The sequence below is a fragment of the Kiritimatiellia bacterium genome, assembly GCA_018001225.1.
Taxonomy (GTDB): domain Bacteria; phylum Verrucomicrobiota; class Kiritimatiellia; order CAIQIC01; family JAGNIJ01; genus JAGNIJ01.
In genome coordinates this window covers 1-57,671 of record JAGNIJ010000004.1, presented here as the reverse complement: position 1 = coordinate 57,671, position 57,671 = coordinate 1, and the positions used below count along the sequence as shown (strand labels likewise).

Below are 57,671 nucleotides of genomic sequence, written 5' to 3'. Positions count from 1 at the left end.
CCGACGCTTGCGTTCCAGGTCGGCCCGCGCCTCGTCGAGGCGCTCGCCCTTCACGATCAGGTGCCCGATGCGGTCCGGCCCGACCCGGAAGCGGCGCACGCGGTCGCCCGGCCGGTAGTCGAAGGCGACGTCCACAGTGCGGGGGTCCGGCGCGTGGCCGTTGCTCATTTCGCGCAGCGTGCCGTCGCGGTCCGCGAGGAGCAGGGCGGCGGCGCAGGCCGGGCCCGCGGGCGCGCCGAACGCCGTGTCCAGGCCGAGGGCGGCGCGCAGTATCTGCTCGTAGTAGTTGAAGCCGCAGTGCAGACCGGCCAGCTCCGGCAGGCAGGTTCCGCCGGCGCGCGCGCCGAACTCGATCACGTGGACGCCGTCCCCGTTGAGCATGAAATCGAAGTTCATGGCGCAGTGATCCAGGCCGGCCGCGCGCACGCAGCGCTCGACCTGGTCGCGGATATCGTCGAGCCGGGCCAGGCCCTCGGGGTGCGGCAGGTGGTGCCCGACGGGGACGTGGGCGTCGCCCTCGAACACCGTGCAGCCGGTCGGCAGGAGAAAGACCACGCGCCCGTGCTGGACGAACGCCTCCGCGCCGCAGTCCGTCCCCTCGATGAACTGCTCGACGAGAAAGTCGTCGTGCCGGGTCACGGCGCGGACCTTGGCGACGGCGCGCTCCACGTCGTCGAGGCCGCCGACCTTCACGATACCCCGGCTGCCCGAGCTGTCCACGGCCTTGAACATGACCGGGTAGCCCAGTTCCCGGGCGGCGGTCCGCGCCTCCGCGGCCGTCCGCACGGCGCGGAAGTCCGGCATCCGGACGCCGGCCTGCCGGCCCGCCCGCCGCATGAGCAGTTTGTTCGTGGCGATCGCCGTCGCCGCCGCGGAAGGGCCGGGCAGACCCAGCGCGTCCGCGACGCGGCCCAGCGCCGCGAGCGCGACGTCGGTCCCCGTGGTGCAGATGCCCGCGATCTTTTCCGACCGCGCGACGTTGAGCACGGCTTCCGCGTCGGTCGTGTCCACGTGAAAGACCCGGTCGGCCAGCGCGAAGCCGGGATAGGGGCCGGGCCGGCTGGCGACCAGGGTGTGCAGGCCCATGGCGCGCGCCTGCCGGATCAACGGCACCTGGTAGATGCCCGCGCCGAGGATCAGGATGGATGGGCCGTCAGGCAGGCCGGGCCTCCGTTTTTCGCAGGGTGCCGTGCATGGCCACTACTATACCGCCGATCAGCGTGTTGAAAAGCAGGCCCGCGAGGTTGAAGAAACTCACCAGCAGCGCGGTCTCCGGCGGCACGCCGAACAGGCCGTAGAGCAGGATGTACGCGCCCTCGCGGATGCCCAGGCTCCCGAACGAGATCGGCAGCAGGAAGACGAACATCAACACCGGCAGCACGAACAGGTTGGCGAGAAACGGGATCGGCCAGCCGACGGCGCGGAAGAAGATCTGGTTGCCCAGCGCCGCGATGAGCAGGTTGGCCAGCGACAGGGCCAGCGTGCCCCGCAGCAGGCGCCACGAGGTCACGGGCTCGATCAGCGAGGCGGGTTCCGCGCCGGGCGCGCGCCGCAGCAGCCGGGCGGCCAGCGCGCCGACGAGGCGGTCGAGGCGGCGCCGGGCCAGGACGAGGACCAGGAACAGCAGGCCGGCCGCCCCGAGCAGCGCGCAGGCGGTCGTCAGTACCGCCCGGGCCGCGGGCCCCGTTTCGATGGGCACCAGCGGGTACAGCCCGACAACCAGGCCCGCGCACGTGACCAGCGCGAGGAGTTTTTCCGTGGCGATCGCGGCGGCGCCCGGCGCGTAGCGACCGAGGCGGCGCCCGGCCGCGACCAGCCGGTACGCGTCCCACCCGATGGAGGCCGGGCCGAACAGGCCGAGCGCCAGACCGATCCAGTAGTGCTTCAGCGCGAATCCGAATCCGACCCGCGCCCGGTCGAACTGGTTCAGGAGCAGCCGCCAGCGCAGCGCGCCGACCAGGATCACCAGCGGGTAGTACAGCAGGCCGAGCAGCACCAGGCCGGGCGCCGCCCGCGAGAAATTCACGCGGAACATGGGCCAATCGATCCGGCGGAAGATGAAGGCCAGGATCAGGATCGGCAAGAGCCAGAAGAGAAGCCGGCGCAGGACCGGGAGAACGCGCTCACCGGCGCCTTGCGCCCGCACTCCTTCCCGCAGGGCGGCCCACATGCGCCGGAGGCCGTGCCGGCGGAGCATGTCCCGGTAGGCCTCCGCGTTGAGCCCGAGAAAGGCGGGCCGCAGGAACGTCTGGAGCCGCGCGGCCGAGAGGGCGAGCGGGCGGGCCAGGCGGCGGGAATTCCGCGCGACCTCGTCCCGGATCGCACGCGCCTCGTCCTCCGTCGGCTCGCCGGGCAAACCGTCCTCCCCGATGACGAAGGGGTGCAACTCGCAGGACGGGCGGGGCAGGGTCACGAGCCACGCGGCGCTGCGCCGCGCGGGACGCAGGAGCCGGGCCTTCAGGCGGCGGCCGCCGGCGAAATCGCCCGCGGAAAAGACGTGCTTCCCGGTGCCGAACAGGACCAGGCCGCGTTCGTCCTGCCGTATCCCGCTCGGACAATGCGCGTGATGAAAGACAACGAGCCGCGCCCCGGCGTCCAGGCAGCGGTCGGCCAGGCGGACCGTCGCGGGGAAAGGAACGGATGAGAATTCCATGCCCGCGTGAACGGCCACGATCACGGTCCGGCCTTCCCTGCAGGCCTCCGCGATGGACTCGGCCAGGAGTTCCGGGATCGCGGGGAACGTGCCGGGCGACCGGTCGGTCGCCGGGCTAAAGCGCGGGTCGGCGGCCGCCAGGAACGCCAGGGGCAGGCCGCGGACGTCGACGAGGGCCGGCCGCCGGGCCTCGTCCAGGTTGCGGCCCGCCCCGACGTGGCGAAGGCCGCGGGCATCCAACTGCTCTAGGGTTTCGGCCAATCCGGCCTCGCCAAAATCCATGACATGGTTGTTCGCCAGGCCGGCGATGACGCGCGGATCGAAGGCCTCGAGCACGGCCGGATCGGCCCGCAGGTTGTAGCGCTTGTCGGCGCGGGGGACGGACGCGCGGCAGACGGCCGCTTCGAGGTTGAGGAAGATGACATCGGCCGGGCCCGCCGGATTCCAGAGCCGGCCCGCCGCGGCCGGCCCGCCCAGCCGCCGTATTTCCGCTTCCGCCCGGCCGATCGGGACCGTGTCGCCCAGGCAGCAGACCCTCGGCCGTTGGACCTCCCCGGTCTTCATGCGCGGCACGTATAACAGGGAAGCGGAGGCGTCGCAAGCGGCCGAATGGCGTTGACGCCGCGCGGGCGCGCCGGGAAGATGTACTGATGAATGACGCCGGATTTCGCGCCGGGCCCGCGTCGCGGGCCTGGACCCGGTTCGGGCCCTGGCTGGGCGCCCTGTTGTTCGTCGCCGGCCTGTGGGCGTTCGGGCATCCCGCGTTCCTGATCAGCGACGACGTCGGCATCCTGCGCAACCTGGAGAGCGGGTTCGAGGCGCCGTTCATTTCCATGTTGTTCGGTAAGATGCTGCTGGCGCTGTACCGCCTCGCGCCGGCGGTCCCGTGGTACGGCCTTTCGCTGGCCCTGGCGCACGCGGCGAGTCTCGGCCTCTTTCTCTCCGCGCTGGCCGCGCTGCCGGGGCCGCGAGGCTGGAAGCGGGCGGCGGGCGTCCTCTACCTTTCCTTCTATGCCGGGTTTCTGCTCCGCGTGAGCTTCAACTCCGCGAGCATGATGCTGGGCGTCAACGCGCTGCTGGCCTGGTATTCGCGCCGGGGCGCCCCGCCTTCGCGCGCGGCCGCCGCCGCGCTCGGGTGCGCGCTCGCCGGCAGCTACCTGGTGCGGGTGGACGGGTTTTACCTGGTCGCGCTGCTGGCGGCGCCGGTCGCCTGGCGGGGCCTGGCGTCGCGCCGGGTCCCGTTCTTCCTGGCGCCGCTGGTCCTGGCCGTGGCGCTGAACACGCTCGCGGCCCCGCGCTTCGTGCCCGCGGCGTACCGGGCGTACGCCGGCTACAACCTCGCCCGCGGCCGGTTCATGGATTTCCCCGTCGCCCAGGCGAACACGAACAACGCCGCCTTGTGGGCGGCCGTGGACTGGTCCGCGAACGACTACCGCGCGCTGACCCACTGGTTCTTCTTCGACGAGGAGATCTTCACGCGGGCGCGCTTCGAGGAGATCGTGGCGCGTACCGATCTCGCCCGCCGCGCGCCGCCCGGCTACGCCGCGGAGGGCCTGCGGGTTTTCTGGACGCGCTACCGCCGCCACTTGCTGTTGCTGGGCCTGGCTCTGCTGGCGGCCTGCCGCCTGTCGGACCGGCGGGGCCGGCGGCTGGCGTACGCCGCGTACGCGCTGGCGATCATGCTGGGCGTCGCGCTGCTGTACCGGTTTCCCCCGCGCGTCGGCGCGCCCTCGTTCCTGGCCGCGGCCTCGGCGCTCGTGTTCCTGGCCGCCGGGGCCCCGCCGCGCAAGGCCGGGCGCGTCGAGGGCGCGCTGGGGTGGGCGGCCGTCCTGGCGGTGGCCGTCCCCTGGATCGCGGAGGCGGCGGCCTGGAGCCGGCAGAACCGCGCGGACCGCGCGATCCTGGACGAAAGCGCCGCGGTCCTCCGGGCGTATCCGGCGTCCACGCTGTTCGTGACCGAACCCGCGATCGGCCTGCGCCTCGAGGCCATGCATCCGTTGCGCGCGCGCCGGTCGTACCCCGAGAACATCCTGCCCGCCGGCTGGGCGACGTTTTCACCGCTGTTCTACGCCGTGCTGGACCGGCACGGGCTGGCCCGCGGCGCCGAGGTGCTCCCGCGCGCAGTTGATAATCCGGAAATCTTGTTTATCCTTTTCAACGAGAACTTCGGGGACATCATCGCGGCCTGGCTGCGCGAGCACGCCGGGCGGGAGGCGCGGTTGGACAAGGTGCGGACATTGCCGGACGGGCGGGGGCTCTTCCGTCTCGTTTCGGCGGCCGGGGGCGGGGGATCGGGATGAGCGAAAACGGCAAACTGCTTTCCGTGGTGATTCCCGTCTACCACTCGGCGGACTGCCTGCCCGAACTGGTCCGGCAGTTGACGGCGACCTTGGACGGCCTGGCGCGGCCTTACGAGATTATCCTCGTGGACGACGCCTCGCCGGACGACACATGGCCGGTCCTGGAGCGGCTGGCCCGGGAGTATCCGCGGGTGGCGGCCGTCAGCCTGATGCTCAACTACGGCCAGCACCGGGCGACCCTGTTCGGCTTGTCCCTCGCGCGAGGCGACATCGTGGTGACGATGGACGACGACCTGCAGCAGCCGCCGGACCAGATCCCGTTGCTGATCGAGGCGCTGGCGGCGCACCCGGAGATGGACGCCGCGATCGGGTGCTTCCAGGAGAAGCACCACCGCTGGTACCGGAACGCGGGCTCCGCGCTGATCCGGTTCCTGAACCGGCGCGCGTTCAAGCTCCCGCGCGGCCTGTGTTCCTCCAGCTTCCGCGCGCTGCGCCGCCCGGTGGTGGATTCGCTGATCCGGTGGCGGACGCGCAACCCGGCCCTGGCCGCCCTGATCTACCAGACCACGCGCCGGATCATCAATGTGCCGGTGCGGCACGAGCCTCGGTTCGCCGGCCGGACGAACTACTCGTTGTACAAGCAGTTGCGCATGGCCCTCGACTATGTCTGCAACGTCGGCATGCTGCCGCTGCACGCCATGGCGGCCGCCGGGTTCGGGTTCTGCCTTTTCAGCGTGGCGTACGTGATCCGCACGGTTTACCGGTACTACGCGCAGAACATCAACGTGGAGGGGTGGACCTCCCTGATGGTCATGGTCTCCCTCTCCGCCGGGCTCATCCTCCTGGCCCTCGGCGTCATCGGCGAGTACCTCGTGCGCATCCTGCGCGAGGTGCAGGGCTCGCCGCGCTGCCAGGAGCGACGCCGCGCGGGCTGGCTCGCGCCCCCGCCGAAGGACGACACGGGCGGCGGCATTTAGCCCGCCGGGTCCGCCCCGCCCCAGAAAGACCTTGATGGACCGGCCGCCGGTGTGCCATGTAACATGCCCCGGTGGCACAACCGGCAGGAGAATACCGTGCAGGAATCGAAAACCTTTGACGTGGCGATCGTCGGCGGCGGCATCGTGGGCGTGGCGACGGCCATGGCCCTGCTCGAAAAACCCGGGCGCTCGGTCGCGGTCCTCGAGGCGGAACCGAAACTCGCCGCGCACCAGACCGGCAACAACAGCGGGGTGATCCATTCGGGCCTCTACTACAAGCCCGGCTCGCTCAAGGCGCTGAACTGCACCACGGGCCGCGAGGCGATGTACCGCTTCTGCGCCGAGCGCGGCATCGCCCACGAGCGCTGCGGCAAGATCGTCGTGGCCACCTCGGAGGAGGAGATCCCGGCGCTCAACCGCCTGGAGGAGCGCGGCCGGGCGAACGGCCTGGACGGTATCCGCCGGCTCACCCCGGAGGGCATCCGCGAGCAAGAACCCCACGTCACCGGCGTCGCCGGGCTGCTGGTCCCGACGACGGGCATCGTGGATTACACGCAGGTCACCGAGACGTTTGCCCGGATCGTCCGCGAGGGCGGGGGCGAGATCCGCACGTCGGCGCGCGTGACCGGCGTCCGGCGCGAAACCGGCGGCCTGGCGCTGGAGACCGCGCAGGGCGTGGTGAAGGCCCGGCACCTCGTCAACTGCGCCGGCCTGCAGTCGGACCGCGTGGCCCGGCTCTGCGGCGTGAATCCCGGCGTGAAAATCGTCCCGTTCCGCGGCGAGTACTACGAGCTCGCGCCGGACAAGCACCACCTCGTCCGCCACCTGGTCTATCCCGTGCCCGATCCGCAGTTTCCGTTCCTCGGCGTCCACTTCACCCGCATGATCAAGGGCGGCGTGGAGGCGGGCCCGAACGCCGTGCTGGCGTTCAAGCGCGAGGGCTACACGAAGACCAGCTTCTCCCTGCGCGACTCGTTCGAGACCTTCACCTATCCCGGCGCGCTCAAGCTGTTCGCCAAGCACTGGCGCATGGGCCTCGGGGAGTTCTACCGCTCGTTCAGCAAGAAGGCCTTCGTCCGCGCGCTCCAGAAGCTCATGCCCGAGATCGGCATGGACGACCTCACGCCCGGCGGCGCCGGCGTCCGCGCGCAGGCCGTCGGGCCGGACGGCGCGCCGATCGACGACTTCAAGATCGTCGAGGCCGAGCGCATGGTCCACGTCCTCAACGCCCCGTCGCCCGCCGCGACCGCCTCGATCAGCATCGGCCGCTCCATCGCGGCCATGGCGGAGAAGAATTTCCAGTTGGGCTGACGCGACCATGCCCGCCGACCTCGCAGCCTTCCGCCGCCGTTTCTTTCCCGGCGCTGCCGCCCGCGACTGGAACGATTGGCGCTGGCAGGCGCGGCACGCCTCCCGGACGGCGGCGGACCTGGAGCGCCTGTTTCCCCTGGCGCCGGAGGAGGCCGCGGCCCTCGATGGCCGGCCGCTCCGGCTTCCCGTCGCGGTCACTCCCTACTATGCGTCGCTGCTGCACCCGGCGTCGCCGCTGCGCCGGGTCGTGGTGCCGACGATGGCCGAGACCCGGCGCGGGGCGGGGGAGTACGAGGACCCGCTGGGCGAGGAGAAGCATCGTCCCGTCCCCTGCCTGGTGCACACGTATCCGGACCGCGCGCTGTTCCTGGTCACGGGGGCCTGCCCGGCCTACTGCCGCTACTGCACGCGCGCGCGCCTCGCGGGCGACGGGGCGGGGCTCTCCTCCCGCGCCAACTGGCGCCGCGCGCTGGCCTATCTCCGCGCGCACCAGGAAATCCGCGACGTGGTGATCTCGGGCGGCGAGCCGCTGCTGCTTTCGGACGAGAAACTGAAATGGCTGCTCTGGGAACTCCGGCACATCCCGCACCTCGAGCTCCTTCGCATCAGCACCCGTGTGCCCGCGGTCCTGCCGCAACGCGTGACGCCGGCCCTGGCGCGACTGCTGGGAAAATGCCAGCCGCTCTGGGTCAGCGTGCACTTCGCGCACCCGGACGAACTGACGCCGGAGGCGAAGCGCGCCTGCGCCCGCCTCGCGGACGCCGGTGTGCCCATGGGCAGCCAGACGGTCCTGCTGCGCGGGATCAACGACTCGCCCGACACGATCCGCCGCCTCATGCGCGGCCTGCTGCGGATGCGCGTGAAGCCCTACTACCTGCACCAGTGCGACGCGGTGGTCGGCGCGTCGGCGTTCCGGGCCTCCGTGGCGGACGGCCTGGAAATCCTGCGCGGCCTGCACGGGCACACCAGCGGCTACGCCGCGCCCATGTTCATGATCGACGCGCCCGGCGGCGGCGGGAAGGTGCCCGTCTCGCCGGACTATATCCTCGGGCGGAAAGGGCGGGATCTCCTGCTGCGGAACCACGCCGGCCGGACGTACCGCTATCGCCTCGCGGCGGGCGACTCATTTGCCGCCGGCCAGCGGCTCCAGCAGCGGCGCCAGCCGGTCCGCGACTAGCCGCTGGCCGCGGGCGTTCAGATGCCCGTCGTTCTGGAAATAAACCGTTTCGCCCCGCGCTTCCGCCTGCTGCAGGTCGGGCAGCGCGTCGATGATCTCCACGTCGGCCTCGCCCTCGAATGCCGCGCGGAGGCCCGACAGGAAGGGATACTCGAGTTCCGGCATCCGATCCGGCTGCTCGAACCGCGCGCCGAGTTGTCGCATCCGGTCCAGGTACGCGGGGTGGACCTGGCACGCGTGGGGGATCACGAGCAGCGCGAGCCGGCTCCCGCGCGCCCGGCAGAGGGCGTGCAACTCCCGGAGTTCGCCCATCAGCCGCCCGTAGTCGTGCGCCCGCTCGCCGCGAACGAGGACCTGGTCCTCCAGCAGCGACGGCTCCGCGGCGAGGTAGAGCTTTTCGCGGGCGTCGTACTTCTCCACGGAGAACGGCGCCTCCGCCGCCGCCGGCGGGGCAGGGCGTGTCTCCGGGCGCGTGGCGAGGCGCGCGCCGTGCCGGACCTGGCCCAGCCGGTAGTTCAGGAACGACGCGAACCGGAGCCGGTTGGCGACGGCCCAGTAGGCCTTGCGCGCGGGCCCGAGGGCCTCGCCGCGGGACGGGTAGCGGAGGTCGAACAGCTCGTTGCCCGCGTACAACTGGTAGATGCAGAGGCGCGGGGGGAACTGCGCCAGCCGCCGGCGGGCGATGAGGCGGGCCTGCGCGATGCCCGTGCCCGGCACCCCCGCGTTGACGATGCGCAGGTAGGGAAGCCGCTCGCGCAGGAGGTCCGGGTACGTGCCCCAGCCGGCCGTGAAACTGTCGCCCAGGATCACGACCGTTTCGCGCGGGTCGTACGGGCCCAGGGCGGACGGCGGGTTGTAGGCCCGCAGTTCCGGCTTGTACGTGTCCACCCACTGCCGGCGATACGCGAGTTCCAGCCCGGCGACCAGGAGCCCCGCGGCCAGCGCCGCGAGGAGCAGTCCTTGCGCGATCCGGCGGATCCGTCCCGGCCGGGGCGCATCGGCTTCTTCGGCTTCGTGCATGAACCCCAGTGTGCGGGGCCGTCGGGACCGGGTCAAGCGTCCGTCGCGCCGGCGCTTGCATTAAACCCCATCGCCCCGTACTCTGTCCGCCTGCATCGCCCGGGTACGCCCGGGAAAAGGTGTTTCCATGCTGAACTGGATTCTTAAAAAAATACTGGGCACGAAGAACGAGCGCGACGTGAAGCTGCTGCGCCCGCTGGTCGCCCGCGTCAACGAACTGGAAGTCGAGTACCAGGCGCTGCCCGAGGAGGCCCTGAAGGCCAAGACCCTCGAGTTCAAGCACCGCCTCGCCCAGGGGCAGACGGTGGACGACCTGATGTGCGAGGCGTTCGCCGTCGTCAAGAACGCCTGCCGCCGCATGGTTGGCCGGACCATCCAGGTCTGCGGCCACCCGCTTGTCTGGGACATGGTGCCCTTCGACGTCCAGATCCTCGGCGGCATCGTCCTGCACCAGGGCAAGATCGCCGAGATGGCCACCGGCGAGGGCAAGACCCTCGTCGCCACCATGCCCGCCTACCTCAACGCGCTCACCGGCGAGAACGTCAACATCGTGACGGTCAACGACTACCTCGCCCGCCGCGACTCGGAATGGATGGGCGCGGTCTACCAGTACCTCGGCCTGACGGTCGGCTGCATCCAGAATTCGATGGACCCCGAGGAGCGCCGCATCCAGTACGGCCGCGACATCACCTACGGCACCAACAGCGAGTTCGGCTTCGACTACCTGCGCGACAAGGGCATGGCCTACCGCCCCGAGGAACAGGTCCAGCGCGGCTACTTCTACGCGATCATCGACGAGGTGGACTCCATCCTGATCGACGAGGCCCGCACGCCGCTGATCATCTCCGGCCCCGCGCCGTACTCGACCACGCAGTACCACGAGCTCAAGCCGCACGTGGAGCGCCTCGTCCGCCGCCAGCGCGACCTCTGCACCCGCCTCATCACGGAGGCGAAGACGCTGATCGACCGGCAGGAGGACGAAGAGGCCCAGCGCAAGCTCTACCAGGTCCACCAGGGCATGCCGAAGAACAAGCAACTCCAGCACCTCCTCGAGGAGCCGCACCCGCGCCGCCTGCTGGAGAAGATCAACTCGGCCTTCCTGACGGACATGCGCAAGGACGAGGCCCGCGCCCTGCGCGAGGAGCTCTACTTCACCATCGACGAGAAGGGCAACGACGCCAGCCTCACGGAGAAGGGCTGCGAGGCCTTGAGCCCCAACGACCCCGAGATGTACGTCGTGCCCGATCTCATCTCGGCCCTCTCCGCCCTCGACGGCGACACGGCGCTTTCCGACGAGGAGAAGTTCAAGAAGCGGCAGGATATCCAGAACCTCTTCGCCGACCGCAGCGAGCGCATCCATGCCGTCGACCAGCTCATCCGCGCCTACACGGTCTACGAGAAGGACGTCCAGTACGTCGTCCAGGACAACCAGGTCATCATCGTCGACGAGTTCACCGGCCGCCTGATGGCCGGCCGCCGCTGGAGCGACGGCCTCCACCAGGCCGTCGAGGCCAAGGAGGGCGTGACCATCGAGCGCGAGACGCAGACCCTCGCGACGATCACGATCCAGAACTACTTCCGCATGTACAAGAAACTCGCCGGCATGACCGGCACGGCGGAGACCGAGGCCGACGAGTTCCACCAGATCTACAAGCTCGACGTCATTGTTATCCCGACCAACCGCCCCGTCCGGCGCGTGGACAACAACGACCTCATCTACAAGACCCAGCGCGAGAAGTTCAACGCCATCATCGCCGAGATCGAGGAGTGCCACAAGCAGGGCCAGCCCGTGCTGGTGGGCACCATCTCCGTGGAAACCTCGGAGCTGATCAGCCGCATGCTCCGGCGCACCGGCATCCCTCACAACGTGCTCAACGCCAAGAACCACCAGCGCGAGGCCGAGATCGTCGCGCTCGCCGGCCAGAAGGGCGCCGTGACCATCGCCACCAACATGGCCGGCCGCGGCACGGACATCAAGCTGGGCGAGGGCGTGGTCTGGCTCGACCGCGAGATCGTCAAGTCCGCCCGCCCGCTGGACGAGAAGGTGGATGGCCAGAAGCTGCGCCAACTGCTGCTGGAGAAACCCTGCGGCCTCCACGTCATCGGCTCCGAGCGCCACGAGTCCCGCCGCATCGACCGCCAGTTGCGCGGCCGCTGCGCCCGGCAGGGCGATCCCGGCTCCTCGCGCTTCTACGTCTCGCTCGAGGACGACCTCATGCGCCTGTTCGGGTCCGACCGCATCTCGCGCATCATGGAGCGGCTCGGCATCCAGGAGGGCGAGGTCCTCGAGCACCCCTGGCTCAACCGCTCCATCGAGACCGCCCAGCGCCGCGTCGAGCAGCACAACTTCTCCATCCGCAAGCGCACGCTCGAATACGACGACGTGATGAACAAGCAGCGCGAGATCATCTACGGCTTCCGCAGCGACGTCGTCGCCGATCCCGAGCCGCGCAAGCACCTCTTCAACGTCGTCGAGGATGTCGTCCAGGCCCGCGCGGAAGACCTCTTCGCGGAGGACGGCGAAAAGGCCCGGCACGAGTTCATCGGCTGGGTCAACAGCACCTTCCCGGTCGGCCTGAAGTTCGACGAGCTTGCCGGCGTCGACGGGGCCGAGGCCTTGACCCTCAAGGTATCGGAGCGCGTGCGCAAGGCCTACGAGGTCAAGGCGCGCCTGGAGAACCAGGATTCCCTGACCGGCATGGAGCGGTTCATCATCGTCCAGGCCGTGGACACCCACTGGCAGGAATACCTGCGCAACATGGACACCCTGCGCCAGGGCGTCGGCCTGCGGGCCTACGGGCAGCGCGACCCGCTCGTCGAGTACAAGCACGAGGCCTACTCCATGTTCTCCGACCTGATGGACCGCATCAAGGCGGACATCGCCGCGCGCATGTTCCGCTCCGCCACCTCGGCCGAGGCCTTCCGCAGCTTCGCCGCGACGCTGTCCCAGGTCTACGTCCACGACGAGGTCTCCACGCTGGGCGCGCACCGCGCGCCCGCGCGCGCCCCGGCCGGCGCGGCCGCCGCGCCGCCCGGCGCCGAGGCCGCCATGCAGGCGGCCCTCACCGCCAAGGGCGAGACCTTCAAGCGCGACGAGGCCAAGGTCGGCCGCAACGATCCCTGCCCCTGCGGCAGCGGCAAGAAATACAAGAAGTGCCACGGCGTCGGGAAGTAGGGGCGGCGCTCGCCGCCGCCCGTTTCCAATGATTGGAAAATTATCCGCCGTTTTTTCCAAACATTGGAAAAATTCGGGCCTTATTTTCCAATCATTGGAAAAACCACCCCCCGACTTTTCCAATCATTGGAAAAATACCGGCCGTTTTTTCCAATGTTTGGAAATCCTGTCGGGCGGAGCTCCCGCGACGCCGTTCGTGCCGCCTCTCACCCGTACGGGGTCTCCGGGAAAGCTTCCTTCAGTCCGTCGCCACCGCCTGTTCCCGGTTCAAAGCCAGCAGGCGCTCCAGGATCGCCTCGTCGGGAAGATCGGCGGGCCAGCCGTAGGCGGCGAAGACCGCGGCGTCGAGTTTCCGGTGGGCCTGGTCCAGCCAGGCGGGGCGCTCGTTGTACAGCGCCGTCAGGGTGCGCTTTTTCAAGTGCTTCGCGCAGGCCTCGTCCCGCGGGACGAGGCGCGGGTAGCGGACGGCGCTCGTGCCGGGCGCGAGGTACCGAGCCCACGGCCCGCCGGGCGTGCCGGGGAATTCCAGGATTTCCTCCCGCGTCCATTCCGGCGGATTCAGCCACCGCTCGCGCAGTTCGTTCAACTCCCGCGCGGCGTCGGCGATGGCCTCCTGTAGGGGCTTCGCTTGCGAAGCCCGGGCGCGGGCGTCGGCAAGCGACGCCCCTACAGCCGGAAACGGAAACGTCTCGAAACACGTCGTCGGGGTGTAGCGTGGCCGCGTCTCCAGTCGGGTCCCTAGTTTTAGCGCCCACACCTCGTGCGCGCGGGAATGCAAAACGCCAAAGAAATAGTCGTCGGAACGGGCGAAGACGATGAGCTGGTGATCCGGATTGTTGGGAACAGTCTGCCAAACAAAGAGACGATGCTTTGATACTGTCGGAGTGACGAGAAAACGATGAAGAGGCTCTATCGCTCGCCTCATTTCCGGTCGTTGAGCGTAAAGTTGCCACCATTCTTTTCGATACCAGGCACGCGGGTTGGCGTCCCGCATGGCTTTGACATGCTCGGACAGATACTTGAAGGGGGCCGCATATTGCGACGCCTCGGATTCGGTCATATTGAAAAAGTCAACGATCCACATGCCCCGGCTCCGGCGCGTCACGTCCATGCCGTTCAGCCAGGGGACCACGACATCCGAATTGGGCCTGCCGTTCGGGTTGGGCTCCTGCAGCCATTTCAAGGCCAGTTCTTCGGAAACATCGAAAGGCCCTTGCTTGGTGGTGCCCATGAAACCCACGCCCCTATTCTCCGTGATAGGCCTGGCCGTCGTGAGATCGCCGGTTGCGGGCGTCAAATTGGCGTTGATGGTCTGGATACCTAGACCGTCTAGGTATCGGTCGGTTTCGGAGCCGTTGTCGAAGGCGATGAGGCTGACGTGGACGTTGGCGCCGTCGAGGAACCAATCCTTGTCCGAGACGGCCCAGAAGATGTCGCCGGTTTCCTTGATCCGTTTGAGGACTTCGCGGTTGGCGCCGCCGCGGATGCCCTGCGTGGCGAGGAGGCCGGCGCGCTTGCCGCCGCCGGCCTCGATGTGGGCGCGGGCCTTTTCGAACCAGTAGCAGCACAGGTCGGCCTCGCGGGGCACGCGGTCGTTCCAGAGGGCGAACAGGCGGTCCATGTAGCCGTCGCCCAGTTCACGCCGGAGCATCTTGCCGCCCAGGAACGGCGGGTTGCCGACGATAAAGTCCACGCGCGGCCAGTCGGGTTCGGTCCCGTCGGCGTTGAGGATGGCGTCGCGGCACTGGAAGTTGCCGGTCATGGGCCGGAGGATGGGTTCCTGGGGCGAGCCGAAGCCGTTGAACTTGATCCACTGGAGCCAGCCGATCCAGACGGTCATCTGGGCCAGGTCGTGGGCGTAGGGGTTGAGCTCGAGGCCATAGAGCTGCCACGGGCCGACCATGGGCAGGAAGGAGCCCAGGCCGTTTCCCATGGAATGCAGGATGACCTCTTTCTCCAGGTCCTTGAGTTTCTGGAGCGCGACATAGAGGAAATTGCCGGACCCGCAGGCGGGATCGAGCACCTTGACCGATTGCAGCCGCGCGAGGAACCGGTGCAGGATGCGCTCCGCCTCGCCGCGGGCCTTTTTCCGCGCGGCAGGATTCGGAGGCTTGGCTGCAGCCGGCCGCGGTGAGGCCGGCCCGGGGCCGGCGGCCCCGGCCGCCGTTTTCTTCCCCGTGGTCAACAGGCTCCGGATGACGGTCCTGGCCTCTTCCCATTCCCGGCGAAGGGGCTGCAGGATCACGGCGTCCACGAGGGTTTCGATGTCCTCCTTGCCCGTGAAGTGCGCGCCGAGCTGGGAACGCTTGGCCGGGTCCAGGCCGCGCTCGAAGAGCGTGCCGAAGATGGAGGGGTCCACGGCGCTCCAATCGAGCCGGGCGGCCTCGGTGATCCGCCGGATTTCCTCCGCCGAGAGGGGGAGGCCGGAGGCGTCGTCGAAGAGGCTGCCGTTGAAATGGCGGATGCTCTCCAGGCCGAACTCCCCGCCCCGGGCCATGGCCTCGAAGAGTTGGCCCAGAAAGCGGCCGAATTTTTCGGGGTCCCCGCCGGCCTTTTCGGTGATGCGCGTGAAAATCCGATCCGGCAGCAGGCCGATGTCCTCGGCGAAGAGGCAGAAGACGATCCGGTCCAGGAAGTGCGCGACCCGGCCGGAGTCGAGGCCGCGCGCCCGCATGGTTTCGGCGATCCCGGCGAATTGCCGGGCGGCCTCCTGCGTGATGGCCGCGCTGGTCTTGCCGGGGCGCAGCTTCTCGGGCTCGAAGAAAACGGCCCGCAGGATCTCCAGGCTGCGCGGTTCGCCCAGCGTGTCGAGCGCCAGCTCGTGCGTCGCGGAGGCCGTGCGGGTAAAGTTGGTGTGGACGACGAGGCGGTCCATGTCGCAGACCACCAGCAACGGCGGATTCTCCAGCGCGTCGCGATAGAGCAGCAACTGGTCGTAGGCGGCGTCGAGATCCTTGTGCCGGCCCTTGTATTCCCAGCCGAAGAAGCCCTTCTTCCACACGTCGGCGAAGCCGTCGCCGCCGCCGTGCCTGGCCGCGCCCCGCTCGAAGCCGTACGTCTCGCCCGTGGGGTCCGCCTCGGCGGGCTTGGGGTGGCCGAGGACCTCGCACAGGTCGAGGAAATGCTCCTGTGCGGCGGATCGCTCCTTCAACTCCACCTTCTGCCACTTCGCGATAAACTCGGCGATGTTCAAGCGGCCACCTCGTCGCTCATCATACCGGGCCGGCGAGAAAAGGCGAGAGGGCGATTTCGGATGTTCCGCCTGCGCCGGTTTGTGTATTATAAAATCATGAACCGGATCGTCCTGGCCGGCTGTATGGCGCTGCTGGCCGCCGGTGCGGCAGGCGGGGCGGACGAGGAGGCGTTGGTCGCGTGGCTGGCGCGGGACGGGGCGCGCGTCCGGGCCACGGCCGGCGGCTACGTTCTCCAGGGACCGCAGGGCGGGACCCGCACGTTGACCAGAACAAGCGACGGATTCCGCCTGGTGGATGCCGCAGGCCGGTCCATCCTGATTCGCCGCACCCCGGACGGGTTCATCGCACGCGGCGCCTCGCCCACGGCCGGATTCCGCGCCAGGGAAACCGCGGGAGGCGGCGCGATCGTCACCACGCCGGTTGATCGGGCGACGGTGCGGCGGACCGCCGATGGGTATCGTGTCTTCTCCCTGGACGGCCCAGCGGCCACGGTTCGCCGAACCGCCAATGGTCTGGTGGCTGCGCCGGCCGCGCCGCGCGATGCGGGGCTGCGGGAAGCGTTCGATGCCGCCTACCGGAAACGGAAGTCGAAATGACGCGCCTGCCGGACGGGCCATCGCGCGCCGGGGAGGGGCTCCTGTTCCTCTTGGGTTTTTGTATTCCCGGCCTGCTGCATTGGGTCATGCATTTCAGGATATCCGCGCTGTGTTTCGCGATTTTCGCCGTGGTCTGCTGGCGGTGCGGCGGGTTGTGGGCCGGCGTCGCGGCGCATGTTATCGTCTACGTGGACGCGTTGCTCCGCTTGGACCGGGCCGAACGGATCGTGTCCGCCGCAAGAAAGCTGGGCCGGTTGTAGGGTTCCCGCCGTTCCCGGATCTGGAGGGCGGAGCTCCCGCGACGCCGCGATCGGGTTCGCGGGAGCTCGCCCCTCCAATACGATCAGCGTGATCTCCGGCCGCGCGAAGAGCCGCAGGGGCGGGCCCCACGTGCCGGCGCCGCGGCTCACGTAGAGCCGGCGCCCGGGCGCGATATCGTGCAGGCCCCTCCGCCAGGGATAGATCGGCTTCAGGAACCACTCGAACGGGAACATCTGCCCCCCGTGCGTGTGGCCGGAAAGTTGGAGGTCAGACCATGCGCCCGCCTCCCGGCTGACCAGCGGCTGGTGCTTGAGCAGGATCACGAATCCATCCGGCGGCCGGGCTGCCGCCAGGGGACGCTCGTCGGCGAAATGCGGTTGCCGGGTCAGCCAGCCCGCGGGATCGTCCACGCCCGCCAGCCACAGGCCGGGCAGGGGCTCCGCCGCCGCGGCGCGCAGCAGGCGCAGGCCGGCGGCCTGGTGAAACGCCAGCGACTCGCGCAGCCCCGTGAAGTACTCGTGGTTGCCGAGCACTCCGAAAAAGCCGCCGCGGGCCTGCCACCCGGCCATGGCCGAAGCCTGGTCCGCGAGCTGGCGGAGCGGCGCATCGATGAGATCGCCCGTGCTCACGAGGAGGTCGGGCTTCAACTCCCGCACCGCATCCCCGATCTTCGCCAGCATGCGGCCGCCGCGTCGCGCCGTCAGGTGCAGGTCGGAAACCTGGACGACGCGGTAGCGCGTCCCCTCGGGCAGCCGGTCGGTCTGCAGGATCACGGTTTCCACGCGGAGCCCGCGGGCCTCGATGGCGCCCCAGGCGACGGCCAGCAGGATCACCGCGCCGTTGGCCAGGACGGCCGGCCGGGGCGGGATTCGGACGCGGGCCAACCCGCCCGAAAAGAGAGAAGCCGCGCGGATCGCCAGGTTCCAGGCGTCCAGCAGGAGCCCGATGGAAAAGAACCAGAACACGATCGCGACCCAGGAATACCCGGCCGCGCCGGCCAGCGCCGCCAGGACCGGATAGCCCCGGTTGCCGAACCAGCGCGTCAGGAACGGGGCGGCGAACAGGCCGGTGAAGACGATCAGGAGCCAGGCCGAGAAGGGGCGGAGCCGCGGGCAGGCCCGGACGAGCTTGACCCCCATGTACGCATGCATTGCCGCGTACGAGAGCAGCACGATCGGGAAAATCAGCAGCATGTTCATGGCGCGCACACCATACGGGGCCTCGGCGCCCCGCGCAAGTGCCCCGCGTCCGCCGCCGGGCCCCGTGCGCGTAAGTTCAATGGCAACAAAACTCTTCACACCCGTGAACGATCTTGTTACGGATGAAAAAGCGAGAAAGGCGTGGAATCGCGACGCGCTCTTTCCTTTCTATACGTGGAGGCCGGGCGCCCTCGCCCCGCGGGAAGCGCCGCGAGGGCGCGGCGCCTCGAGGCGAGCAACAGAAGGTCGCGGCGGGAATGCGATTCTGGTATGAGGCAGGCATGAATAAGGAAGGGCCGGCAGCCGGCGATGAGGTGCTGCGGGCGTTCGTGGCCGTGGAGATCACGGACGAGGTCCGGGCGGCGCTGGGCGGGTTGCAGCGCGAGTTGCGGAAAAGCGAGGCGCGGGTGGGATGGGTGGCGCCGGAACGCATCCATCTGACCCTGGCGTTCCTGGGCGATATCTTTGCCGCGCAGGTGCCGGGGCTTGCGGCGGCGCTGGACGCGGCCGCGGCGGGCTGTCCGCCGTTTGCGTTCGAGGTGGCCGGAACGGGCGCGTTCGGCCCGCCGCATTCGCCGAGGGTGGTATGGGCCGGGATCGAAGAGCCGACCGGATCGTTGGCCCGGCTGCAGGCCCACGCGGCCGGAGCGGTGACGGAACTCGGGTTCCGTTTGGAGGAGCGGCCGTTTCATCCGCACCTGACGTTGGGCCGGGTGCGCGGGCGGGCCGGTGCGGCCGATTTGACTTCGCGGCTGGAGTCCTTTAGAAGTCTCCGGTGCGGCAGGGTGGAGGTCCGGCGCGTCCTGCTGATGCAAAGCGTTTTGAGTTCCCAGGGGGCCGAGTACCGGGTGCGGCATTCGTCCGAATTGAAAGGAGCATGAGACCATGGCAGCGAAATCCAGTCAGGCGGCGAGCGCGGAAAAAACCATGCCGGCGGCGTTGAGCGCCGTCCTGGCCCAGATCCAGAAGGAATTCGGCGAAGGCGCGATCATGCGCCTCGGCAAGGAGGAGGCGCACGCCCAGGTGCCCTCGATCTCCACGGGCGCCCTGACGCTCGACCTGGCGCTCGGGATCGGCGGCGTACCGCGCGGGCGCATCATCGAGGTCTTCGGCCCCGAGTCCTCGGGCAAAACCACGCTGGTGCTGCACATCATCGCCAACGCCCAGAAGAACGGCGGCGTGGCGGCGTTCATCGACGCCGAGCACGCGCTCGACCCGACTTACGCCCGCAAGATCGGCGTGAACCTGGACGACCTGCTCGTCTCCCAGCCGGACTCCGGCGAGGAGGCGCTGACGATCGCCGACCAGCTCGTGCGCAGCAATTCCGTGGACGTGGTCGTGATCGATTCCGTCGCCGCGCTCGCGCCGCGCGCGGAACTCGAAGGCGCGATGGGCGACTCGCACGTGGGCCTTCAGGCGCGCCTGATGTCGCAGGCGATGCGCAAGCTCACCGGCATCCTGAACAAGTCCAAGACCTGCTGCATCTTCACGAACCAGATCCGCGAGAAGATCGGCGTCATGTTCGGCAATCCGGAGACCACGCCCGGCGGCCGCGCCCTGAAGTTCTACGCCTCGGTCCGGATTGACATCCGGCGCCTGGCGACGATGAAGGACCCCGCGGGCCGGGCCATCGGCAACCGGACGAAGGCCAAGGTGGTGAAGAACAAGATGGCCGCGCCCTTCGTGGAGGCGGAATTCGACATCCTCTATGCCGAGGGCATTTCACGCACCGGCGCGGTCCTGGACGCCGCCCTCCAGTACGGCCTGATCGACAGGCGGGGCACCTGGCTGTCGTTCGAGAACCAGCAGTTGGGGCAGGGCCGCGACGCCGCGCGGGATAACCTGAAGAACGATCCTGAACTGGAGAAGAAGATCACGGACGCGGTCCGGGCCAAGGTGAAGGAAGGCCATGTGGCGGCGACCGGCAAGGAAGCGGCCAAGGCCTGACGCCCGGCGGCGGGCCGCATGGGCGGCCGCCGGGGCGGTGCTGCTGTTGGCGGGCGGCGCGGCGGGGCAGGCCGTATCGGAGCGGGAACTGGTCCGCCGCCTCGTCAAGGAAGCGTACGACCGTCAGGCCGCGGCGCCGTCGGATGCGCGCGGATACGTGGCGCGGCCCGAGGACAACCTCGTCCCCGGCGTGCGGCTGGAACTGTTCCGGGCGGACCTGGAAAAGGGCGCCGGCCACGAGCTCCAGGGCAAGTTCCGGGCGGTGCATTCGTCGTCCGCCCTCGCGGTGAACACCTTCGCGCCGTTCAAGGACCGGCCCGCGGATCTCGTCCTTCTTGGCCGCCGGGGCTTCGACGCCGTCACTTTCGAAAAGCAGCTTTCGACGGGACTGCACGGAACGCCGCCGACGCTGGATGTGTTCCTGCGGCGCGGCGACGAAGTGATCGCGATCGAATCCAAGTTCCTGGAGTACTTCAGTCCCAAGGAGGCGAAGTTCTCGTCCAGCTACCGGCGCTCCGCGCTGCCCTGGGCGGAGGATGGCTGGTGGCGCGTGCTGGAGGAGGCCAGGGGCGCCGGACCCCGGAACCTCGACGTGGCCCAGTTGGTTAAGCATTACCTGGGATTGAGCCGTCTGCTCGAAGAGGGCGACGCGTCGGGGTGGAAGCCCGCGCGGGCGACGCTGCTCTACCTGTACTGGGAGCCCGCCAACCCCGGCCGGGCGACGGCGTGCGTCCGGCACCGCGCGGAGATCGCACAACTGGCGGCCCGCGTCGCGGAATCCCGGATCGACTTCCGCGCCATGAGCTATCCGGACTTGTGGCAGGATTGGGAAAGGCGGCCGGGGCTCGCGGCGCATGCCGGCGACCTCCAGCGGCGATACGGCCTGACTTATCCGGGCGAGTAGCCTGTGTTCGGGCCCGGTATCGGCCGGAAGTCGGTTGGCGGCGTCCACGGCGCCTGTCCCGCCGATTGAACTCCGGGCCGGTCTTGCCTATAATCAAAAAAACAGCGGGGAGGTCTTCATGAAGAAAGCTATGACGGCTGTCGTTCTGCTCGCTACACTGCTGGTCTTTTCCGGCTGCGCGGCGGGGGACGCGCGGTTCGAGGCGGCGCCGGCGGGATTCTGGGCCGGGCTGTGGCACGGGTTGATCTGCTGCATCACGTTCGTCGTCAGCCTTTTCAAGGACAACGTCCACGTCTACGAGGTGCGCCACGCCGGGCATCTCTACGACCTCGGGTTCGTCCTCGGCGCGGCGATCGCGTTCGGCGGCTGCGGCGGCTCGGGCTCCTGCCGGTGGCGCAGGTCGCCGCGGGAAAAGGAGTGGGAGGACCTCGGCGCGCGGGTGGAAGTGAAGGTCCGCAAGGGCATCCGCGAGTGGCTCGACGAGGACGGGAAGAAGGACGCCGAGTGGGAAGAGGTCGGTCGCAAGGTCGAGGAAAAGATCAAGCGGGAGCTGCGGAACTGGGCGGACAAGTAGCGCCGACCCCGGCCGGTAGGCGCAGGCTGAACACGCTCCCCTGGCCGGGCGCACTCTCGACGGATACGCTGCCCCCGTGGGCCTGGGCGATGTGCTTGACGATGGCCAGCCCCAACCCCGTTCCGCCCAGTTGCCGGCTGCGCGCCTTGTCCACCCGGTAAAAGCGCTCGAAGAGACGGGGCTGGTGCTCGGCCGGGATTCCAGGGCCCCGGTCGCTAACGCGAATTACGACTTCGTCGCCCTCGCGCCGGCCTTCCACGAGCACGGGCGACCCCGGCGGGCTGTACTTGATGGCGTTGTCGAGCAGGTTGATCACGGCCTGCTCCAGCAGCGGGGCATTGATGCGGGCGCGCAGCCCGGGCGCGCAATCCAGTTCCATGGTCATCTGCCGCGCGTCGGCCTTGTATTGGCAGCACTCCATCGCCGAGCGCAATGTCGGGCCGAGTTCCTGCTCCTCGAGCCGGATGGCCTGCCGGTCGGCCTCCTCCTCGATGCGCGAGAGCTGGAGCAGGTCCTCGATGATCGCGTTCAGCCGGTCGGCCTGCCGCGCGAGGATCTCCAGGAACCGGCGGGCCTCGTCCTCGTTCTTGATGGCGCCGTCCTGCAGGGTCTCGACGAAGCCCTTGATCGAGGTGATCGGTGTCTTGAGTTCGTGCGATACGTTGGCGACGAAGTCGCGGCGGACATCCTCCAGCCGGCGCAGCCGGGTGACGTCGTTGAGCACGATCAGCGCGCCGAGGCCGCGGCCGCCGGCATCGCGCAGGCGCGTGGCGTGGATCTGGAGGTGCCGGTCCTTTCCGTTGAACAGCGTGATGTCGCCTTCCACCGGCTGGCTGGCGGCGGCCGCGTCGGCGGCCAGTTTCTGAAGGTCCGCGTTCCGCACGAGCTCGGCCAGCGGGCGATTCAGGGCCTTGTCGAGCGATACGCGAAGCAGGCGGGCGGCGGCCGGATTCAGGTTGATCACGCGCTGCTCCGCGTCCAGCGCGATCACCCCCTCGACCATGCTGGCGAAGACGGCTTCCTGCTCGTTGCGTTGGCGCTCCAGGGCCTCCAGACGTTCCGCAAGGTGCCCGGCCAGGCGGTTGAAAGACGTCGCCAGGGCCCCCTGTGGATCGCCGTCCTCGGGCGTCATGCGCGCGGACCAGTCGCCGGAAGCGAGCTGATCGAAAAGCCGGCGGGCCTCCCGCAGGGCGAGGCCGCGCTGCCGGGAGCGGCGCGCGTATTTCACGAATCCCGCGGCGAGCAGGACGCCGGCGATCAGCAGCGCGATGAGCAGGGGGGTCATGATTCCCTGAACCGGTAGCCGACGCCGCGCACGGTCTCGATGTAGTCGCCCGCGGCGCCGAGTTTCTTGCGGAGGCCGACCACCTGGACGTCCACCGAGCGGTCGGTCACCGGGTAATCCGGCCCGCGGATCGCGTCCACGATCTGCTGCCGGGTCAGCACCCAGCCGGGCCTGCGCGCCAGGACCTGCAGGAGTTGGAACTCGGTGAAGGACAAATCAATCGGCTTGTTCTTGAGTTTCACCTCGCGGCGGCCGGGATGGATCATCAAATCGTGGATGTGGACCGGCGCGTCTTTGTCGTTCGCGGCGACCTCGCGGCGCCGCAGGACGGCGCGCAGCCGGGCCAGGAGCACCCGGGGGCTGAACGGCTTGGTCAGGTAGTCGTCGGCGCCCAGTTCGAGGCCCGCGACGACGTCTGCCTCTTCCCCCTTGGCCGTGACCATGAGGACCGGGATGCCGCGGGTGGACGGCTCCGCCTTGAGCAGTTTGCAGAACTCCAGGCCGTTCATGCCCGGGAGCATCAGGTCCAGCAGGACCGCCGACGGCGGCGCGGCCTTGATCCGCTTGAATGCCTCCTCGCTGCTCGACACCACGGTGACGTGGTACCCGTCCTTGGCGAGGTTATAGCGGATCAGCTCCTGGATATCCGCTTCGTCTTCGACGACCAGAATATGTTCCCGGGCCATGAATGAGACTCCTATTGGGATGCGGAAACACTCCGCTCATCATGTTAAGCGCGGATGAGCGCGGCGTAAATTCTTTGTTCAACCCGGATTCTTCATCCCCGCGTACGCCGCCAGGGCGCGGTCGCGGGCCTCGGAATGGTCGACGACCGGCCGCGGATAGGTCTGGCCGAGCACCACGCCGGCCGCCTGGAGTTCGAGCGGCTCCGCCTCCCAGGGCTTGAAAAGCCAGGGGGCGGGAAGCGCCTTCAATTCCGGCACCCAGCGGCGGATGTACTCGCCCCCCGGGTCGAACTTGGCGGCCTGCAGGACGGGATTAAAGATCCGGAAGTAGGGGGCCGCGTCCGCGCCGCAGCCGGCGGACCACTGCCAGCCGAGCGTGTTGTTCGCCAGGTCCGCGTCCAGGAGCGTGTCCCAGAACCAGCGTGCGCCTTCCTGCCAGGGCAGGAGAAGGTCCTTGACGAGAAACGAGGCGACGATCATTCGCACGCGGTTGTGCATCCAGCCCGTGCGCCACAATTCCCGCATGCCGGCATCCACGATCGGGTAACCGGTCAGGCCCTTTTGCCAGGCCTTCAGGATCGCCTTGTCGCGCCGCCAGGGAAACCGGCCGAACTCGGGATGCAGCGGCTCCTCCGGCGTACGCGGAAAATGCTCCAGCAGGTGGTGCGCGAACTCGCGCCAGCCGAGCTCCCGCTGGTAGACGAGCGCGGCCTTTCGAGCCGGCGGCCGGCCGGCGGCCGCCTGCTCCACGGCCTGCCAGACCTGGCGGACGCTGATCTCGCCGAAATGCAGATGCGGCGAGAGCCGTGACGTGCCCTCCCGGTCCGGCCGGTCCCTGTCGGTGTCATAGGACTCCAGCCCGGACCGGATGAATCGGCGAAGCACCTTGAGGGCTCCTTGCTCGCCGGGCTCCCACGTGTCGCGGAACCCGGCCGCCCAGTCGATCGCGGGCAGCAGATCCAAAGCGTCCACGTTTTCCCCGTCGGGGAAGCGGCCGGGCGCCGGGATATCGCCGGGCGCGGCGGCCGGCGGCTCGGGAGACAGCGATTCCAGGCAGTGCCGCCAGAACGGGGTGAAGACCTGGAAGGGACGGTCCTGCTTGTTCCGGATCAGGTTCGGCTCGAAGAGCAGGGCGGCCTCATGGATTTCCACCGTGAGGCCGTCCTGCTCCAGCGCCGCGCAGAGTTCCGCGTCGTGCCGTCGCGCGGCGGGGTCCGGCACGGCGTTCCATCTGACCGCGTTCGCGCCGGTTTCCCGGGCCAGCCGGCGCAGGAGCGGGAGGGGATCCCGGCCTTTCCGCAGCACCAGTTCCGAGCCCCGGCTGCGCAAGGTCTCGCGGAGTGAAAGCAGGGAATGATGCAGCCACCAGTTCGAGGCGGCGCCGGCCCGCCATGCCGCGTCCAGGTCCGGCGTGTGGAGGTACACGGGCACCACGGGCCCGAGCCGGCAGGCGGCGCGGAGCGCGAGGTGGTCCGCCAGCCGCAGGTCGCGGCGAAACCAGACGATCGCGGGGGGCTTATGTCCCATGGCGCATGACCGATTTACGTCGGGGCCCGAAGCTCCAGTCCCGGCGGCGGCACGAAACCGTAGGCATGGACCGAATGGCTCTCGAGAACCGGCATGAAAGTCCACAGGATCGGCGGGTGGCCCGTTTTCTCGTACCGGCCCTGTCGCGTGGTGCCCGATGCCAGGCACTCGCGGCACAGGACCTGATGATCCGCGGGCAGGATCTCCGAGGATTTCTCCAGGCCGAGCGAGACCGCGACGTCCCGGGCCGCCCGGTTTCCGAACAGGACGTCGCCGGATTCCGAGAGTTCCAGAAGGGGATTCGGATTGCTAAGCGGGAAGGCGGCGAGCTTGGCGATGGCCACGTCGGCCTTTTTCCGGGCCGTGATGTCGCGCAGGATGGCCAGGGCTTCGCTCTTGGCCGCCGGGACCATGCGGACTTCGTACACCCGGGACCCGTCTTCGGCGAGCGTCACATCGAACACCTGCCGCCGTCCTGTTTCCCAGAGCCGGTCGGCGGCCTGGCGGAGCTTGTGCGCGGCGGGGGCCGGCAGGAACAGGTCGAGGGCGTTGCCCATCATCATCGCGCGGTCCGGCATGTCGCCGTCCGGCGCGGACTTGACGTCCAGCACGGTGCCGTTCCGATCGAAGCGAAGCATCAGGTCGGGAATCGCGTTCAGGATCTGGGCGTGCCGTTCCTCGCTCCGGCGCAGGGATTGCTCGGCCTCCTGGCGCTGGAGCGCCGCGCCCAGCAGCGCGGCCACCGTCTTCAACGCCTCCAGTTCGACCAGGGACCAGGTCCGCCGTCCCTCGTGCACCTCGAACCCGAGAAACCCGCGCCAGGCCCCGTTGACAAAAAAGGGCAGCGCGGCCACGGAGCCGATCTGCTGCCGGCTCAACAAGGACTGCTCGCCGGGGGGAAACTCGACCACGTCGCCGCTGATGATCTGGCCGCGGCCGAGTTGCTCGATCCAGCGGCCGAAGCCCTGACGTTGCATCGGGAACGCGCGCCAGGCGGAGTAGTACAATTGCGGGGGCAGCCCGGAGGCCGTCCACTCGTACCGGCGGTCGGCCGTGAATTCCTCGGGCCCGGCGGCGCGCACCTCGGTGACGTGCACGCGGTGCACGCTGATGGCCTGCCCGAGCCGGGCCAGGACCGCCTGGATGCACTGCTCCAGCGCATGGCATTTGAGGAACTGCTCGGAGGCGAAGCCGATGGCCTCGAGAATGGCTTCCCGCCGGCGCAGGAGCGATTCCGATTGCTTGCGCTCCGTGATGTCCTGGATCATCGCCATCTTGGACTGGCGGCCGTCGGGATGGAGGATCGGCGTGTCCACCACGTGGTACCAGCGGTGGTCCTTGGGACTCAAGACCTCCCATCGCACGGTTTTGCCCTGGAAGACCGTCTCGTTGACGCACCAGGGGCACCGGCTGTCCCGGTCGTGCAGGGCTTTGTAGCAGAACTCGCCGGTCGCGTCGCGCCCCGTTCGCTCGATGAAGCGCCGGTTCATGAACTCGATCTTCAGGTCGGCCGAGCAGATGTAGATCAGGCCGTCGTAGGCGTCCACGATCGCCCGGTACTTGGCCCAGTTTTCCTGCGCGGCTTCCTGGGCCTGGCGGCGGGCGGTGACGTCCTGGATGTACCCGTAGTAGTGGGTGATCGCGCCCTGCGGGTCGCGCCGCACCACGGTGAAGTCGTGCAGCCACCGGGAGCCGCCGTCCTTATCCAGGATCCGGTAATCCTGCTCGAAGTGCGCGAGGCCGGATTCGCTGAACTGCCGGACTTCCTCCGCGACGCGGGCCAGGTCGTCCGGATGGACAATCGCGGCGTAAGGAAGCCGCCCGCTGATGAAATCCCCGGGCTGGTATCCGAACTGCGCGATATTCGGGGAGACGTATTCCACCGGCCAGCCCTCGGCGGCCTTCCATTTGAACATGACCGTCGGACCGCTTTCGAACAGGCGGAGGGCTTCCTCGGAACTCAAAGATGCGGAATGCATGTACGTCGTATAAAAAGTCCGGCCGTTTATGCAGATTGCCCGGGAGGAAGTCAAGCCCTGACAAGCCCCTTTTTGCTCTACATGGAACGTTTCGACAGGCCCCCCGCGGCGGCGGCCAGCGTCAGGGAAAAGAATACCGAGGCACAATGGCCATTGCATTTAGTCTTTCCAGTCGTTAAGAATGAAAAATTACATATGACAACAAACCCATCCCCCCCCGCTGATGCGGCGGCCGTCAGGCCACCGAGCCGAATGAGCCTGTGGATCCTGCTGGTCGTCAGCCTCGTGGCCGTCCTCGCGGTGCTCTGGCTCGCGCTGAAACCGGATAACGAGGAGACGGAGGTCATCGAGGTGGTCGTGTCGGAGGATCCATCCACCGCCGGCGTCTACCGGCACGAGATCGTGGATGCCGTGGACCGTTTCGATGTCAAGGCCGAGGTGGGCCGACGATACCGCGTGCTGATCGACGATGAATCGGACGAGGGCGCGTCCGGCGTGGCCAAGATCGGGGGCCTGGTGACGTTCGTATCCGGCGGCCGCCGGGGCGAGATCGCCATCGTCGAGGTGACCCGCGTGAAGAGGAGCGTGGCGGAGGCCGTGCTTATCAAGAAGCTGGAAACCGTCCCGCTTTCGGATTTGAGGCCTGTCGCCTCTCGGGGGCGCTCCTCGGAAGGCCGCCCGGCGGACGGGCGCCCGGACCCCGTGGAGGTGGGCCGCTTGTACTCGGGTGCGGCCCAGGAACTCGGGAAGGAAGGGGACGGGATCATCCGCGTCCAGGGCAAGGTGATTTTTGTGCAAGGGGCCGCCGTCGGGCAGACGGTTCAGTTCGAAGTGACCGAGAACCTGGGACGGTTCGCGCGGGGCCGGGTGGTCGAGGGGGCCGCCGGTTCCGCGACGCCCGCGGCCGAAGCTGCGGCCCCGGCGCCCGTCGTGGATGAAAAGCCGGTGGACGGGGATTCCGCCCGGGCCGAGGACGTCGTGGCCGGCCGGGTCTTCGATGTAACGATCACCGAGGCCGACCGGCGGTCACCCGACCGGGACGGGGTGGCAAAAATCGGCGGGCTCGTGGTTTTCGTGTCCGGCGGCCGGCCGGACCAGCGGGTCCGCGTGCGCATCGTGCAGCGCATGGCCCGCTTTGCCCGGGCCGAGGTGATCGGCGCGCCCGTCACGGTCAGCGCCCCGGCGCCGCAAGGGGGCCCGTGAGCCATGGCCCGCATCCTGACGGATGAAACCAGCCTGCACCGCAAGCGCGACTCGCTGAAAAAAGAGAGTGCGGTGCTGCAGAAGCTGGTCTGGATTGAGACCGGCCTGGCGGCGATCCTCCTGGCCACCGGCGTGGCCCTGCTGGTGCTCGGCAAGGGAGGGGGAGGCCTGCTGGCCGCGGGCATTGTGCTGGGTTTCCTGGCCGTCGGCCACGGGTTTAAAGTCCGGGAAAACAAGAGGGAGCATCAGTCCGTCAGCGCGGGCCTGAAGGGCGAGATGAGCGTCACGCAGGTGCTGAACAACGCGCTCGGCAACGATTCCTATATCCTCAACGATCTCTCGGTCAAGCACGGCTGGAAACGCGCCCAGATGGACCACCTGGTCGTCACCCCGCGAGGCATCTTCGTGGTCGAGACCAAGACCTGGAGGGGAGAAATTGACGGCGGCGAGGACGATGACACGTGGACCCAGGTGCGGCGGCCCGGGGACAAGCCCATCAAGCTCCGGAATCCCATCGCCCAGTGCAAGCGGCAGGTCGAGGTCCTGCGCCTGTTCCTGAAGGACGAAGGCGTGGATTGGCCGCACGTGTACCCGATCCTGGTCTCGCGCTCGCCCGAGGCGATGTTCTGGGTCCGAAGCTCCACGGTTCCGCTCCTGAAGCCGCCCGAGGCCGCGCGGTACATCGTGAAGCAAACGTCGGACCGCCAGTATACCGCCGAGGAAGTGACCGCCGTGATTGAGCTGCTGAAGAAGAAGGGCCGATGAGTTCGCGGAGCAAACTGGAGCGGCTGATCCTGGCGGTGAACACGCTCGGCCTGACCGTCTACCTGTTCTGGCTGGCGTTCGGCGGGCGCCGTATCATGCGCACGCAGGACGGCGTGCTCTACCTGCTGCCGGTCATGCCGATGCTCTTTGTCTACGCGTTTCTCCTGCAGCGTCGTAAAACAACCAACCACGCAAGCGAGTAGCTTATGGAAAAAGGCGCAAAAGCCATGGTGATGATGCTCCTGGTGGCCTTCCTGCTGGGCATTGCGGTCATTGCCCTGAATCAGGACTACCGCGAATTGTTCAATATGGTGAGGAAGGGCACTCCCGGCGACACGGCCATCTGGAGGTCCAACGAGGCCTTCTACCCCGTCGTCAAGGCCACGGTGGAGGAGGCGTCCGATGCAAAATAAGCTGATGCTGTTCAGCTACACGTATATCCTCGGGCTGGCCCTGGCCAAGCTCTATCCCCTGGACTCCCTCTTTCTCCCGGCCCTCTGGGTCTTGACGGCGATCCTGCTCGGGGGCCCGCTCCTGTGGCTGGCGGCCCGCGCGCTCCGGCGGACGGGGGCGGCCTCGCCCTGGACGGCCGCGGTCTTCACGGTGTTGGCCGTCGTCGGCATGGTGAGCCTCGGCTACACGCGCTACATCAGCGCGGATTCCGTGCCCGATCACCGGCTCGGGACCATCACCGTGACCGGGGGCGCGGTGAGCCTCAAGACGGAAAGCGCGCTGCCGGACGCGAGCCGGCTCCGCCTGGTCAAGCAGACGGAACTGGACGAGGATGTGCGATTGCGGTTTCACGGTGAGTTGGACGCGCGCCAGCCGGTGCTGGACGAGAGGGGCCTGCCGTCTATGGACGCCCGGGCCCGGTGGCGCTTCAAGCTGGTGCGCGTGCCCCAGCAGAGCGAGGTCATCACTATCGCCGCGGGCGATCCGGTCGGTACCCAGTACCTGGTGGCCCAGCCCTTCAGCCGGATCACGCAGATGGAGGTCCTCGCCCCGAAGAACACCGGCCAGACCTCGCGCGGCGGGTTGGTGGCCCTGTACCGGGTCTCGAATCACATCGGTTCCTTCGCCCGGCCGGGCCGGAACCAGGCCCCGCTGACGATCCTCGGCCGGATCACGTCGGATCCGCTGGTCTACGATTTTAAAACCGTGCTGCCCGTCACTCCCGCCTTCGTGCAGGCCGCCGCCGGCGGCCCATTCTTCAAGGTCGAGGGTGGGGACGTTCACATCACGATCAAGCCGGACATGATCGGGTACGATAGCTTCGCCCGGACCGAGGCCTACGGCAGCGACATCGTCGCGAAGGGCGGGGTGTCGATCGCCCGCGCGTCGTCGAACCCCGGGGGCTACAACCCGCGTCGGACCCTGCAGAACAGCAATATCTTCGGAATGATGGACGTTGTGCAGGATCGCGATTCCTCCGAGCCGCCCCTGCGCCAGGTCGGGCCCGCCGGCGGGCCTTCCCGCACCGGAAACCCGGTGGTGCGCTTTTCGCTGGGGCTGCGCGACCGGATGCTGCGCGTCCTGAAGCTGACGGTCCCTTATCCGCACACGGCGTTCCTCGGCGGCGTGACGCTGGGGCTCCGCTACGGATTGCAGAATACGCCGTGCCTGTTCGGTAGCGGGCACGGACAGGTCCCTGCCGAGGGGGAGGACGAACCGGCGGAGGCGGCGCCCGTGGTCGGATGCGAGGAGTACATCGCGGAGGAGTTCAAGATCTCCGGCGTGAACCATGTGCTGGCGGTGTCCGGATTGCATGTGACGATCATCACGGTCATGTTTGTCAGCATCTTCACCCTGCTGCGCCTGCCGCGCCAGGTGTACACGCCGCTGATCATCCTGGCCCTGGTGATTTTCGCCATCATCACGGGGGCGCGGCCCTCCGTGCTGCGCGCCGTCATCATGCACGGCCTCGTCCTCCTCACCCTGGCCTACATGAAGGGCGGCCTTCGCTCGTCGGTGCTGTTCGGCGTGGCCGTCGCGGCCTTCCTGATCCTGCTGGAAAACCCGCTGGTGCTCGTGGACCCGTCGTTCACGCTGTCGTTCGGCGCGATCCTGTCCCTCGGCCTGATCACGCCGGTGGCCTTCGACCTCTTGAGCCGGCTGCGCGGCAACGTCTTTTTCGTCTTCATCCTGCTGGCGCTCCTGGTGACGGGCATCGGGATGCTCAACTGGCCGCTGCTGGTCAGCGCCCAGTTCATCGTGCCGTTCACCCTGTTCGCGTTCGCCCTGCGCGCGGGCGCGCAATGGCTGGAACGGCGGGACGTGCGGCTGATCGGCCGGTTCGGCTTCACCGATCTGCCCCAGGGGCCCGCCCTGTTCCTCGCGTCCCAGGTCGCGATCCAGGTTGGCATGATGCTGCCGCTGTCCACGTTCTACTTCGCCCGCTGGCCGTTCGCCGGGGCCTACGCGAACCTGGTCGCCATTCCCCTGATCGGCGTCGTGGTCCAACTCGCCGCCATGGCGGGCCTGCTGGGCCTGATCCCCGGGATCGGGCTGTACATCGCCACCGTCTTGAGCGCGGCCAACCTGCTCTTCTCCACGGCCTTCCTGTGGCTGGCCCACATCTGCACGAAATATTTTCCCTATCCGTTCTCCCGGCGGCCCTCGGCGCGCTTCCTGCTGGCCTACTTCCTCCTGTGCGCGGTCTGGATCTGGAACAAGCCGCTGCGCGAGCGCCTGCGGCAATGGGGGGAAACCCTGGGTTGGCCCGCGCGGCGCGCCGTCGCCGCCGGCATCGCCGGCCTGGTCATCCTCGCTACCGTGCCGGCGTGGTTCGGGTACGAGTCCCGCTCCCGGCGGGAGCTCGAGGTCACGGTGCTCTCCATCGGGTACGGCAGCTCGATCTTCATCGAAACGCCGAACGGAAAGAACATCCTCGTGGATGCCGGCTTCGTCGAGCACGAGCGCGGCCGCCTCAACCAGGCCGAGCGCAACATCGTTCCTTTCCTGGCCTACAAAAACATCCGCCGGCTCGATGCGCTGGTGATGACCTCCCCGCGCCCGGAACGCGCGGCCGGCATCGGCTATGTGCTGCAGGGCATGTGGGTGGACCAGCTCTACCTGCCGGCCGGACTGGTCGGCCTCGACGCCTCGTGGACGGCCGAGGACCTCCTGGAACGACTCGCCGGCGCGGGGGCCGACCAGTACAGCCCGGTCCTGGCGGACACGATGCACGACGAACTGGTCGGGTCGCCCCTGCACCCGCGCCGCGTGTCGCTGGCCCGCTCGCTGTACGCTCGCCGCGATACCATTTGGAATCGCTGGGCCGATACCGTGGTCCGCGTCGAGCCGCTGAAGGCCGGCGCCGTGCTCGCCGAGGAAACCGTGGACGGTCAAGTGCTCCGCCTGGAAGTGCTGCATCCCGGCGGCGGCCCGGAGGGCGAGTTCCCCATCGAAAACAACTCCGCCGTCCTGCGGTTGAGCTACGGCGATTTCGCCATGTTGCTGACGAGCGACCTGCATTTCGCCGGGCAGCGGAATCTCGCGCAATCGGCGGAGGCCGCCAAACTGAAGGCCCAGGTCCTCGTCTTCCCGCATCACGGCGCCGCCCAGCCGCGCTCCGCCCCGGATGCCATGAAGGACGCGACGGAAGCGGCGCTGATCTCCGATACGCAGCCGCTGCTCGACAAGGTCGCCCCGGAGAAGGTCGTCTTCGAGTTCGGGAATCCCCGGCCCGCCCTCGGCCTGGCCGGGCGCGACGCGGTCTCGGCCTTCGAGTTGACCTGGCGCTTTGTGGAGCACCGCCTGGGCGCCGACGCCTGCTTTAACACCGACCGGGACCTGGCCGTCATCGTCCGCTCCGACGGCCGGGGCTATACCCTGAAGACCCAGGCGCAGGAGAACCGGGCGCAGGGCGGCGAAGAGGGCGCCGTCGCCGAGATTGACATGGCGTTCTGATCCGGGCCTGACGCCGGACCTCTGTAGTTCCGGCGCTCTGTCGCCGGAGTTTCCGCCGGCAGAGCGGCGGAACTACAGGTGCGGCTGAAGCATGCGTGTGATTCAATCACAATCCGCGGACATCCGGCGCAATCTCGCCGCCGAAGAATGGCTGCTATCCGAGAAGGCCCCCGCGCTGCCGCTGCTTTTTCTCTGGCAATCCGCGCCCGCCGTCGTCATCGGCAAGAACCAGAACCCCTGGCTCGAGTGCCGGCCGGGCTTCCTGGAAGAGCAGGGCGTCCGGCTCGCCCGCCGCGTCTCCGGCGGCGGGGCGGTCTATCACGATGCCGGCAACCTGAACTACGCGTTCATCCTGTCCCGCGCCACCTACCGACGCGATGCGCTCTTCGCCCGGATCATATCCGCCCTCGCGCCGCTCGGCCTCCGCGCGGAACGGCTCGGGCGCAGCGGGCTGGGGATCGGCGGGCGTAAGTTCTCGGGCACGGCGTTCTGCTACCGCGGCGACCGCGTCCTCCACCACGGGACCCTGCTGGTGTCCGCCGACCTGCAGCGGCTGGATGAAGTCCTGCTCCCCGCGCTTGTTGACATCCATGGCCGGGCCGTGCCCTCCGAACGCGCGACGGTCATGAACCTGTCGGAAGCGATCCCCGGCCTGACCGTGGAACGCGTAGCGGCCGCCCTGTCCGAAGGCCACGAGGCGATGGACGCCCCCCCCGATCCGGCCCTCGCGATGCAGGCGGAAAAACATGAGTCTCCGGCCTGGGTATTCGGCAACACCCCACCGTTCGAAACCGGCGTGCTGGGCCGGCGCGTGCGCGTGGAGCAGGGGATCGTCGCGAAGGGTCCATGGGCCGGCTGCCCGTTCCGTTCGCGGGATCTCGCCGCGCGGCTGGAGGGCGGAGGGGCGCAGGGCATTCTTGCCCCGGGCCTGTCGAAAAGGAAATTGTCATCTTGAGCGAAGCGAAGGATCTCTTGAGGTAAACGGCGGCCAGGAGATTCCTCGCTGACGCTCGGAATGAAAAGGCTATGAAACGTTGGCCGAATATCGTTTTTGCTGTCTTCCTGGCCTGGCTCTCTTTCTGCGGCTTGTCGGGTCGCCCGATCCTGCACGGCGACGCGCGGGAGTACATCCTGCAGACGCAGTCCATCGCGCTGCGCGGACAACTCGCGATCGAGCCCGTTCGCGCCGCCGAGTACTGGAACAGAACGAATCCATACGGTCTGGAACTGGGGGAAACACGCCCGGCGTCCTGGCCCCTCAACGAAAGCGCGCAGGCGGGCGGCGGGTTCGGCGCGCTCTACCCGGACCGCTTCGGCGAATGGCGCTTCGCGCATTTCTGGGCCTACTCCGCCGTCGTGGCCCCGCTGTACGGCTTCCTGCACCTCGTCGCGCCGAAGGCCGAGTACGCCGCCTTCCGGATCGTCAACACGCTGTTCTTGTTGCTTCCGTTTCTCCTCGCCTGGCGGGGCGGGGGGAACTGGCGGCTGCTGATCGTCATGATCCTGGCGGCGTTCTCCCCGCTGATCCCTTACACCGACTGGGCGCACCCAGAGTTGTTCTGTTTCGGCCTGGTCCTGACCGCATTTCAACTCGCGCGCGAACCGCGCGGGCGTTGGTTCGCCCCGGCGGTGCTGGGCCTGGCCGCCACGCAGAATCCGCCGATCCTTCTTTTTTTCCCGCTGCTCCTGCTGCGCGCGCGATCGGGCCCCGGCCGGCCCGCGTGGAGGCCACTGATCCCGGCCTTCGGGGCGGGCGCGCTGATCGGCCTGTTGCCGGTATTCTATGCGAGCCATTACTTCGAGGCCTGGAACATCATCCAGGCCGTGGACCAGGCCAAAACGTCCTATGCCACCTTGGCGCGCGCCTTCCATTTCTTCTTCAGCCCGCTGGTCGGCGCGGTCTGGATCTTCCCGGCGTGCTTCCTGTTTCTGCCTTTGTCCATTCGCTGCACGAACGCCGTCTTTGCGGCGGCGGCTCTGGTCACGGTCTTCCTCGCGGCCTGGGCTTCGTCCGCGACCGCGAACTTCAACGCCGGGCAGGTCGGGGCGCTGCGCTACGCCGTCTGGGCGCTGGCCCCGTTGTGGTGCCTGGTGTTCGAGGGCGCGCGCGGGCCTTTGGCCGGCCGCGCCCGCAAGATTCTGTTCCCGGCGGCCGTGGCGCTCAATGTCCTGCTGATCCTGGTCTTCAAGTACGAGCGCCTGCCGCGCAAGGATATCCGGCTGGTGGCCGGTTGCCGGCGCGCGACGCCGCCGGTCGCCGCGCTGGTCCGTGTGCTGCATTACCCCGACGACATCGAGGTGCTGGTCGAGAATATCGTGGGCCATGAACTACCCGGTCGCCGGCAGTTCGAAGGCGTATACGTGTGGAACCTCGCCCCGGATCGCTCGCTCTGGATCGTCTCCCGGGCCGCCGTCGAACGTGGGCTTGAACTCGCGCGGCCCATGGCGTCCGGGCTTCGATTCGACGCGCGCCCGCCCGGCAGCCTGACCGTGGAGTACCGCGAGGGCGTCGCGGCCCTGCGCATTCACGCGGCAACCGGCTACGCGAGCCACCCCGTTTGGGGAGACTACCTCTTCGCCTGGTCCAACCGCGCCCTCCCGCCCACCGGCCGCGAGCCGCCGTGGCTGGTGATCCGGTAGCGATCCAAACTATGGTTTTGTGAAAAGCACGCGGTAGAAAACGGGCTTGTTCATCGGAGACGGCCTGTCAAACATGAGCGCATTGGTGCCGTCGTTCAGCGTCTGGTCAAATGGCAAGATGAGCTGCCAGGACGGTGGAACCGGGTTCGTGGTGAAATAGGGTTGCACAAGCCATGGAGTGGCCCCGGTATTGCCGGACGCGAAGATCATGATGTTGGTGGTCACCGTCATGCCGATAATTTCCGCGTCGGGTGCCTCGGGGTCCTGGGCGCGGAACCCGACGGCGGGGACGCCGAAATCACTCATGCTGTAACTGGTCAGGTTCGACGCGCGGACCCAGTAGTAATAGCCCTGGCCCGGCACCGCCGAGACGTCGTCGAAGGTTAGCGTGTTTACTGAAACACCTCCGATGCAGGTCGCGGCATGGGTGTCGTTGTCGGGGTGCCGCCACATGCCGAAGCCTGTTTCTCCGTCCACGTTGGCCCAGGTCAGAGCAACTTTGTCAGGATGGGTCCCCTGCGAGGCGGTGAGTGCAGCAGGCGCTCTCAAGCGCCGATAGCCGGAATCCGTGTTGCTCCACTCGCTCGTGCCGTAGGCATTGATCGCGGTGATCCAGTAGTAGTACAGCTGGCCCGGTACGGCCCACAGATCGTTGTATGCGGGTACATCCGGCACGCCGCTGCCCAGCACGGTCGCCGTGGACACATTGTTGCTAACGCTGCGCCAGATCAAATAAGCCGCTTCCAAGGATACATCATCCCACCTGATGGACACGTAGTCGATGTGGTCCCCGTCTCCGGCGGAGACGTTTAGGGGTGCTTCCGGAACGGTTTCCTGGGCGGAATGCAAAACGATTTCATCGAAAAGCACCCGCTGCTCGCCGGATATCCAAAACAGGCGGACATATACCCCTTCGTCGATGTGAAAAAAGCGACGGTATTCGGAATAACTGGCGGAGGTTATCGTGATGGTGTCCTGGTCGGTCCATGTCACGCCATCGGGTGACGTTTGCAGGCGATACACCACGGCCGGGTCGGCTCCATCCCAGTGTCGGTATTGAAAAGTGACCAGTCCCAGGCCGTCGGGCAGGAAAGGACTCAAGAGGTACTTGGCGTCGGCGTCGTTTCGAAACCGAACCGCCTGGCCCGAGTAGGCATAGGTGGCGCCAATGAGTGCATTAAAGACGATCCAGCCCTTGTACGTGTAGAAACCATAGGTGGATGTAGCCGGCCAGTTGTCGAAGTCCTGTGCGCGTTGGGGTTCGGCCTCTTCGACGTTGATGTCATCCAATCGCAATTCCTGAACTCCCCCCGTCGGATTGGGGGGCCCCAGGATGACGACGTCATCAAAGGCTACGTTCCCTTGGGACTTGTAATACGTAAACCGCACGCGGATGGTGTTGGTGGCGATTGCGTTGATATTGGTTCTGGGTTGATTGGCAATCGGCCGATTCGACGCGATGATTGTCCAATCCAGATCATTGGAAGTGGCTTCAACAAGAAAGAATGAATTACTGCTTACCATCTGACCTTTTATCCAGTATGAAAGATTGGTTGGTTGGTTAAGCACGGGTGTGGTGATGTGGTCCCCGGGGTTGTCGAACTTCAGCGAGGGAGGCTCCCGGCCGTAGTTCCCCGAGCTAAAATACATCCCTGCTATGCCTGAAAAGGACCAGCCGGTTGGCGGACTCGTGCCGCCGGGAAACCCTTCATCAATAAGAAGAAAGGCATAGTTCTCCAGGGACGTGACCATGTTGCATATCCGGATAAAAGCCCCGCTTGGATTGTAGAAAGATCGCGAGTAGTGCTCGTCTGTGTACCCAGCCATTCCAGTATCCAAGGTTGTCCAATGAATAGAGTCGCTGGATGCCTGAATAGCGAACGGTGACGGAATGTAGCCATTGGCATGGCGGAAGCTGATGGTCCCATAGCCGTTACTGAAAAACGGGCTGCGTACAAAATTGGTTGCGCCCGGGCCTCCCGGCAGGAACGCAGCTTTGCCATGAGAGGCGCTGGCTTCGCGAACCTGGCCGGTCTGGACCAGCCATAGTTGGTGCGTGTGGGTCCCCAGGTTCGTTCCGCTGTCGGGCCAGTCATTGAAGTCCATATAGCGCACGGGATCCGCTGCATCCGCCAGAATGGCAAGTGACATGGCGGCCATCACCGGGCATAACCAAGCGATGCGCATGTTGCTCACCCCCACAGGCGAACATACACTGTGCGCGGGACGCTTTATAGGTTGCGCGCGGTCTTACTTCGCCCACTGCGCTTCCGCGAACTCCCAGTTCGCGAGCTTGTCGAGGAACACGGTGACGAAGTCCTTGCGGCGGTTCTGGTAGTCGAGGTAGTAGGCGTGTTCCCAGACGTCGCAGGTGAGCAGGGCCTTCTGGCCGTGGGCGAGGGGGGTGTCGGCGTTCGACGTTTTGACGACCTTCAGCTTGCCGCCCTCGGCGACCAGCCAGGCCCAGCCGCTGCCGAACTGGGTCATCGCGGCGTCCGTGAACGCGGCCCTGAAGGCGTCGAAGCCGCCGAAGGATTGAGCGATGGCTTCCGCCAACTTGCCCTGGGGGACGCCCCCGCCGTTGGGTTTCATGCTGCTCCAGAAGAACGTGTGGTTCCAGACCTGGGCCGCGTTGTTGAAAACGCCCGCCTTGTCGGCTTTGCCCGCGGTTTGCTGGATGATCTCCTCCAGCGGCAGGTCCGCCAGCGGCGTGCCGGCCACCAGCTTGTTCAGGTTGTCCACGTAGGCTTGGTGGTGCTTGCCATAGTGGAAGCCGATGGTTCGCGCCGAGATGTGCGGCTCCAGGGCGTTGTCGGGCCACGGGAGGGACGGAAGGCTGAACGTGCTCATGGTTGCTCCTTTCTCCGCTGCGCGGAGTTTCTTGTATCATCCTATCGCTTTTGCCGCGGCCCGCCAAGCCTGAACGCCCGTTGGTAGTGTATCAGTTTGAGCCCTCTCCTTTCTGATTCCCGCTTTACTTCCGTGGGGGTCTGGTTATGTTAACGGTATGCAAAAGCGGTCAAGCAGAGAGGCGGACCCGAATCTGGTTGCCAAGGCTGTTGTGGACCAGGCTACGGGATCAGCAGAGCTTTCCCCGGCACAGCAAGCGGCGCGGATGCTCGGCAGGCTCGGCGGGTTGAAGGGCGGGAAGGCCAGGGCGGCTAAACTATCAGGCCGAATGCGCACGGAGATCGCCAAAAAAGCGGCCGCGGCCCGCTGGGAAAAGTCGAAATAATACTTGCACGAATGCCGTTAGTTCGTTATGTGGATGATTAATTAAGTCCGCGCCGTAGACGATAGCGCGGCCGTTTCGCCGCCCATGCCCTGAAATGGGTTCTTGTGGTGACGGAAAAGTATAGAATCGGTCGCCTGCCAGCATCCTAGACTGGCAAGACGCTGATGAAGCAAGAGAGGCCCCGTTTGAGGGCTCGGTGTTCCGGTAAATCTCTTCTTCATCAGCGTCTTTTTTTTTAGCCCATGAAAGGGCCATGACGATGAATATAATATCCGATTTAACGCCCAGGTGGCGGGTTCCGCGAGGCCCCGCGCCGGTATTATCGTCCCGGACTTTCACACCTGGGCGGACCTTTTTTATCAAAGAAAGGCAGGTTGAATATGTAGGGCTGACGAATAAGTAATTAAAAACAACAGCCCCACGGCTGGCACCGTGAGGCTGTTCAAACCATGTGGGGCTGTGCGATGGATCGCACCTCTGGCCATGGACCCCGAGGATTCGGGTTCGATTCCCGACAGCTCCACCAATCAACGCTAAAGGAAGACTAAACCACCCTCTTGCTTGGGTCAAGAGGTATCTCGGAAATCCCTTTCAGCACAACAGAAAGATTTTGTTATTTTGTGCTTGACCGCTCAAGCATGTAAGGGTACGGTATAGACATCATGAACAAGCTATCGACAGATAAGCGGGTCCGGCTGCTACGGTGCCTCGTTGACGGGGCCAGCATCCGCGCCACGGCCCGGATATGCGACGTGGCAATCAATACCGTGGTCAAGCTGCTGGTTGACGCTGGCCGCGCCTGTTCGCTGTACCAGGATAAGGCATTCCATGACCTGCCCTGCCAGCGTATCCAGTGTGACGAGATTTGGAGTTACATCTACGCCAAAGAGAAGAACGCGCCAGAGGCGTTGAAGAAGAAGGGCAAGGCGGGTGACATCTGGACCTGGACGGCGCTCTGTGCGGACACAAAGCTGGTTCCCTGCTGGTTCGTCGGCCCCCGCGACGCTGGCGCGGCCTACCACTTTATCCATGACCTTGCGGTAAGGCTCCGCAATCGGGTCCAACTGACGACGGACGGACACAAGGCGTATCTGAACGCTGTCGAGGACGCCTTTGGCAGCGAGATAGACTACGCCATGCTGGTCAAGCTGTACGGGAACGCGCCGGAACATCCCGATAACACGAAGTACAGCCCGAGCGTCTGCATGGGGTCGCGTGTGGCCCGTATCAAGGGCGATCCGAAGTACGAGCACATTTCCACAAGCTTTGTCGAACGGCAAAACCTTACCATGCGGATGAACATGCGGCGGTTCACCCGCCTGACCAACGCCTTTTCTAAAAAAGCCGAGAATCACGAGGCGGCGGTTGCCCTGCACTTCATGTACTACAACTTCTGCCGGATTCACCAGAGCTTGAGGATCACCCCGGCTATGGCCGCAGGGGTAACGGACCACGCTTGGGAGATCGAAGAACTACTCGTAATCACCGACCAGGCAGCGAGTTGACGAGTCTCAAGATATAGCCTCTGTACATCCATCCCGAATCGAGGTAAATTGCATTGATGGAGAGCAGCACCATGCATGACATCCGGTCAGATATTGCCGCGTATGCGAAAATGAAGCAGGAACTTGAGCTCCAGCATATGGGGAAGTGGGTGCTCGTTCACGAAGGTAAACTTGATGCCATTTACGATTCTTCTGAAGAGGCTGCGCGGCAAGCTGTGAACAAGTTTGGGCGTGGGCCATACTTAATACGGCAGATTGGCGCGCAAGATATTGTTCTGCCAGCTTCCGTCATGTATAGGCTCGTTCATGCCTGAAACTCTGTGTGGCTTCAACGATGTACCTGGCGGCGCGTCCGGAGCCGAACAACTCGTCGCATATGGGCCTACCATAAAGGTAGACATTGGATTCGATGCTACGTACAAGTCAGCCTCCGGGGTGCGGCCTGTCCCTGGAATACATGCAGTTGATGCTCTTGTTGACACTGGCGCGACAGAGTGCTGCATTGATAGCATGTTGGCAACGCAGTTGAACCTGCCGATTGTTGATCGTCGCCAAATCGCCGGCATACATGGCAGACAGGAAATCAACATTCATTTGGCGCAGGTGCATATTCCGTCATTAAACTTCACGATGTACGGCATGTTTGCTGGCGTTCACCTTGCGGCTGGTGGACAGCCGCACAAGGCGCTTATTGGTCGAACATTTCTTCGCCACTGCACAATGGCCTATGAAGGCAAGTCTGGAACGGTTCGGATCGCAACCTCGTAATTCATCCGCCTAATAAACGCAGGCGGGTCGGCGGGGGTTTTCAAATTAATACACTACCCGCCCGTTGCATTACGCCGGATGTGGATTAGGTTCTGTCATGAAGCCCATGGCTCTGGCGGCGGCCGGATTGATCCTGGCCGCGGCGTGTGCCCCTGCGGCGCAATGGCCGTCGATCACCCTGGCGCCCGTCGCGACCAATCTCGAGGCGCCCGCCCACATCGCGTACGCCGGCGACGGCAGCGGACGGCTTTTTCTTGTCGAGCAGCGCGGACGGGTTCGCATCCTGCAGGAGGGCGTGCTGTTGGCCCAGCCGTTTCTGAACATCACCAACCGCGTGCTCTACGGCGGGGAGCGGGGCCTGCTCTCGGTGGCCTTTCCCCCGGGTTTCGCGGACAAGCAGTACTTCTACGTCAACTACACGCGCACCAACGGCGGGCCGAGCATCGTGTCCCGCTTCCACGTGACGGCGACCAACGCGAACCAGGCTGACCCCGAGAGCGAGGAGCGTCTGCTGATGGTTCCGCAGCCGTTCTCGAACCACAACGGCGGTCAGTTGGCGTTCAGCCCTTCGGACGGCTGTCTCTACATCGGTCTCGGCGACGGAGGCTCGGGCAACGATCCGCAAAACAACGGGCAGAACAAGACGAACCTGCTCGGTAAAATCCTGCGAATCGACGTGGAGCCCGCCAACGGAACGAACTATACGATCCCGCCGAGCAATCCGTTTGTCGGCAACCCGGCTTACCGGCCGGAAATCTGGGCCCTGGGCCTTCGCAATCCATGGCGTTTTTCCTTTGACCGCGTGACGGGCGATCTCTACATCGCGGACGTGGGCCAGAGCGACTGGGAGGAGATCAACGTCCAGCCCGCGGCCAGCCCGGGCGGCGAGAACTACGGGTGGCGCGTCGTGGAGGGGTTTCACTGCACCGGCCTCGATCCGTGCGTCACCAACGGCTTCACGACGCCGGCTTGGGAGTACGATCATTCGCTGGGCTGTTCGGTCACCGGCGGCGAGGTCTATCGCGGCAAGCCCTGGTCCGTCATGTACGGCGCCTACCTTTACGCGGATTACTGCAGCGGGCGAATCTGGGGCCTGCGCATGGAGAACGGCGCGTGGACCAACACCGAACTTTTCGACGCGTCCTTCAACATCACGACCTTCGGGTCCGACGAGTATGGGGGACTCTACCTTTCCGATTACGGCGGGGGGCGCGTGCTGCGCGTGGACGAAATCCATAACGACGGCGACGCGGACAATCTGCCCGATGCCTGGGAAAGTTACTACGGGTTCAGCACCAATGCACCGCCCGATCCCGCCGGCGATTTCGACGGGGACGGTTCGCCGGACGCGGACGAGTACACGGCGGGGACGGACCCGACCAACGGGCTCTCCGCGTTGAAGCTGGAAGCTCCCCGGCTTGGCGGCGACGGGCTGCCTGTGTTCAATTGGGCGGGGACGCCCGGCCGGCGCTACCGCCTGGAAATGACGGCCAGCCTGTTCGAGCCGTTCGGCGTTCTGGCCACCAACCTGGCCGATCCCTCGCTGTGGAACGAGCGGACCGACCCGGGGGCGACGGGCGTCGCGTTCCGCGCCTACCGCCTCGCGATCGAATCCGCGCCTTGATGCGCTGCGGAGCGACCTGCTACGCTTTGGGCATGGCGTCGAAGATAGAACGTGTTCTCCAGTACGCGCGCCGGGACTGGTCCGCGGCCAGCTTGGTGGCCTCCAATGTCCTGACCCTGGCGATGGCTCTGATCGGGGACTGGAACGCCGGCACGCTCATGTGGGTCTACTGGGGGCAGAGCGTCATTATCGGGTTCTTCAATTTCCTGCGCATCCTTTCTCTGAACGAGTTTTCCACGAAGGGCGTGGAGTCCAACGGAAAGTCGGTGGACCCCACGCCGGCGACCCGCCGCGGAATGGCCTTCTTCTTTCTGTTTCATTACGGTTTCTTCCATTTGGTCTACATGGTCTTCCTGGTTGGCTTGGCGGCCGAAGGGCTGGCGCAGGTCGCCGCCATCGGCCTGTGCCTCGCCGCGTTTCTGGTGAATCACGCGTTCTCCTTTTTCTACAACCTGAAATCCGATCGCCGGAATGTCCGGAACATCGGCACGGTGATGTTCTTCCCGTACGCGCGGATTCTCCCGATGCACCTGACCATCATCTTCGGGTCAGCCCTGCCGTGGAATCGGGCCGTGCTGCTGCTGTTCCTGTCGCTGAAGACGGCGGCGGACTTGGTCATGCACGTCGTTGAGCACGCCGCGCTTGGGGACAACCCGAGCTCCTGAAAGGTGGCGCGGCCGTCCCGGCCGCGATGGTCGCGTCATTTCTTCCGGTACACGTGCGTGCAGTGCCCGAGGAGCATCTCGGCCGCTTCCATCACGGTCTCGGACAGCGTGGGGTGGGGATGGATCGTCAGCGCGAGGTCTTCCGCCGTCGCGCCCATCTCGATGGCGAGCGCCGCCTCGGCGATCATGTCGCCCGCGCCCGGCCCGGCCATGCCCACGCCCAGCACGCGGCCGGTCTCGGGATCGGCGATGAGCTTCGTCACGCCTTCCGGCCGGTCAAGCGTCAGCGCTCGGCCGGACGCCGCCCACGGGAACCGCGCGACCTTGACCGGTTGGCCCGTCTTCTGGGCCTCGGTCTCGGTCAGGCCGCACCACGCGATTTCGGGATCGGTGAAGACCACGGCGGGAATGGCCTGCGGCTCGAAGACGGTCTTCTTCCCGAGCGCCGCCTCCACCGCGACCTTGGCCTCGTGGGTCGCCTTGTGCGCGAGCATCGGTTCGCCCGCGACATCGCCGATGGCGAAGATGGAGCGCTCCGCCGTGCGCCGTTGCCCGTCGACTTCCACGAACCCCTTGGCGTCCACTTTGACGGCGGTGTGTTCCAGGCCCAGGTCCCCGGAGTTCGGCTTGCGACCGACCGATACAAGCACGCGGTCGAAGATCTGGACCGGTTCCTTGACGTCTTTGCCCTCGAAACGAACGCGAATTCCGTCCCCGGTATCCGCCATTTCCGCGACCTTGGTTTCGAGCAGAATCGCGGCGAACTGCTTGTCCAGCCGTTGCGCCAGCGACCTCACGAGGTCGCGATCCGCTCCCGGCAGCAGGCCGGGCAGCATTTCGACGACCGAGACACGGCTGCCGAGCGCGGCGTACACGGAGCCCAGTTCCAGCCCGATGTAGCCGCCGCCGACGACCAACAGGCTTTTCGGAACGGACTCGAGGGCGAGCGCCGCGGTGGAATCCCAGATCCGGGCCGAAGCGGGCAGCCCGGGGATCGTCGCCGGGCGCGACCCGCTGGCCAGGATGGCCTGCTCGAACTCCAGCTTCTGCTCGCCGCTTTCCGCCGCCACGACGAGACGGCCGCCGCCGGAAAAGCGCGCGCGCCCCCGGATGAACTCGATGTTCCGCTGCTTGCGGAGTTGCCCGAGCCCGCCGGTCAGCTTTTCGATCACGCTGTTTTTCCAGGCACGCAGCTTTTCGATGTCGAGCTGCGGGGCGGCATACTTCACACCCCAAGCCTCGGCCTCGCGGGTTTCGTTGAGCAGTTTCGCGACGTGGAGCAGCGCCTTGGACGGGATGCAGCCCCGGTAGAGGCATACCCCGCCGGGATGGGCCTCCTGGTCCACCATCGTGACCTTCATGCCGAGGTCCGCCGCCAGGAAGGCCGCCGGGTACCCGCCCGGCCCGCCGCCGATGACCACCAGTTGTTTCTTGTCCATGGGATGTTCAGTGCAGGGGCGCCGCTGGCCGGCGCCCGCGGGCGTCGCGAGCGACGCCCCTACGGGTTGATTTCAGGCAGCCTTTCATGCGGTCGTCAACCTTCCAAAGGAATCAACAGGGGCTCTTCGATAGCCTCGACGACCCAGCGCAGGAATCGCGCGCCGTCCGCGCCGTCGATCAGCCGGTGATCGTAGGAGAGCGACAGGGGCAGCATCAGGCGCGGCTGGCAGCAGCCGTCCTTATCCGTGAACGCCGGCTCGCGGCGGGCTCGGCCGATGCCGAGGATCGCGACCTCGGGGTAATTCACGATCGGCGTGAAGTGCGTCCCGCCGATTCCGCCCAGGTTGGTCACCGTGAACGTGCCTCCCTGCAGTTCCTCCAGCCCGATCTTGCCGGAGCGGGCCTTGTCCGCGAGCCGTGAAAGCTCCGCGGCGATCTGGATGATGTTCTTCTTTTCCACGTCGCGGATGACGGGCACCAGCAGCCCGCGCTCGGTATCGACGGCCACGCCCACGTTGTAGAACTTCTTGAGGATGACCTCGCCGCCCGCCGCGTTGATGCTGGCGTTGAATTTCGGGAAGGTCTTGAGGGCGGCGGCGACGATCTTGATCAGCATGGCCGTCACGGTGAGCTTGGCACCGGCCTTCTCGGCCCGGTCGGCCAGCTTCTTCCGGCGTTCCTCCATGTCCGTGATGTCCGCCACGTCGAACTGCGTCACGTGGGGGATTTGCGACCAGGCCAGGGCCATGTGCTCCGCGGTCTTGCGGCGTACCGCGTTCATGGGTTGGAGCTCGACCTCGCCCCAGCGCGTGAAGTCGGGGAGGGGCGGCGCGGCGGGTCCGGTGGCGCCGGCGGCGACCTGCGGGCGCGCGGTATTCAGTTCTTTTGCGAACCGCTTGACGTCTTCTTCCGTGATCCGGCCGCCGTCCCCGTTGCCGGGAACCTGCTGGATATCGATGCCGATCTCGCGCGCAAATTTTCTCACCGAAGGGGCCGCGGCAACCGGGAGTCGGCCGGTGCCCGGCTCGGCCGGGGCGGCCGGGACTGGCGGCGCTGGTGGGGGCGCGGGAGCCGGGGTCTGCTGGACAGGTGCCGAAACCTTTTCTTTCTTCGGTGCGGGCGTTGCGGGCGAGCCGGAGTCCTCCATCGTCAGAATCAATTGCCCGATCTCCACCTTGTCTCCGGCCTTGACGTGGATTTCCGCGACGCGGCCCGCGAGCCCGGCGGGAACTTCGACGACCGCCTTGTCCGTTTCCATTTCAAGGACGGGCTGCTCACTGGTGATCGTGTCGCCAGCGTTCACCAGGACCTTGACGATGGTCCCGCCCTTGATGTTTTCACCCAGTTCGGGAAGCTTGAATGGCAACGGCATCGCGAAGTCCTTTCTGATTCCCGCTATTGTGCCGCATTTGCGGAGGATTTCAAGGCGGGTCCGACGCCGGCTTGCTCCGGCGCGGGTTCGAGGGTATGATGGACCATGCGATGAACGCGCGGTTGATGCGTACGGCATGGCGGCTGGCCTTGGCGGCCTGCGCGGGGCCGTGGGCCGTCGAAGCCCCAGCCGCGGTTCGCTATGTATCTCCTTCAGGCCTGCACCAGCCTCCCTTCGAGACCTGGACCGACGCCGCCACGAACATCCAGGCCGCCGTGGACGCGGCGGGGATGGGAGACGTCGTGCTGGTGACCAATGGCACGTATGCCCCCTTTGTCGGCATTGAAACTGTCTTTATGACGGCGTCCAACGTTCCCGCCCCCACGGTGGTTACAGCTTCGGCCCATTTCAACTCTTCCTACGAAGGCTGGCGGGCGTTCAGCAGCAACGGTTTTTGGGCGCTGCCGGTCGGTGCCGCGCCCCAGTGGATCGTTTATGATTCAGGCGTGGCGGGCGGATTGGAGATCGACTCCTATCAGTTGATCTGCCCGGATCGGACCAGCGGGGACCAGAGCGTGTCCGGCTGGGAGATCCAGGTGTCGGAAGACGGGATTTCCTGGGCTTCGATTGATTCGCGGAGCGAAGCGTTGACGGAGGATGTTCATTACTACTACGAGACGGCACAGCCGGCCACGGCCCGGTATGTGCGCGTGGATATCCATGCCGTGCGGGATCCCGCGAACGGCGCCACCTTGAGGATGGCCTTCGGCCATTCGCTGGTGGTGACTTCGGTTAACGGCGCTGCGGAAACGATCATCGACGGGCAGGGGGGGGCGGGCGTGTGGCTGGGGACCGCCCGGCTGGAAGAATTTCAAATAACGGGCGCCACGGGGTACGGCGTCTTCCTGGGCGATATCCGCCACTGTGTGGTCAGCAGCAACGTGGGCAGCGGCATCAGTTGGGCCCGGCGCGTGGAGCAGTGCGAGATAGCCCGCAATACGGAGTATGGCGCCGCGAACGTGTACGTCCTGGAACGCTCGGTCATAGAGAACAACGATCGGAGCGGCGTCTACAACTGCCATCAGACGGACCGGTGCCTGATTCAAGGGAACGGCGCCTTGTCGGGAAACGGCGGCGGCGTCTACCTCCAGGGCGTGGCCGGCGCGGGCGGGATTGTTTCATCCTGCACGATTGTCTCCAACCTGGCCGTTTCCGGTGCGGGCGTGTACACCACGTCCGGCATGGTGCACAACTGTTTCTTGAGCGGCAATACCGCCAGTTACCGGGGCGGCGGGGTGTACGCCCTCAACGGCGTAGGACGGGTCGTCAATTGCACTGTTGTGAACAATGCGGCCGCGGAAAGGGGCGGCGGAATCTACTGGGCGGTCGTGTACAACAGTATCGTGGTGGATAACCTGGGCGTGGCCGGGCACTCCAATCACAGTGCGGCTACCTTTTCGTATTCCTGCGCCATGCCGCTGCCCGTCGGGGCGGGGAACATCGCGGAGCCTCCCGGCCTGATTTCCGTGAACTCCCCGCATGTGGCTTTGGCCTCGCCGTGTGTGGACGCCGGCAGTCTCGCGCTGGCGGCGGGGGATTTCGACATCGATGGCGAGCCCCGAATCTGGGGAGACGGCGTGGATATCGGCTGCGACGAGGTTTATTCCCCAGGCCTCACGGGGGCGCTGGCCGTGGTCTTGAGCGCGAATTTCTCCCGGGCCGTGGTGAACTACCCCGTGCAATTCGATCATGCCGTGCTGGGGAAAGCCGAGGGATTCCTGTTGTCCTTCGGAGACGGCCAGGTGGTGACCAATGCGCCGTCCGTCATTCATGGCTTTGGCGCGGCCGGCCTCTACCCGGTCGTTCTGACCGCTTGGAATCTCGACGGCAGCGCCAGCGCGACGACCACGGTAGAGGTCTTTGACGGCTACACGAACTACGTCTCGTTGTCCGGTGGTCACCTGTGGCCCTTCACGAACGAGCCGGACGCCGCGACGGATATCCCGGCGGCCATCTCGGCCAACATTCCCGGAGGCGTGGTGATCGTCGCCGATGGCACCTATGACCAGGGCGGTGTGCTGGTGACCGGCGCGCTGACCAATCGCATTGCGCTGACGAACGCCGTGACGGTGCGAAGCATGAATGGACCGGGCGGCGCGATCGTGGCGGGACGGGGTCCTGCCGGGCCTGCCGCGGTGCGCTGCGCGTACATCGGTTCCGGCTCGCGGCTCGAAGGCTTCACGCTGACCAACGGGTGCACCCTGGCCGGCGGCGCCGAGGCCGAGACCCATGGCGGCGGCGCCTGGTTGGCTTCCGGTGGAGTGATGTCCAACTGCGTGGTGTCGGGCAACAGGGCTTCCGGGGGAGGCGGGGGGCTTCGGGGCGGTGAAATCTGGGACAGCCTCCTTTCCGGGAACACGGCCGCGCAGGGCGGCGGCGCCCTCGGTGGCATGGTGCATAACAGCCGGATCCTGGCCAACACCGTGTCGAGCAACGGGGGCGGCGCGCTCGGCGGCGCCCTGCGGAATTGTCTCGTCGCGGACAATCGTGCCCGCTACGGCGGCGGCACCGCGTGGAGCACCAACACGCACTGCACCCTGACCCGCAACGAGGCCGGCTTGTACGGCGGGGGGGCGTATCGTTCGTACGCGGTCCACTGCGTCATTTTCCACAACGCGGCCTCGAACGACTGGCCGGAGTACTTCAACAGCATCTGCGATTTCACCTGCACGCGCCCGGATCCCGCCGGGACGGGCAACGTCACCAACGACCCGCAGTTCGTGGACCTCATCGGCGGGGATTTCCGGCTCTTGGAAGGCTCCCCCGCCGTGGATGCCGCCCTCGGCGGCGGAAGCCCCGCCGCGGACCTCGACGGGGTGCCGCGGCCCCTGGACGGCAACGACGACGGGGCCGCCGCGCCGGACATGGGCGCTTTCGAGACGATCCATGCCTCGGCCGATACCGACGGGGACGGGCTCGGCGATTCCAACGAGTACTACAGCGTGGGCACCAGCCCCGTGCTTCGGGACACCGACGGGGACGATCAATCCGATGGCGACGAACTCATCGCCGGGTTCGATCCGCTGGACATCGACAGTTTCTTCGCGATCCTCCGCGTCTCGCCGCCCCGCTCGACGGTCGCGGCGTTCTACTGGCCCGGTGCGACCGGCCGGCTGTACACCCTCCGGGTAACCCCCTCGCTGGAGCAGGAATTCACGAACCTGCCGGAATACGTTGATCAGCCGGGCTTCGATGGAACGATGGGCTTCACCAACCCGGTTCCCTCCAGCATGGAATTCTTCGGCGTCAGCGTCCGCCTGGGGCCGTGACGCGGGGGGGGGCGCTTCTCTGGCGGCTCACAGAACCGCCGCTACAGCATGAGCACTGTAGCGGCGTTTCTATGAAACGCCTTTCTACCGCAGCATGGGGCTGACGCGCTCCGGGTCGATATCGAGATCCTTCATCGCCTTCTCGACCGTGACCGCGGGGAGGGTCTGGTCCCAGGCCAGGTAGGCCAGCGTCGCGAGCGCGATGTGGCGGGCGTCCACCTCGAAGAAGTCGCGCAGGGCCTCGCGGCCGTCGCTGCGGCCGAAGCCGTCCGTCCCGAGCGCCAGCAGCTTGCGCGGCATCCAGCGGCAGATCGAGTCCGGCAGGGCCTTGACGTAATCAGACGCCGCGATGATGGGCCCGGCTGCGCCGCCCAGGCATTGCGCGGCGTAGGATACCCGGGGCGTCGCTCCGGGATGCCGGACGTTCCAGCGCTCGGTTTCCAGGGCTTCGCGGTGCAATTCCTTGTAACTGGTCACCGACCACACGTCCGCGGCGACGCCGTACTTTTCCGCGAGGATCGACTGGGCTTTGAGCGCTTCGTTCAGGATCGCCCCGCTGCCGAGAATCTGGGCCGGATGCCCCTTCCCGGCGGCGGCCCGGAACTTGTACAGCCCGCGCAGGATGCCCTCCCGCGCGCCCTTGGGCATGGCGGGCTGGGCGTAGTTCTCGTTCATCACGGTGAGGTAGTAGAAGATGTCCTCGCGGTTTTCGTACATCCGCCGGATGCCGTCCTCGATGATCACGGCCAGTTCGTAGGCGTAGGCCGGGTCGTAGGCCATGAGGTTGGGCACCGGGAAGGCCAGCAGGTGGCTGTGCCCGTCCTGGTGCTGGAGGCCCTCGCCGGCCAGCGTGGTGCGGCCGGCCGTCCCGCCGAGCAGGAAGCCGCGGCAGCGCGAGTCGCCCGCGAGCCAGGCCAGGTCGCCGATCCGCTGGAAACCGAACATGGAGTAGTATATGAAAAACGGGATCATGTTGATCCCGTGGTTCGCGTAGGCCGTGCCCGCCGCGATGAAAGACGACATGGAACCGGCCTCGTTGATGCCCTCCTCGAGGATCTGCCCGTTCTGCGCCTCCTTGTAGTAGAGCAGGCTGTCGGCGTCCACGGGCTCGTAGAGCTGGCCGGCGTGCGAGTAGATGCCGCACTGGCGGAAGAGCGCCTCCATGCCGAAGGTCCGCGCCTCGTCGGGCACGATGGGCACGATGTACTTCCCGAGCTTCGGGTCCTTCAGCAGCTTGGCCAGGATTCGCACGAACGCCATGGTCGTGGAAACCTCGCGGTCACCCGTGCCCGCGAGGAATTCCTGGAACGTGTCCGGCGCGGGCGCGCCGGCGGAGACGGTCGTGGGTCGCCGCTCGGGCAGGAAGCCGCCCAGCGCCTTCCGCCGCTCCATCAGGTATTCCATCTCCGGGCTGTCGTCCGGCGGCCGGTAGAAGGGCACCTTGTCGATCTCCGTGTCGGAGATCGGAATGCCGAACCGCGAGCGGAACTCGCGCAGTTCGTCCTCGTTGAGCTTTTTCTGCTGGTGCGTGATGTTCTTGCCCTCGCCGCTCTCGCCGAGCCCGTAGCCCTTGATGGTCTTGGCCAGGATGACCGTCGGCGTGCCCTTGTTCTCCGTCGCGGCCTTGTAAGCGGCAAAGACCTTCTCCGGATCGTGGCCGCCGCGCCGCATTTTTTGCAGCTGTTCGTCGGACAGGTGCGCGGCCATTTCGAGCAACTCCGGGTACTTTCCGAAGAAATTCTTGCGGATGTAATCGCCGCTGGAGACGACATATTTCTGGTACTCGCCGTCCACCGCCTCGCCCATGCGCCGGACGAGCAGGCCGTCGCGATCCTTCTCCAGCAGCGGGTCCCAGTCGCCGCCCCACACGACCTTGATCACGTTCCAGCCGGCGCCGCGGAACGCGGCCTCCAGTTCCTGGATGATCTTGCCGTTGCCGCGCACGGGCCCGTCCAGCCGCTGGAGGTTGCAGTTGATGACGAAGATCAGGTTGTCGAGCTTCTCGCGCGAGGCGAGGGTGATGGCGCCCAGGGTTTCCGGCTCGTCGGTCTCACCGTCGCCGAGGAACGCCCAGACCTTCTGGTCGCTCTTCTCCTTGAGACCGCGGTCCTCCAGGTAGCGGATGAACCGGGCATGGTAAATGGACGTGATGGGCCCGAGGCCCATCGAGACCGTCGGGAACTGCCAGAAGTCCGGCATCAGCCACGGGTGCGGATAGGAGGACAGGCCGGGCTTGTGGTGCAGCTCGTGCCGGAAGTTGTCGATCCGCTCCAGCGGCAGGCGCCCCTCCAGGAAGGCCCGGGCGTAAATGCCGGGGGACGCGTGGCCCTGGAAGTACACCAGGTCGCCGGGGTGGTTCTCGCTGCGGCCGCGGAAGAAGTGGTTGAACCCGACCTCGTAGAGCGTCGCCGCGGAGGCGTAGGTGGAGATGTGGCCGCCGATCCCGGCCTCCTCGCGGTTGGCGCGCACGACCATGGCCATAGCGTTCCACCGGATGATGCTCTTGATCCGCCGCTCGATCTCGCGGTTCCCGGGATAGGGCGGTTGGTCGCCGACCGGAATCGTGTTGATGTACGGGGTGTTGGCCGAAAACGGCATCTGCACGCCGGACCGCTGCGCGTGCACCTGCACCTCGCGCAGGATACGCTGCGCGCCCTCCGGCCCGGAGCGTTCGAGCAGGTCGTTGAAAGAGTCAATCCAGTCGCGGGTCTCCAGGTCCAGGGCGGCCGGGTCCGGCTGCTTCGATTTGCTCATGTTGCATTCCTCTTGTTCAGGGAAAAGGCGCGCGGGGCGCCGCGACGACGGCCTAACATACCCGATAAAAACAGGGCTTCAAATCGAATCTGGTTAGACCCCCAGGCAAGCTGGCGGGGGTCCGCCGTTTAGGGCTAGAGCGATGTGTCGTCCTAGCGATGGAAGCGTTTCTTGCGCCGGTGGCGGGGCGCGAAGGAGCGGGTGACGCCCCGGGGCGCCGCGACCGGGGCCGGCGCGCCGCCGCGGGTGGCCGCGGGCGGCGGAGTTCCGCGGTGAGGCGTCGCCGCCGCGGGCCTTGCCGTATAATTAAAACCGTCGAGTTTCCGGCGCTCGATGGGCGCGCCGAGGACGCGCTCGATGGCGCGGACCACGCCTTCGTCTTCCGGGGTGACAAACGTGAAGGCATCCCCCGTTTTGGCCGCGCGGCCGGTCCTGCCGATGCGGTGCGTGTAGTCGTCCACGGTCTTCGGCATGTCGTAGTTGATCACGTGCGAAATGCTGGAGACGTCGAGGCCCCGGGCGGCCAGGTCGGTCGCCACGAGAACCTGGAACCGGCCGCTGCGAAATCCATCCATGGCCTGCTGCCGCTGCCGCTGCGACATGTTGCCCTGCAGGCTGGCGGCGCGATGGCCGGTCTGGCCCAGGTGCGCGGCCAGGCGCTTGGTCCGGTGCTTCGTGCGCGTGAACACGAGAACGGATTCGCGGTCGGTCTGTTCGAGGAGGGCCGTGAGCAAGGGTGTTTTCAGGTGCGCGGCCACGGGGTACAGGGCGTGGGAGACGGATTCCGCGGGCTTGGAATGGGCGATTTGCATCGTGACCGGGTGGCGCAACACCTCGTGGGCCAGGCCGCGGACCTCGTCGGGCATCGTGGCCGAGAACAGCAGGGTCTGGCGCCGGGCCGGCAGTTTCGAGAGGATCTTCCGGATATCCGGGAGGAACCCCATGTCGAACATGCGGTCCGCCTCGTCGAGCACAAGGCATTCCACGTGCGAAAGATCGACCGTATTCTGCCGGATGTGGTCCAGCAGGCGTCCGGGGCAGGCGACGACCACTTCCGCCCCTTGCCGGAGCCCGGCCACTTGGGGCGACATGCCGACGCCGCCGTAAATGGTGATGCACCGGAGATTCGTATGCGCCCCGAGCTGGATCAAGGCCTCGCGGGTCTGTTCCGCCAGTTCGCGGGTCGGGCCGACGATCAGGATCCGGAGACGGTGGCGCGGCCCGTTGATGAGTCGGTGCAGCAGCGGAATGCCGAAGGCCGCGGTCTTGCCGGTGCCCGTCTGGGCCAGGCCGATGACGTCGTGTCCCTCCAGGATCGCGGGGATGGCCTTGCGCTGGATAGGCGTCGGCACTTCAAAGCCCAGGCCCCGGATATTCTGCCGGATGCGCGCGTCAAGCTGGAGAAGGTCGAAGCTCATGGGGCACTCCGGTGGTCGCGTCGGTGGGCCCGGCTCTGGCGCCCCGGAATCTTTTCGAGCTTCATCTTCAGGCGGAGGTCCTGCTCGTCGGCGATGATGTCGTGGGCTCGCAGGTCCGGGTGGCAGTCGGTTTCGGCGTAACCGGAGGGTTTCCCGGTTTCGCTGTTGACCACCCAGGAGGCGGCCGGACGGGGCGGACCGAGCAGCACGGCCAGCGACGGCGTGGGCACCCGCAGGAAACCCGCGACGTCCCGGTACGTGGCCCGCAGCCTGTTCCGGTTCAGGAAATCCAGAACCCGTTTAATGTTCGTATCCATGCACGCCTTTCTGCGCGGACTGTCGTGCTTTCGATCGGCCGCCGGGGAACTTTCAGGACAGGTCCATCCATGAACCGGTGAGAGAGCTCTCACTTGCAGGATAGCAGGCCGGGCCCCGGATGACAAGGGCCGCGCGGAGTTTACTCGGTCACCAGGAATTCGCTCCAGGCGGCGAGATGCCGCGCGTGAACCCCCCGGATTTTGAGCAGGTGCTCCAGCGAGGGATGCGGCCGTGTTTCCACGATCCGCCGGGCCAGGACGGGCCCGATGCCGCGGACGGCGTCCAGTTCCTCCGCGGTGCAGGTGTTGATGTTCAGCGGGAATTCCGGCATGACCTGCCCCTCCAGGTCCATCCGGATGGCCTGCAGTTCGCTGTCTTCTTTCCTCTGCTGCGCGCGAAGTTCCGCCAGCCGCTCGGAATCCGCGTCGGTCCATATGCCGGCCCGCTTCAGCATGGCGGCCGCCTCGAGGTCCGACAGGCGCGCCCGCATTTCGTTGCGGCCGGTGCCGTCCGGCGTCTGGCGTCCGACCCCGTAGGTCCGTGCCAGGCCCGCCCGCACGAGCAGTTCCGCGAGGTCCTGGCCGTCGGCCGTCCTCACGAAGGCGTAGAACCGGTGCTCCGGCGACCGTCCCAGGGCCGCGGCATACGAAGTATACACTTCGAAGGGCCGGGCCAACTGCTCCCGGACGAACTCGGCGGCCCGTTGTCCGTACTCGATGATTTTCTTTTCCCCGGGCAGGCCGAAGTACCGCATCTGCTCCCGCACGCGCCGCACGTCCACGTCCCAGCTGGCCTCGAGTTCCGGCGTGTCCACGAAGTACAGCCGGACCCGGAGCCCCTGGCCCTGGGCCTCGATGGCGAAACTGTCCCCGTCGTTGCCGGGCGCCTCCGCCAGCACGGCGTCCCGCAGGCGCGTGAGGGTCTTGTCCTCTCCGGCCCGTACCGCGATGCCGTCGGCCAGGGCGCAGAGCACCGCCAGCAGCGCCAGTCTCTTTGAAAATCGGTTCTTCATCGTCTCCCCACGGCCTCCGCCGCCGGCAGGTCCAGTGGAACTGCGCTGCGCGCGCGCCTTCTGAACCGCAGCGCGCGGGTGTATCCGCACTCCCGCGCCAACTGAACGGCGCGCTTGAATTCGGCGCCCACCTGGTCCGGCTGGTGGGCATCGGAGCCGAACACGATCGGGATGCCCCGCTCGCGGGCCCAGGACAGGAGCAACGGCGACGGATACATCTCCTTGACCGCGTGCCGCAGGCCCGACGTGTTGATCTCGATCGCCATGCCGGCGGCCGCGATCCGGTCCAGGGCGGGCAGGGCGCACTCGCGCAGGTCGCGGTCCGGCAGCCGGCCGCCGTTGCGCTTGAGCATGTCCAAATGCCCCACCACGTCGTACAGGCCGCTGTCCGCCAGCTTCCCCACGAGTTCGAAGTACCGCTTCCACGTGCCGCGCATCCCCCCGAAATCCCAGAGCGGCTTGAATTCGGTCGCGTCCATGGCCGGGGGGCTCAAGTAATGAATGGAGCCGAGCACCACGTCGAAGGGTTGGGCGGCCAGCCAGCCGGCCATGAACGATTCGCAGCCCTCGAAGTAGTCCGCCTCGATGCCCAGCAGCACGAGGCCCGGCTGGTCGCGCTGCGCGGCCTCGACGCCCCGGAGGTATTCCGGGAACTGGTCCATCTCCATGCGGTGGCGCGGATCGTAGTTGAATGGGGTGGGGCCGTGATCCGTGGCGGCGAGTTCCGGCAGGCCGCGCGGCCGCGCGGCGCGGGCATAGTCGATCGGGTCGCCGGCTGCATGTTTGCAAAGCCGCGTATGGCTGTGGTAATCGGCGGGCAGGCTGGGCATCGTGTGGATCATGTCGGCACAATGTAGGAGGCGGGTCGCGGCCTGTCAAACCGGGCCGCGGCGACGCACGCCCGTTGACAGTCCGGCGCGCTTTTCCCATAGTTCGGGAGATGCCGGTCCCCACTTTCCATCTGCGGTGTGCGCTGGGCGCCCTGCTGCTCGCCCTGCGGGGCGCAGGGGCCGAACCGGTCCTGGCCCTGGAGGAGGCCGTCCAGGCCGCGCTGGCCCACAACCGCTCGCTGCGCCTGCTGGAATTGAGCCTGGAGTCCAGCGTGTTGGGCGTGGCGCAGGCCCGCACGGAGTTTTCGGTCAGGCTGCGGCCCGAAGGCGAGGTGGCGGCCGATGACGAGGGCGGGCAGTCGGGCGCCGGGCTGGGCGTCTCGAAGAAGCAGGGTGTTGGCACCTCGCTTTCGGTCGACGGGCGCTGGACCCGGACCGGCTTCGACGAAAGCCCGGACCTCCATCGCGGCGTGGTCCAGGTCGAGGTCCGCCAGCCGCTCCTGCGTCGCTTCGGCCGCCTGGTGAACGAGGAGCCCGTCGTCCAGGCCCGGAGCGGCGTCCAGGCCTCCCGCCGCGAGGTCGAGCTGTGGCGCACGGATCTGGTCGTCCAGGTGGTCGAGGGCTACGAGGAAATCCTGCGGCTGCAGCGGCAACTGGAGTTTGACGAACAGGCGCTCCGGCGTTCCGGGCAGCTCCTGCGCCTCACGCGCGCCCGCGAGCAACAGGGGCGCGCGACCCGCGTCGATGCCCTGCGCGTGGACCTGCAGCACGGCGAGAACCAGATCCGCCTCAACAAGACGACGGAGGATATCGAGATCGCCCGCGCGGCGTTCGCCGAGTTGCTGGGCCGCGAGCCCGGCGCGGAGATCGTGGTCACCAACACACCCCTGCTGGAGATCGCGATCCCGGGCCGCGACGAGGCGGTGGGCCTGGCGCTGTCGAACCGGCTGGATTACGCGCAGGTCCTGGCGGACAGCCGGGACGCCGAGCGGGGCGTCCGGATCGCCCGCCGGAACCTGCTGCCGGACCTGGAGCTGATCGCGCGGTACGAACGGTCGGGCGAGGGGTCCCGCTCCTCCGACAGCTTCGATCTCGACGAAGATGCCTGGTTCGTGGGCCTGGCGGCGGATACGGACCTGCGGCGCCAGGACGAAAGGCTGGCCCTGGGGCAGGCGATGCTGCGCGGCGAAAGCGCCCGCCAGACCATCGAAATCGTCCGCTCGGGCCTGCAGCGGCAGGTGCAGACGGTCCTGGCCTCCTACGAGCGGGCGCGCCGCGAAACGCTGTTTGCCGAGCGCAACTACCGCCTCGCGGAAAGCCGTGCCCGGCTGGCCCGCCGCATGTTCGAGATCGGCAAGGGCGATAACTTCACCGTCACCGACGCGGAAAACGCGCTGCTGGAAGCCCGGAATCGCATGCTGATGTCCCAGGCGGAAGTGACGATCGCCGCCTACCGCATGTTGCGTACGCTGGGCACACTGATGGACTACCCGGCCGATCTCAAGCCGGAGCCCGACGGGGCCGCAGGAGGGGGAAGGCCATGAAAAAAATACTCGGCTTGGCGGCGGCCGCGGGGTTGGTGGTGCTGGCCCTGGCCTTGCACCGGCGGAGCGGCCGGGATTTGCTGGACAGCGCGGTGGTGGTGCGCGGCCCGATGGAAGTGCGGGCTCTCTACGACGGCACGCTCGAGTCGCGGCGCGTGGAGGACATCATGTTCCTCTCCGGCGGCCCGGCCACGATCGCGGAACTGGTGGCGGAGGGATCCCGCGTTCAGCCCGGCGATCTCCTGGTGCGGTTCGACGCCTCGCAGATCGAGCAGGGCCTGCTCAAGCTCGAGCGCGACGAGGCGCTCGCCCGGGCCGACCTGGAAAGCCTGGAAAACGCCAAGATCCCGCTGGAAATCCGCGAACTGGAGGTCAACCACGCCAAGGCCGTCAGTGATCACGAGGCCGAACGGCAGTACCTCGTGGACAGCCGCCAGCTGCTGGAGGAAGGCCTGATCTCGGAGCAGGAGGTGCAGCAGCAGGAGGTCAAAGTCGCCGCGGCGCCCGCGCAGGCCGAACGGCTGGCCCTCCAGCTGGAGTTGACGAAGAAATTCCTGCATCCCTCGGCGCTCGAC

Annotated in this window: 43 protein-coding genes and 1 tRNA gene (1 of these 44 running past the window's edge); 26 read left to right on the top strand and 18 right to left on the bottom strand. The window is 67.0% G+C overall.

Translation table 11 applies throughout. The features are described from left to right. Both KA248_02485 and KA248_02480 read right to left on the bottom strand, forming a co-directional pair. A protein-coding gene (locus KA248_02485; GenBank protein ID MBP7828766.1) for an ATP-grasp domain-containing protein crosses the window boundary here: on the bottom strand, positions 1 to 1,086 show its 5' portion. The gene continues 24 nt to the left of window position 1, outside the view; 1,086 of the gene's 1,110 nt are visible here — the first part of the coding sequence; its start codon is at positions 1,084 to 1,086; the stop codon falls past the left edge of the window. 67 nt (positions 1,087 to 1,153) lie between these two features. Then, positions 1,154 to 3,217 carry a CapA family protein gene (locus KA248_02480; GenBank protein MBP7828765.1) on the bottom strand — a complete coding sequence of 688 codons (2,064 nt, stop codon included), beginning with the start codon at positions 3,215 to 3,217 and terminating at the stop codon, positions 1,154 to 1,156. An 86-nt stretch (positions 3,218 to 3,303) separates the two neighbouring features. Here KA248_02480 and KA248_02475 point away from each other — a divergent pair, with 86 nt between their 5' ends. From KA248_02475 to KA248_02460, 4 genes are all read left to right on the top strand, one after another. Continuing rightward, positions 3,304 to 4,953 (top strand): hypothetical protein, encoded by a 1,650-nt coding sequence (locus tag KA248_02475; GenBank protein MBP7828764.1) that lies wholly within the window; start codon positions 3,304 to 3,306, stop codon positions 4,951 to 4,953. Next, entirely contained in the window at positions 4,950 to 5,930 is a 981-nt protein-coding gene (locus KA248_02470) for a glycosyltransferase family 2 protein (protein MBP7828763.1), read from the top strand. Before KA248_02475 ends, KA248_02470 begins: the two co-directional genes overlap by 4 nt. A gap of 63 nt (positions 5,931 to 5,993) precedes the next feature. Next, positions 5,994 to 7,241, top strand: coding sequence for an L-2-hydroxyglutarate oxidase (gene lhgO, locus KA248_02465; GenBank protein ID MBP7828762.1), 1,248 nt, complete (start codon positions 5,994 to 5,996; stop codon positions 7,239 to 7,241). A 7-nt stretch (positions 7,242 to 7,248) separates the two neighbouring features. Beyond that, positions 7,249 to 8,418, top strand: a complete 1,170-nt coding sequence (locus tag KA248_02460) for a KamA family radical SAM protein (GenBank protein MBP7828761.1) — start codon at positions 7,249 to 7,251, stop codon at positions 8,416 to 8,418. Here the strand turns inward: KA248_02460 and KA248_02455 are convergent. Next, positions 8,365 to 9,438 (bottom strand): hypothetical protein, encoded by a 1,074-nt coding sequence (locus KA248_02455; GenBank protein ID MBP7828760.1) that lies wholly within the window; start codon positions 9,436 to 9,438, stop codon positions 8,365 to 8,367. The two genes, KA248_02460 and KA248_02455, sit on opposite strands and share 54 nt — an antisense overlap. 127 nt (positions 9,439 to 9,565) lie before the next feature. Between KA248_02455 and secA the strand changes: the two genes are divergently transcribed. Continuing rightward, positions 9,566 to 12,613 carry a preprotein translocase subunit SecA gene (secA, locus tag KA248_02450; protein MBP7828759.1) on the top strand — a complete coding sequence of 1,016 codons (3,048 nt, stop codon included), beginning with the start codon at positions 9,566 to 9,568 and terminating at the stop codon, positions 12,611 to 12,613. Positions 12,614 to 12,851: 238 nt separating this feature from the next. On the opposite strand, the gene KA248_02445 is transcribed toward secA, so the two are convergent. Then, positions 12,852 to 15,806, bottom strand: coding sequence for a class I SAM-dependent DNA methyltransferase (locus KA248_02445; GenBank protein MBP7828758.1), 2,955 nt, complete (start codon positions 15,804 to 15,806; stop codon positions 12,852 to 12,854). A 96-nt stretch (positions 15,807 to 15,902) separates the two neighbouring features. Between KA248_02445 and KA248_02440 the strand changes: the two genes are divergently transcribed. Next, complete coding sequence (locus KA248_02440) at positions 15,903 to 16,403, top strand: hypothetical protein (protein MBP7828757.1); 501 nt, start codon at positions 15,903 to 15,905, stop codon at positions 16,401 to 16,403. On the opposite strand, the gene KA248_02435 is transcribed toward KA248_02440, so the two are convergent. Continuing rightward, a complete protein-coding gene (locus KA248_02435) occupies positions 16,379 to 17,863 on the bottom strand; it encodes a metallophosphoesterase (protein ID MBP7828756.1) in 1,485 nt (494 codons plus the stop codon). The genes KA248_02440 and KA248_02435 overlap by 25 nt on opposite strands. Before the next feature lie 281 nt (positions 17,864 to 18,144). On the opposite strand from KA248_02435, the gene thpR reads away from it, so the two are divergent. From thpR to KA248_02415, 4 genes are all read left to right on the top strand, one after another. Next, on the top strand, positions 18,145 to 18,744 hold the full coding sequence (thpR, locus tag KA248_02430) for an RNA 2',3'-cyclic phosphodiesterase (GenBank protein MBP7828755.1): 600 nt from the start codon (positions 18,145 to 18,147) through the stop codon (positions 18,742 to 18,744). A gap of 4 nt (positions 18,745 to 18,748) precedes the next feature. Then, positions 18,749 to 19,810, top strand: a complete 1,062-nt coding sequence (gene recA / locus KA248_02425) for a recombinase RecA (GenBank protein ID MBP7828754.1) — start codon at positions 18,749 to 18,751, stop codon at positions 19,808 to 19,810. After that, entirely contained in the window at positions 19,773 to 20,714 is a 942-nt protein-coding gene (locus tag KA248_02420) for a hypothetical protein (protein ID MBP7828753.1), read from the top strand. Before recA ends, KA248_02420 begins: the two co-directional genes overlap by 38 nt. Positions 20,715 to 20,832: 118 nt before the next feature. Next, positions 20,833 to 21,288: a hypothetical protein gene (locus KA248_02415; GenBank protein MBP7828752.1), complete on the top strand. Its 456-nt coding sequence runs from the start codon at positions 20,833 to 20,835 to the stop codon at positions 21,286 to 21,288. Here KA248_02415 and KA248_02410 read toward each other — a convergent pair. The 4 genes from KA248_02410 to KA248_02395 all read right to left on the bottom strand — a co-directional run bounded on the left by KA248_02410 (position 21,254) and on the right by KA248_02395 (position 26,765). Next, the gene (locus tag KA248_02410; protein ID MBP7828751.1) at positions 21,254 to 22,573 is read right to left on the bottom strand and encodes a PAS domain-containing protein; all 1,320 of its coding nucleotides are present in this window, start codon (positions 22,571 to 22,573) and stop codon (positions 21,254 to 21,256) included. The two genes, KA248_02415 and KA248_02410, sit on opposite strands and share 35 nt — an antisense overlap. Further along, positions 22,570 to 23,259: a response regulator transcription factor gene (locus tag KA248_02405; protein MBP7828750.1), complete on the bottom strand. Its 690-nt coding sequence runs from the start codon at positions 23,257 to 23,259 to the stop codon at positions 22,570 to 22,572. Before KA248_02405 ends, KA248_02410 begins: the two co-directional genes overlap by 4 nt. Before the next feature lie 78 nt (positions 23,260 to 23,337). Further along, entirely contained in the window at positions 23,338 to 24,786 is a 1,449-nt protein-coding gene (locus KA248_02400) for a deoxyribodipyrimidine photo-lyase (protein ID MBP7828749.1), read from the bottom strand. Positions 24,787 to 24,800: 14 nt separating this feature from the next. Continuing rightward, entirely contained in the window at positions 24,801 to 26,765 is a 1,965-nt protein-coding gene (locus tag KA248_02395; GenBank protein MBP7828748.1) for a PAS domain-containing protein, read from the bottom strand. 252 nt (positions 26,766 to 27,017) lie between these two features. On the opposite strand from KA248_02395, the gene KA248_02390 reads away from it, so the two are divergent. The 7 genes from KA248_02390 to KA248_02360 all read left to right on the top strand — a co-directional run bounded on the left by KA248_02390 (position 27,018) and on the right by KA248_02360 (position 35,282). Next, positions 27,018 to 27,968, top strand: a complete 951-nt coding sequence (locus KA248_02390; GenBank protein ID MBP7828747.1) for a TRAM domain-containing protein — start codon at positions 27,018 to 27,020, stop codon at positions 27,966 to 27,968. Positions 27,969 to 27,971: 3 nt separating this feature from the next. Further along, positions 27,972 to 28,733 carry an NERD domain-containing protein gene (locus KA248_02385; protein ID MBP7828746.1) on the top strand — a complete coding sequence of 254 codons (762 nt, stop codon included), beginning with the start codon at positions 27,972 to 27,974 and terminating at the stop codon, positions 28,731 to 28,733. Continuing rightward, entirely contained in the window at positions 28,730 to 28,936 is a 207-nt protein-coding gene (locus KA248_02380) for a hypothetical protein (protein ID MBP7828745.1), read from the top strand. Before KA248_02385 ends, KA248_02380 begins: the two co-directional genes overlap by 4 nt. A gap of 3 nt (positions 28,937 to 28,939) precedes the next feature. Continuing rightward, the gene (locus tag KA248_02375; GenBank protein MBP7828744.1) at positions 28,940 to 29,146 is read left to right on the top strand and encodes a hypothetical protein; all 207 of its coding nucleotides are present in this window, start codon (positions 28,940 to 28,942) and stop codon (positions 29,144 to 29,146) included. Then, a complete protein-coding gene (locus tag KA248_02370; GenBank protein ID MBP7828743.1) occupies positions 29,136 to 32,642 on the top strand; it encodes a ComEC/Rec2 family competence protein in 3,507 nt (1,168 codons plus the stop codon). The genes KA248_02375 and KA248_02370 overlap by 11 nt, the downstream gene beginning before the upstream one ends. Before the next feature lie 91 nt (positions 32,643 to 32,733). Beyond that, a complete protein-coding gene (locus tag KA248_02365; GenBank protein ID MBP7828742.1) occupies positions 32,734 to 33,597 on the top strand; it encodes a lipoate--protein ligase family protein in 864 nt (287 codons plus the stop codon). Between the two features lie 71 nt (positions 33,598 to 33,668). Beyond that, the gene (locus tag KA248_02360) at positions 33,669 to 35,282 is read left to right on the top strand and encodes a hypothetical protein (GenBank protein ID MBP7828741.1); all 1,614 of its coding nucleotides are present in this window, start codon (positions 33,669 to 33,671) and stop codon (positions 35,280 to 35,282) included. Between the two features lie 9 nt (positions 35,283 to 35,291). Here KA248_02360 and KA248_02355 read toward each other — a convergent pair whose 3' ends face one another. Both KA248_02355 and KA248_02350 read right to left on the bottom strand, forming a co-directional pair. Next, complete coding sequence (locus KA248_02355; protein ID MBP7828740.1) at positions 35,292 to 37,469, bottom strand: fibronectin type III domain-containing protein; 2,178 nt, start codon at positions 37,467 to 37,469, stop codon at positions 35,292 to 35,294. Between the two features lie 63 nt (positions 37,470 to 37,532). Beyond that, positions 37,533 to 38,132 (bottom strand): superoxide dismutase, encoded by a 600-nt coding sequence (locus KA248_02350; GenBank protein MBP7828739.1) that lies wholly within the window; start codon positions 38,130 to 38,132, stop codon positions 37,533 to 37,535. Positions 38,133 to 38,970: 838 nt separating this feature from the next. Between KA248_02350 and KA248_02345 the strand changes: the two genes are divergently transcribed. The 6 genes from KA248_02345 (at position 38,971) to KA248_02320 (ending at position 43,079) form a co-directional block, all read left to right on the top strand. Next, positions 38,971 to 39,043 (top strand) — tRNA-His (locus KA248_02345). A gap of 136 nt (positions 39,044 to 39,179) precedes the next feature. After that, the gene (locus KA248_02340; protein ID MBP7828738.1) at positions 39,180 to 40,022 is read left to right on the top strand and encodes a DDE-type integrase/transposase/recombinase; all 843 of its coding nucleotides are present in this window, start codon (positions 39,180 to 39,182) and stop codon (positions 40,020 to 40,022) included. Between the two features lie 71 nt (positions 40,023 to 40,093). Next, entirely contained in the window at positions 40,094 to 40,336 is a 243-nt protein-coding gene (locus tag KA248_02335; protein ID MBP7828737.1) for a hypothetical protein, read from the top strand. Then, a complete protein-coding gene (locus KA248_02330) occupies positions 40,329 to 40,790 on the top strand; it encodes a retroviral-like aspartic protease family protein (GenBank protein ID MBP7828736.1) in 462 nt (153 codons plus the stop codon). Before KA248_02335 ends, KA248_02330 begins: the two co-directional genes overlap by 8 nt. 97 nt (positions 40,791 to 40,887) lie before the next feature. Next, positions 40,888 to 42,414, top strand: a complete 1,527-nt coding sequence (locus KA248_02325; GenBank protein MBP7828735.1) for a PQQ-dependent sugar dehydrogenase — start codon at positions 40,888 to 40,890, stop codon at positions 42,412 to 42,414. 32 nt (positions 42,415 to 42,446) lie between these two features. Beyond that, the gene (locus KA248_02320; GenBank protein ID MBP7828734.1) at positions 42,447 to 43,079 is read left to right on the top strand and encodes a hypothetical protein; all 633 of its coding nucleotides are present in this window, start codon (positions 42,447 to 42,449) and stop codon (positions 43,077 to 43,079) included. A gap of 35 nt (positions 43,080 to 43,114) precedes the next feature. Here the strand turns inward: KA248_02320 and lpdA are convergent, their stop codons facing one another. Continuing rightward, positions 43,115 to 44,518 carry a dihydrolipoyl dehydrogenase gene (gene lpdA / locus KA248_02315; protein MBP7828733.1) on the bottom strand — a complete coding sequence of 468 codons (1,404 nt, stop codon included), beginning with the start codon at positions 44,516 to 44,518 and terminating at the stop codon, positions 43,115 to 43,117. A 95-nt stretch (positions 44,519 to 44,613) separates the two neighbouring features. Continuing rightward, positions 44,614 to 45,891, bottom strand: coding sequence for a 2-oxo acid dehydrogenase subunit E2 (locus KA248_02310; protein ID MBP7828732.1), 1,278 nt, complete (start codon positions 45,889 to 45,891; stop codon positions 44,614 to 44,616). A gap of 95 nt (positions 45,892 to 45,986) precedes the next feature. On the opposite strand from KA248_02310, the gene KA248_02305 reads away from it, so the two are divergent. After that, a complete protein-coding gene (locus tag KA248_02305) occupies positions 45,987 to 49,220 on the top strand; it encodes a discoidin domain-containing protein (protein MBP7828731.1) in 3,234 nt (1,077 codons plus the stop codon). 84 nt (positions 49,221 to 49,304) lie between these two features. On the opposite strand, the gene aceE is transcribed toward KA248_02305, so the two are convergent. From aceE to KA248_02280, 5 genes are all read right to left on the bottom strand, one after another. Next, the gene (gene aceE, locus KA248_02300) at positions 49,305 to 51,974 is read right to left on the bottom strand and encodes a pyruvate dehydrogenase (acetyl-transferring), homodimeric type (GenBank protein ID MBP7828730.1); all 2,670 of its coding nucleotides are present in this window, start codon (positions 51,972 to 51,974) and stop codon (positions 49,305 to 49,307) included. Between the two features lie 152 nt (positions 51,975 to 52,126). Further along, positions 52,127 to 53,392, bottom strand: a complete 1,266-nt coding sequence (locus KA248_02295) for a DEAD/DEAH box helicase (protein MBP7828729.1) — start codon at positions 53,390 to 53,392, stop codon at positions 52,127 to 52,129. Next, complete coding sequence (locus KA248_02290; GenBank protein MBP7828728.1) at positions 53,389 to 53,709, bottom strand: hypothetical protein; 321 nt, start codon at positions 53,707 to 53,709, stop codon at positions 53,389 to 53,391. Before KA248_02290 ends, KA248_02295 begins: the two co-directional genes overlap by 4 nt. Before the next feature lie 140 nt (positions 53,710 to 53,849). Beyond that, complete coding sequence (locus KA248_02285) at positions 53,850 to 54,722, bottom strand: helix-hairpin-helix domain-containing protein (protein ID MBP7828727.1); 873 nt, start codon at positions 54,720 to 54,722, stop codon at positions 53,850 to 53,852. Beyond that, a complete protein-coding gene (locus tag KA248_02280; GenBank protein MBP7828726.1) occupies positions 54,719 to 55,564 on the bottom strand; it encodes a histidinol-phosphatase HisJ family protein in 846 nt (281 codons plus the stop codon). Before KA248_02280 ends, KA248_02285 begins: the two co-directional genes overlap by 4 nt. 98 nt (positions 55,565 to 55,662) lie before the next feature. Between KA248_02280 and KA248_02275 the strand changes: the two genes are divergently transcribed. After that, entirely contained in the window at positions 55,663 to 57,096 is a 1,434-nt protein-coding gene (locus KA248_02275; protein ID MBP7828725.1) for a TolC family protein, read from the top strand. Then, positions 57,093 to 57,671, top strand: a 579-nt coding sequence (locus KA248_02270) for a hypothetical protein (protein MBP7828724.1), incomplete at its 3' end; no start/stop codon positions are given. The genes KA248_02275 and KA248_02270, both read left to right, overlap by 4 nt.

What these genes read in the sequence shown, in the direction of transcription:
- KA248_02480 (MBP7828765.1), bottom strand. Translation starts at nt 3,217, where the DNA reads ATGAAGACCGGGGAGGTCCAACGGCCGAGGGTCTGCTGCCTGGGCGAC.
- KA248_02475 (MBP7828764.1), top strand. Translation starts at nt 3,304, where the DNA reads ATGAATGACGCCGGATTTCGCGCCGGGCCCGCGTCGCGGGCCTGGACC.
- KA248_02470 (MBP7828763.1), top strand. Translation starts at nt 4,950, where the DNA reads ATGAGCGAAAACGGCAAACTGCTTTCCGTGGTGATTCCCGTCTACCAC.
- lhgO (MBP7828762.1), top strand. Translation starts at nt 5,994, where the DNA reads ATGCCCCGGTGGCACAACCGGCAGGAGAATACCGTGCAGGAATCGAAA.
- KA248_02460 (MBP7828761.1), top strand. Translation starts at nt 7,249, where the DNA reads ATGCCCGCCGACCTCGCAGCCTTCCGCCGCCGTTTCTTTCCCGGCGCT.
- KA248_02455 (MBP7828760.1), bottom strand. Translation starts at nt 9,438, where the DNA reads ATGCACGAAGCCGAAGAAGCCGATGCGCCCCGGCCGGGACGGATCCGC.
- secA (MBP7828759.1), top strand. Translation starts at nt 9,566, where the DNA reads ATGCTGAACTGGATTCTTAAAAAAATACTGGGCACGAAGAACGAGCGC.
- KA248_02440 (MBP7828757.1), top strand. Translation starts at nt 15,903, where the DNA reads ATGAACCGGATCGTCCTGGCCGGCTGTATGGCGCTGCTGGCCGCCGGT.
- KA248_02435 (MBP7828756.1), bottom strand. Translation starts at nt 17,863, where the DNA reads ATGAACATGCTGCTGATTTTCCCGATCGTGCTGCTCTCGTACGCGGCA.
- thpR (MBP7828755.1), top strand. Translation starts at nt 18,145, where the DNA reads ATGAATAAGGAAGGGCCGGCAGCCGGCGATGAGGTGCTGCGGGCGTTC.
- recA (MBP7828754.1), top strand. Translation starts at nt 18,749, where the DNA reads ATGGCAGCGAAATCCAGTCAGGCGGCGAGCGCGGAAAAAACCATGCCG.
- KA248_02420 (MBP7828753.1), top strand. Translation starts at nt 19,773, where the DNA reads ATGTGGCGGCGACCGGCAAGGAAGCGGCCAAGGCCTGACGCCCGGCGG.
- KA248_02415 (MBP7828752.1), top strand. Translation starts at nt 20,833, where the DNA reads ATGAAGAAAGCTATGACGGCTGTCGTTCTGCTCGCTACACTGCTGGTC.
- KA248_02410 (MBP7828751.1), bottom strand. Translation starts at nt 22,573, where the DNA reads ATGACCCCCCTGCTCATCGCGCTGCTGATCGCCGGCGTCCTGCTCGCC.
- KA248_02405 (MBP7828750.1), bottom strand. Translation starts at nt 23,259, where the DNA reads ATGGCCCGGGAACATATTCTGGTCGTCGAAGACGAAGCGGATATCCAG.
- KA248_02400 (MBP7828749.1), bottom strand. Translation starts at nt 24,786, where the DNA reads ATGGGACATAAGCCCCCCGCGATCGTCTGGTTTCGCCGCGACCTGCGG.
- KA248_02395 (MBP7828748.1), bottom strand. Translation starts at nt 26,765, where the DNA reads ATGCATTCCGCATCTTTGAGTTCCGAGGAAGCCCTCCGCCTGTTCGAA.
- KA248_02390 (MBP7828747.1), top strand. Translation starts at nt 27,018, where the DNA reads ATGAGCCTGTGGATCCTGCTGGTCGTCAGCCTCGTGGCCGTCCTCGCG.
- KA248_02385 (MBP7828746.1), top strand. Translation starts at nt 27,972, where the DNA reads ATGGCCCGCATCCTGACGGATGAAACCAGCCTGCACCGCAAGCGCGAC.
- KA248_02380 (MBP7828745.1), top strand. Translation starts at nt 28,730, where the DNA reads ATGAGTTCGCGGAGCAAACTGGAGCGGCTGATCCTGGCGGTGAACACG.
- KA248_02375 (MBP7828744.1), top strand. Translation starts at nt 28,940, where the DNA reads ATGGAAAAAGGCGCAAAAGCCATGGTGATGATGCTCCTGGTGGCCTTC.
- KA248_02370 (MBP7828743.1), top strand. Translation starts at nt 29,136, where the DNA reads ATGCAAAATAAGCTGATGCTGTTCAGCTACACGTATATCCTCGGGCTG.
- KA248_02365 (MBP7828742.1), top strand. Translation starts at nt 32,734, where the DNA reads ATGCGTGTGATTCAATCACAATCCGCGGACATCCGGCGCAATCTCGCC.
- KA248_02360 (MBP7828741.1), top strand. Translation starts at nt 33,669, where the DNA reads ATGAAACGTTGGCCGAATATCGTTTTTGCTGTCTTCCTGGCCTGGCTC.
- KA248_02355 (MBP7828740.1), bottom strand. Translation starts at nt 37,469, where the DNA reads ATGCGCATCGCTTGGTTATGCCCGGTGATGGCCGCCATGTCACTTGCC.
- KA248_02350 (MBP7828739.1), bottom strand. Translation starts at nt 38,132, where the DNA reads ATGAGCACGTTCAGCCTTCCGTCCCTCCCGTGGCCCGACAACGCCCTG.
- KA248_02340 (MBP7828738.1), top strand. Translation starts at nt 39,180, where the DNA reads ATGAACAAGCTATCGACAGATAAGCGGGTCCGGCTGCTACGGTGCCTC.
- KA248_02335 (MBP7828737.1), top strand. Translation starts at nt 40,094, where the DNA reads ATGCATGACATCCGGTCAGATATTGCCGCGTATGCGAAAATGAAGCAG.
- KA248_02330 (MBP7828736.1), top strand. Translation starts at nt 40,329, where the DNA reads ATGCCTGAAACTCTGTGTGGCTTCAACGATGTACCTGGCGGCGCGTCC.
- KA248_02325 (MBP7828735.1), top strand. Translation starts at nt 40,888, where the DNA reads ATGAAGCCCATGGCTCTGGCGGCGGCCGGATTGATCCTGGCCGCGGCG.
- KA248_02320 (MBP7828734.1), top strand. Translation starts at nt 42,447, where the DNA reads ATGGCGTCGAAGATAGAACGTGTTCTCCAGTACGCGCGCCGGGACTGG.
- lpdA (MBP7828733.1), bottom strand. Translation starts at nt 44,518, where the DNA reads ATGGACAAGAAACAACTGGTGGTCATCGGCGGCGGGCCGGGCGGGTAC.
- KA248_02310 (MBP7828732.1), bottom strand. Translation starts at nt 45,891, where the DNA reads ATGCCGTTGCCATTCAAGCTTCCCGAACTGGGTGAAAACATCAAGGGC.
- KA248_02305 (MBP7828731.1), top strand. Translation starts at nt 45,987, where the DNA reads ATGATGGACCATGCGATGAACGCGCGGTTGATGCGTACGGCATGGCGG.
- aceE (MBP7828730.1), bottom strand. Translation starts at nt 51,974, where the DNA reads ATGAGCAAATCGAAGCAGCCGGACCCGGCCGCCCTGGACCTGGAGACC.
- KA248_02295 (MBP7828729.1), bottom strand. Translation starts at nt 53,392, where the DNA reads ATGAGCTTCGACCTTCTCCAGCTTGACGCGCGCATCCGGCAGAATATC.
- KA248_02290 (MBP7828728.1), bottom strand. Translation starts at nt 53,709, where the DNA reads ATGGATACGAACATTAAACGGGTTCTGGATTTCCTGAACCGGAACAGG.
- KA248_02285 (MBP7828727.1), bottom strand. Translation starts at nt 54,722, where the DNA reads ATGAAGAACCGATTTTCAAAGAGACTGGCGCTGCTGGCGGTGCTCTGC.
- KA248_02280 (MBP7828726.1), bottom strand. Translation starts at nt 55,564, where the DNA reads ATGATCCACACGATGCCCAGCCTGCCCGCCGATTACCACAGCCATACG.
- KA248_02275 (MBP7828725.1), top strand. Translation starts at nt 55,663, where the DNA reads ATGCCGGTCCCCACTTTCCATCTGCGGTGTGCGCTGGGCGCCCTGCTG.